The following is a 57671-nucleotide window of genomic DNA, read 5'->3' on the forward strand; positions in this document are numbered from 1 at the left end:
CATCGTATTTTTCCACCATGGTATCACAATGGAAATGGACCGGGCAAGAAATAAAATATTGGAGATGAATCGCCATGAATAAGCCGGTACAAAATTGCCTTATATGCGATCGTGAGCTCCATCAAGGCATCGGCTGGAAGGAACTGCTCCTTAACACACTGCCTCAAACAATTTGCCTGCGCTGTGAACAACGCTTTCAACGAATCGAGCAGCAACAGGAAGATGGAGTCGTATCTTTATTTCATTATAATGAAGCAATGAAAGATTATTTGCACCGTTATAAGTTCCTGCACGACGTACTCCTTGCTAAAGTATTCAATAAAATCCTCCATGAACAGCTCGAAAAAGAAACCCGCCTCATTATTCCGATTCCAATGCACCCCGAAAACTTGCGACTAAGAACATTTGCACATATTGATGAATTACTAAAGGCAGCGAATATTCCGTTTGCCCACCATCTAACAAAGCTTTCGGATGAGCAGCAATCACTTAAAACAAGAGAAGAGCGACTAAAAACACCACAACTTTTTGAAGTTATCCATCACGCTGCAATAAAAGATAAAAATTTACTCGTAGTTGACGATATTTATACTACAGGGACAACATTAAACCATGCGAAAAAGGTACTGCTCGAAGCCGGTGCGAAAACAGTGGACGGATTTACATTAATCCATGGGTAAAATAAAGAACCTATTAATAAAAAAAAGAGAATTGAGGAGGGCTAAAAATGGCTGAATTAAGAAACTGCCCGGTATGTAATGCTTTTTTTAACTACACAGGCTTGAGAGAAGTTTGCCATAACTGTGCACAAAAGGAAGAGGATCTGTATCAGGAGGTGTATCGTTTCCTTCGCAAGCGTGAAAACCGTGCAGCAAATGTGGACCGTATTGTGGAGGCGACAGGGGTTGAGCGTGACTTGCTTTATAAATGGGTGCGAAAAGGACGTTTACACCCAGCGATGTTTCCGAATCTTGGATACCCATGTGATAACTGCGGAAAGATAACAAACTCAGGGAAGTTATGCGAAAAATGTCAAAATGATTTAAAATCAGAGTTGCGAACATTTGATGCCGCAAAAGAGTTTCGCGATGATATTCAACGTCGTGAACGTGCAACATACCTTTCCGGAAAAAAATAATTGCCTAAAACGGAGTCGTTTGAATAGGACTTCGTTTTTATTTTTCGTAAAATGAGCATAATAATATACTCCATAAGTCCAGTTTTTTGCGATAAAGCATAAACAATCCGCTAAAGCAGTCGAAATATAAAATAGACATAGCTTTTAATTTGAGAGGAGGTCTATAAAGATGAAGATTAATCCAATCGGTTTGCAAGCGATCAATAATTACAATAAGCAAGCACGTCCTGTAAAAACATCAGAAACTCAAAAAACATTTGCAGACCACATCGAAATTTCAACAAAAGCGAAAGAGATGCAAGCGAATTCGACCTATGCAAATGAACGTGCAGAGCGTTTGAAAAAGATTAAGGAAGACATTGATTCAGGAAATTACAAAGTAGACGCAAAGCAGGTTGCTGAAGACATGCTGAAATTTTACCGCGGTTAATAACTGAAAAACAACAAGGGAGCGCTAAATACATGTCAATTGCCACGATTGTCGTCACGTTGGAGAAGCTAGAGAAAATGCATAAGAGTCTGCTGGAACTAGCACTTGCGAAAACGGAATACATTAAGCAAGGGGATATGGAAAAGCTTGATCAGCTCATCAAAAACGAACAGGCACATGTAGCGGCGATTAACACACTTGAACAACAGCGTCAGGCGATGGTAACGGATTACCTCCGAGCAAAAGGAATTGCTCTCACTGACACACCGTCTGTTGCCGATGTGATAACGACCGCTGAAAATAATGAATCCACTGAAGAATTGGTTAATGTACGCGAACGGTTAGTAGCGTTGCTGAATCAATTAAAAATGCAAAACGAATTAAATCAGAAACTGGTCATGAACTCACTGCAGTTTATCAACATTACATTGGATGCAATGCGCCCGCAGCGTACGGAACAGTTCAATTATTCCGGTACGGCAATCCGCGGAAATGCAGAGGTTGCGAAACGTTCATTCAATGAATTTAAAGCCTAATCGCATGTAAGCTTCCGCATGCTGCGGGGGCAGTACATGCGTTTTTTTATGGAGAGAATCGCGAATTTTTGATACAAACACACTTAAAAGGGAGGTCCTACAATGCGTTCAACATTTATGGGACTTGAAGCAAGCAAGCGCGGTTTATACACGCAGCAATCGGCGCTTTACACGACAGGACATAATATTTCAAATGCTAACACACTCGGCTATTCTCGCCAACGCGTCAATATGGAAACAACACCGGGATTTCCAAGTCCGGGTTTAAATACAGGTAAAACAGCAGGCCATATCGGGACAGGGGTGCAGGCGCATTCAGTACAGCGTATTCGGGATGAATTTATCGACCGCCAATATCGCCAAGAAACAAATAAATTAGGTTACTGGCAATCGACAACAAAATCAATCTCTCAAATGGAAGATATTATGTCCGAACCTTCTGAATTTGGGCTGAACCAGGCATTTACTGAATTTTGGAAATCGATGGAAGACATCGTGACCAATCCAAAAGATACAGCAGCACGCCAAGTAATGATTTCAAAAGGTCAATCTTTGGCAGAATCATTTAACTATATCGATGCTCAGCTAAAGCAAATTCAAGGAAATATCGGGAATGAAATTAATGTAAAAACGAAAGAAGTTAATAATATTTTAAAGCAAATTGCTGATTTAAATGCTCAAATTCAAGCGGTAGAGCCAAATGGTTATATGCCGAATGACCTTTATGATGCACGTGATGTACTAGTGGATAAGTTAAACGAAATAATTCCCGTATCAATCACCACTGAAAAATCTGGTGGTAATGCGTTAGCAATTGCAGAAGGGAGCATGACAATTTCCTTTAAAACAACAGACGGCCAATCGATTACTCTTGTTAAAGGGAAAGAATATGCAGCACTATCGACGAATAATGCAACAGGCGCAATTACAGGTGATGTAGATGCGAATGGTGAATATTCAGAGTTCGATAACATTTCTATTTCGGGATTGTCAAGTAATCACGAGAAAAATCCACCGACAGCTAATGTTGCAACAGTGAATTATAATCAGCTTGAATCTTCAAAAGGTTCGTTAGTATCGTTGATTGACGCTTTTGGTCACAGTAACGGAGAAGGCATCTATCCCGAGATGTTATCACAATTAGATCTTTTGGCAAGTGAATTTATTGAGAAATTCAATGCAGTACATGAAGACGGATTTGATTTAAATGGAGACAAAGGTAAGCCATTCTTCTCGGGCACTTCAGCGAAGGATTTTAAAGTTGTTATTACAGAACCAAGTGAAGTTGCTGCTTCTAGTGAGGAAAACGAAGAAGGTAACAACCAAAACATGTTAAATCTTTCTGAATTACAATCCAAAGTTCAAACAGCACTACAAGGTGGTACGTTCCAATCCTTCTATAAATCTTTAATTGGTGATTTAGGAGTTAAAGGTCAACAAGCAGTAACATTGGAATATAACTCAATAACTTTGAGTTTACAAATTGAAAACAATCGTGCATCCCATAACTCAGTGTCACTTGACGAAGAGATGACGAATATGATTACTTTCCAACAAGCCTACAACGCCAACGCACGTATGATTACTGTTATCGACGAAACATTAGACAAAATCATTAACGGGATGGGCCGTGCAGGTTTATAATCCATACTAGAAAGAAGGGAATAATACGATGCGCGTAACACAATCGATGCTCTCTAGTAATATGCTTCGTAATTTAAATAATAGTTATAATAAAATGGCTAAATACCAAGAACAATTAAATTCAGGCAGTATAATTAACCGACCTTCCGATGATCCAGTAGTAGCTGTAAAAGGAATGGGATATCGCGTTGATCTAGATAAAAATGCACAATACCAACGCAATATGCGCGAAGCAAATACATGGTTAGATTCAACAGATGAAGCGTTAAATCAAGTAGGGACATCTCTTATTCGTGTAAAAGAGTTAATTGTTCAAGCAGCGAATGACACAAACACTACCGAGGATCGTCAAAAAATCAACCAGGAAATTTCGCAAATCAAACAACATATTCAAGATTTAGGTAACACAAAAGTTGGGGAAAATTATATTTTCTCCGGTACGCATACTAGTAGCCCATTGTTTGATGAAAATGGTGAAATTCAAAATGGTCCTAACTTCACGGGATTGGGTAAGGGAATTGAGATTAATGTATTCGATGGAATCTCAATGCCTATTAATGTAACGGGCGCAGAAGTATTTGGAGAAGTAAATACCTTCATGAATGAGCTCGATATTCTTTTGAATAACGGAGCTACAGGTGAAGAAATTGGGAATACACTGGGTTTCGACAATGCTGCTGGAGGAGATCCTAAAATTTTAGGGCTTGATTCACTAAATGAAAAGGTATTAGTTAAGCGTGCGGAAGTCGGCGCAAAGCAAAACCGTGTTGAGCTAATGGAAAGCCGCCTGCAGATGCAGGAAGTAAACGTAACAAAGCAAATGTCTGAAAACGAAGATACAGATTACGCAAAAACGATTACAGAGATGGTAACAGCTGAAGCTATCCATCAAGCTGCCCTCTCTGTAGGCGCCAAAATTATTCAGCAAACTCTAGTAGATTTCATCCGTTAATGAAATCTACTAGAGTTCTGCGCCGAAAGCAAAGCGGCAGGCGCAAACATAATTAATTTAATAGTAGATTTCATCCGTTAATGAAATCTACTAGAGTTCTGCGCCGAAAGCAAAGCGGCAGGCGCAAACATAATTAATTTAATAGTAGATTTCATCCGTTAATGAAATCTACTAGAGTTCTGCGCCGAAAGCAAAGCGGCAGGCGCAAACATAATTAATTTAATAGTAGATTTCATCCGTTAATGAAATCTACTAGAGTTCTGAACTCGGAATATTGCGTAAAATAAAGAAAATACTTATAAACAAAGCGTTTGGATAATCTCCAAACGCTTTTATTGAAAAAGGGAGGAACAAGGATGCGATTCCCGCAAATTCAAATATCAAAAACTGATATTCAAATGGATTATTCAATTACGAAGCCTTTCCAACGAATTCAACAACCACAAGCAGACTTAAGTATATCCCAGCCAGCAGCAACAGTCGAAATCAATACGACTAATGCACGTCTCAATATTAATATGGATCAAATGTGGCGTGATTTAGGGATGAAACCGGTAGGGGAATTCATTAAAGAATATGCACAAATGGGACGCCAAGAAATGTTGAAGGGGATGTCTAGGAGAATGGGGGAAGGACGTCAAATGATGATGAGCGCCGGAAAAGAACAAGGACGTTCGACGATTCAAAATATCGCGAAGCAAAATCATGGTCCCGAACGGCCAGGTCCATATAATATTAAGTTTATTCCGTCCGTCGGCTCAGTAAAAGTAAACATTACACCAGGAACAACAGATATTAACATTCAGCGAAACGAACCGAAAATTGTCGTAAAGGTGAACAAGCCGCAAATGGACTTCACTTATGGGGAAGTCAGTGGGAAAATGATGGTAAGGCCGGCTGTACAAATTGATGTCGTCGGTTAAAAGGAGCGGAATACATGAACATTAAAACAAAATTCTTAGGCGAAGTTGAAATAGATCAGTCAGAAATACTTACATTTGAAAATGGTTTACCCGGCTTTCAAGAATATACGAAATTCATCCTTTTAGGCTTAGATGAAGATTTACCTATTGCATTATTACAGTCTACAGAAGATGAAAGAATCGGTTTTGTAGTAGGGTATCCATTTGCTTTTAAACAAGATTATGCATTTGTTTTAAGTGAAGAAGATAAAAAACAGTTACAGTTGAAAGAAGAGAATGAAGTAGCGACATATACAGTCATTACATTGAAAGACAACTTCTCGGATTCTACAATTAATCTACTTGCCCCAATTGTTATTAATATGAAACAAAGGCTAGGCAAACAAATTGTCCTACAGGATAGCGATAAGTATCCGCTGCGTTATGAAATCGCTATAGCTAAAGGAAGTGGGAAATAAATGTTAGTCTTATCACGTAAAAAAGGCGAAACGATTATGATTGGTGAACAAATTGAAGTGAAAGTTATTTCAGTTGAAGGGGACCAAGTAAAGCTTGGAATAGTAGCTCCAAAGTCTGTGAAAGTGCATCGCTCAGAAGTATATGAAGCTATTCAGCAGCAGAATAGAGAGGCGTTGGCTAGTTCGGTTGATGCATTGAAGCAGTTTAAGCTTAAGTAGTAATAGGGGGAAGTCTTGTTAAAGTTATTGGACAAGGGAAATTTTTATTAGATAGTATTTCGATTTTTCCTAAATAAATATAAAAAATCTATATAAAACTATTAAACATTTAAAACTAGATACGATATATATACTGTAAGGCAGAGCGCTAGCTAAAGCCAAGCTTTCCCACAAGGACGTGGGTCATAAAACATAAAAAATTCAAGGAGGAATTCCAAATGAGAATTCAACACAACATTTCAGCTTTAAACACACACCGTAACCTAGGCTTCAACAACGCTCAAGCTTCTAAAAACCTTGAGAAATTATCTTCTGGTTACAAAATCAACCGTGCTGGGGATGACGCTGCAGGTTTAGCAATCTCTGAAAAAATGCGTGGCCAAATCCGTGGTTTAGATATGGCAACGAAAAACGCACAAGATTCAGTATCTTTAATCCAAACTGCTGAGGGTGCATTAAACGAGACTCATGCTATTTTACAACGTATGCGTGAATTAGCAGTACAATCTTCAAACGATACAAACGTTTCTTCTGACCGTGCAGCCTTACAATTGGAGATTAACTCTTTATCTGAAGAAATCACTCGTATTTCTACAGACACTGAGTTCAATACACAAAAATTATTAACTGGTTCATTCGGTGGTTTTGGTACTGGTCAAAATTTCAATCCTAAATCTGCAACAACTAAAACTGGTGGTAAGATATTCCATATTGGTGCGAATTCAGGTCAATCAATTAAATTATCAATCGGTAATATGTCAGCAACAGCTTTAGGTGTTAATGCGTTAACTTCACCGCTAACAACTGAAGTAGGAAAAACTGCTTCTTATGGTGGTGGTATTAACATCACTTCTCAATCAGGTGCAGATAACTCAATTTCAGTAATCGATAAAGCACTTAGCCGTGTATCATTAACTCGTGCATCTTTAGGTGCGGTACAAAACCGTTTAGAGCACACAATCAACAACTTAGGTGCTACGTCTGAAAACTTAACAGCTGCTGAATCTCGTATCCGTGATACAGATATGGCAAAAGAAATGATGGGCTTCACGAAGAATAATATCTTAATGCAAGCTGCACAATCTATGTTAGCGCAAGCTAACCAACAGCCACAAGGCGTATTACAATTATTAGGTTAATAATAGTTGGATTCTAAAACCTCTAGCTTAGGCTAGGGGTTTTTTCTTGATAAAAAATTTTATAGAAGTAACTATAAGAAATAAGTAATTATTATTATTTGAGATGAAAATCTCCTATTCTAAATAATAAAGAGATAACGACGATAATAAAAAAGAGGTGAGCGAGTTGACTTATAATGTAGAAATATTAAAAGCAAAATCAGGAATTAATACTTTGAAAATAAATAATCAATATATACATAGTAGTTACGATCCCATCAAAGAAGCTGAACGTTTAGCACAACAGAAGTATGTTCCGCATCAAGCACATATTATCTTTGGTTATGGTTGCGGTTACTTAGTAAATGCAGTTGCGAGTTTTCGTAAGTATAATGAAATAATAATCGTTGTAGAACCTTTACTCGAGAGGAAAGAAATAATCGTAGAAGAGTTACCTTCGAATACAATTATCTTTGGAAAAGATGTTTTAGATAACTTTGAATTTTATTTGAGCGAGTTTACGGTAGATTACCGTATTGCTTATAATGTGATTTGTCTAACAAAGTACGATAACCTTTTTACGAAAGATTATAAGTTACTACTTTCAAAGGTGAAAGATGTTCAAATAAAAAATCAAATTAATGATATAACTTCAATTTACTTCTCTAAAGATTGGCAAAAGAACTTTTTAGAGAACATTTACCACTTGTCTAATGATTTAAGTCTAAATGAATTAAGAAATATATATTCAGCACCAGTTGTAATAGCCTCAGGTGGACCATCCTTGAATAAGCAGTTAAGTATTTTGAAAAAGTATAGAAATCAAATTATTTTAATTGCTGCGGGTTCAACTATTAATTCTTTACTGAAAGCTGAGATTGAACCGGATTATGTAGTTTCAATAGACGGTGGAATCCCGAATTATAATCATTTTAAAAGTTTAAAGTTAGAGAAGACTCAACTTATTTATACTATGCAAAATCATCCTGGTGTTCGAGAAGCTTTTCAAAGAGAGGGATTTGCGGTCGATTTAAAGGGTCACCCACTCTTTTCGAAATATATAAAAGAAAAGCTGAATGTGAATTTACCTTTATTTGAAGGTGGAGGAACTGTAGCGCATATTGCTTTTTCTGTGGCACAGTTTATTACTAGTGGACCAATTGCATTAATTGGTCAGGATCTAGCCTATACAAATAATGAATCCCATGCGGCTGCTAATGCAGGGAGTAGGGAATTAACAGAAGCCTATTTAGAAAAAAAGCGCGCTTTTAAGACAGAAGCATTCCATGGCGGTGAGGTTTGGACTACCCCTGTATTTTATTCAATGAAGCTTGAATTTGAGGATTTAATTAAAATTAAATATCCAGAAAATGAATTTTTTAATTGTACTGAAGGTGGACTAGTTTTACAAGGTTATAAGCAATTAAGTTTCTCTAAGTTTTGCGAAAAATTTGCTGGCACTCAAGTGAACGTAGTTGAAACAACCAATAAGAAATTAGTTAAGTATAATGCAAGTCAAATTTTATCTGGAGAATTAAGTATTTACGACAATTTAGATTCTCTTTTAGTCAATGCGATTCAATTATTAAAAGGAAATAAATCAAATCAGTTTTTTGAACAAAAAGTATTAAAAAAATTAGATGAAATTGATAAAAAACTGAATGAATATTTTAAACAACTTCCTATTGAAAGTTTATTGGCACCTATTACATTAAAAGTAATGGGCAATTATTTAGCTGAAATTGGTGAAACGAAGGAAGAGGAGTTTAATAGAGTTAAAAATCAATCATTGGATTTTTATAAAAATCTAAGAGAAGCTATTATATTCGCCAAAGAAAATACGAAGGAAATTTTAAATAAACATATGGAAAATGAGGGATAAAATAATGCAAAATGAAGTGACGGAATTAATTGAAAGTTTTAATGCCTACATATTAAAATTAGCACCTGGATGTGTTGCTATTGCAGAGCTATTAAGAAGTGATGAAATTCAAACTGCATTACAAACAATATTACAGTTTTCAGAAGGTATGTCTTGGTTAATCCAGTCTGTCGAGTTGTTGAAAGAAAATGATGTTTTCGTGAGTCTCGATATAAAAAAAATTCATGATTATTTAATAGAAGTGAATAATGGTTTAGAAATCCATGACTATGTATTAGTAGCGGATATGTTTGAATATGAAATTGCACCATTTTTTGAGCAAATTAAAATAATTGAAGGAAATCAGCATTAATGAAATGGAGAGTTTTTGATGCTAAAAATGGGGAAAAAACACTAACTTTAAATGATATTTCTATTTATAGTAAATACTCGCCCCGAAGAGATGCTTGGAAATGGGTGGATTCAGAGTTCGATGCTGATAAATCCACGTATCTACTTATTGGTTTAGGGCTAGGATATCATGCAGAGCGGTTAATTCAACTGGCTAATGGCAAGCCTGTTTATGTGTATTATTTCTCACAAGATGAATATAAACTATGTCCCATTTCTCAAGCTGTTTCAGAGATTTCTGAAGTAGATTTTTCGGATTGCCAAATTTTGATACCAAGTGTATGGATAAAGGCTTTGAAAAATCATTCCATTTTACCTTATTTGGAAGATATAAAAATAAATCAAGTATCCTATAAAAAATATGGATCTAAAATGGAATTGAATTTTTACGAGAATATTGCAAATTGTTCCGAAAAGCAAGATTACCCTGTCTACACTAAGAGGATAGCATGTTTAGTTGCTTCTGGACCATCATTGAATGACTCGATTCATTGGCTTAAAGAAATCCAATATCAGACGGATATATTTGTTGTAGGTTCAGCATTAAAACTAGTTCTAGCCCAAGATATTATGCCGGCAGGAGTAATTATTTCGGATGCTAAACAAAATATTTTAAATCAATTAATCGATACTGACTACAAAGGTCCATTGTTTTATTTGAGTACAGCAAATGAAAAAGCTGTCAAGATTCATAAAGGTCCAAAATATTTACTGTTACAATCTGGCTATCCTTTGGCTGAAAAAATGGCAGTTAAATATAATTTACCTTTGTTAGAAACAGGGGGGTCTGTTTCTACATTAAGTATTAGTCTCTTAGAATATTTTAGATTTGAAAAAATTATATTGTTTGGTCAAGATTTAGGGTTTAGTGGTAACCGGACACATGCAGATTTCTCCACATCCGGACGGACTATTACAAAGGATTTAAATGTCCAAAAAGTGATTGCAAATGATGGAAGTGAAATTTTTACTACACCTAATTTACAAACATATGCTAGGTGGATAGAACAAAAAGCGAAACGCATGAATTCAAAGCTATATACAACAGCTAAGAAAGGGACATTTCTTCCTTCTGTAGAATTAATCTTGCCATCAAACTTAAAAGAGGTTATAAAGTCATAATAATACTCTATAGAGATGTAGGTTTTTATTAATTTATATTAAATATTGTCGATATATAATTGAGATATATATAGGAGTATAATAAAAATAGTACATAAGAGACTTTTAAATCAGATAGGAGACTTCGTATTAATGGAAGTGTTAAAAGATAAAACTGTGTTAGTTACGGGCGGAACAGGATCGTTTGGTAAAAAGTTTACAAAGAGAGCATTAGAGCTAGGTGTAAAGAAAATTATCATTTTTAGTCGAGATGAATTAAAACAATATGAAATGAAGCAAGAATTCAACAATGACAAGCGCCTACGTTTCTTTATCGGCGATGTTCGTGACCAGGACCGTTTACATAGAGCATTTGATGGAGTGGACTTTGTGATACATGCGGCTGCTATGAAGCATGTGGATGCCTGTGAATATAATCCTTTTGAAGCAGTAAAAACGAATATAAATGGTGCACAAAACATAATTGAAGCAGCGATCGATAGCGGAGTAGAAAAGGTTATTGCGCTTTCAACGGACAAAGCATGTTCTCCAGTTAATTTATATGGTGCGACAAAGCTTGCATCAGATAAGTTATTTGTTGCTGCGAATTCATATGTAGGTGAGAAGGCTACTCGATTTGCTGTTGTTCGATATGGCAATGTAGTAGGAAGCCGTGGAAGTGTTGTACCTTTCTTTAAAAAAATTAAAGAAACAGGTGTTATACCAATTACAGATGAGCGTATGACACGTTTTTGGATTACTTTAGATTATGGTGTACAATTTGTACTAGAAAGTTTAGAGCGTATGCATGGTGGCGAGATTTTCGTACCAAAAATTCCAAGTATGAACATTATGGACTTAGCAAAAGCAATTGCTCCAGAGTGTAAAACTGAAATTGTTGGGATTCGTCCAGGTGAAAAGTTACATGAGGCGATGATTTTGGAAGATGATGCACGTCATACGTTAGAGTATAACTCGTATTATGTTATTCAGCCCGAGTTTCCGTTTTGGTCGAAGCAGTTTGCGGAAGGTGGGAAAGAGTTGCCTGAGGGGTTTGAGTATACTAGTGATAAGAATAAAGAGTGGCTAACAATACAACAATTAGTCGAAATGATTTAAAAATATAAAAACATTTAAAATTATTATTGAAGAAGATAATTTTGTAGATTCCTTAATAATTAGTATTAAATTGGAAGGTGGATATATTTGGAAATATTGATTTTTGGTACTAGTAAGGGTAAAGAATTAGTTGAAAGTCAGTTAAATCTTGAGACAGTCACTATCATTGGTTATTTAGACAATAAGAAAGAGATACAAAATTCAAGGATTGAAGATAAACTTGTGTTTAATCCTGAAGAAATAAAATATTTAAAATATGATGGGATTGTAATTAGTAGTTTAACTTATCAAAATGAAATGTTTGATCAGTTATTAGATTTAGGAGTACCTTTTGAGAAGATTATAATGCCACTTAGCAAAGAAAGTACTTCTTTAAGGAATTTGTCGACATTCTTATATATGAATAGTAAAAATAAGGACTTTTTGTATAAAGATACAGTTAAGCGAGAGATAAATAATTATTTAGTCTCTCAAAATATAAGTATGCGAAATGAAGAGTTAGATTTTTTTGATTTTCCAGATTATCGGCTGAAAACTGTTGATTTTGTTAGGCTTTCTACAATTGAGCTAATATCTAAAGAAATTTACCGAAACCAGGTTCCTGGAAGTATTGCGGAGCTAGGTGTCTATAAAGGAGACGTAACAAAGTTTTTAACGCAAATATTTAAAGAGAAGAAATTTTATTTGTTTGATACTTTTGAAGGTTTCAATCAGGACGATGTAAATATCGAAATAAATCAAAATTATTCTAACGCGAACCAGGGATGGTTTTCAGATACTAATGAAGAAATTGTTTTAAGTAAAGTATATAATTCAAATAATGTGAAAATAATCAAAGGATATTTCCCAGAATCAATACCCATGAACTTAGATGAGCGATTTGCATTCGTAAGTATAGATGTTGATTTGTATAAGCCCACTTTAGAGGGGTTAAAATATTTTTATGCTAACCTATCTAAAGGGGGTTACATTTTAGTTCACGATTATAATTTTGATTATTATAGTGGAGTAAAAGTTGCTGTTTCAGAGTTTTGTAAGGAGTATGGAATTACTCCTATCCCAGTAGCAGATTATTTTGGCAGTGTTATTATTTGTAAATAACTAATTTTTTGTAATGAAACAATCTCTAAAATTCAATCAGTAGTGTATTCTTTCTTGTTTCATGGTAGATAAATTAACAATACCGGTGAATGTTTAATGGATTACCCTCGGAAATGTAGCAAGTCGTTCGCGTACCGTTTTTTATTTAAAGGTTTTTTGAAGTTTGGTTTACTCATTCTGAGATTCAAAATATTATAAGTAGTAGGTGAAGTTCAGTTATGAAAAAAGTAATTACATATGGTACATTTGATTTAATACATTGGGGACATATAAGACTACTAGAGAGAGCGAAAGCAATTGGAGATCATTTAACTGTAGTTCTTTCGACTGATGAATTTAATCAATTGAAGCATAAGGAGTCTTATTATTCTTATGAGCATCGAAAATATATTTTAGAAGCTATTAAATATGTTGATAAAGTAATTCCGGAAGAATCATGGAATCAGAAGAAAAATGATGTTATAAATGAAAATATAGATATTTTTGTAATGGGTGATGATTGGAAGGGTCATTTTGATTTTTTAAAAGATTACTGTGAAGTAATGTACCTTGAAAGAACTCCTAATATTTCAACAACTAAAGTAAAGGTTGATTTAAAAGTATGAAGAAAAGAATAGGCATCATTTGCACAACAGTCTTTCATTACGTACATTTTTCAAGTATGGCAAAAGAATTAGAACAAGCGGGTTTTAAAATAGAGTACATTATTTATACTCCATATTATGTTAATGAGCGTGTGAATAGATTAAAAGAAGTATTTGACAGAGAAAATGTAACATATTGTGGGTTTGAGCAATTATTTGATAAAAGTGTACCGTTTGATGCATTGTTAGCTCCTTATTATATGCCGGGATTTCAATTGGTAGATAAAGAAATCTATAAAATACGATGTTTATATGGCTACTCTAAAGATGCTTGGAATTATGCAGAGTGGAACAAAGGTTTTGATTTAGTATTAAGTTATGGTCCTTATGCGACAAAACACCTGGAAGTTTATACTAATGTAACTGAAATTGGCCATCCTAGATTAATAGGTAATTATTTGACTCAATTGAAGGATATTACAGGTAAAATTTTGGATAAAAGATCATTGCAGGGGCATAAAACATTAGTTTATTGTCCTACGTGGGCAGATTTGTCATCCCTTGATATGTTTGTAAGTAATATTTCGTTACTTACAGAGAATTTTAATGTTATTGTTAAATTACATCATGGAAATGTGCTTTCAGATGAAGGGTCGAATTGGGATTCCTTAAAGGAAATCAAAAATCTTTATTTGTACGACGAATATACAAATCTATTCGACCTTTTACAATTTGCAGATATTGTATTGAGTGATTATAGTGGTTCTATTTTTGATGCAATGCTATTCAAAAAACCTATTGTGTTGTTAGATATAATTGATGAGGGGATTGTTAATACAGGGTCTGTTAATTTGAATAAGATGGCGAATATTTCTCTTTATAATAATACAGATGTTACAAAGAAAAGTTTAGATATTCAAGTGCGTGACATACTCCCACATGTGAAGAATTTTAATGAGCTAATTAATATTCTCGAACAGTCGATGCAAGAAGACATTCCTTACAGTCAGTTACTTAATGAATTATATAGTTATCAAGATGATTTTGCTAATAAAAGGGCAGCACTGGCAATTGATAATCTACTTAATAATGCAAAACAAAGTTGGGACGATGATAAGTCTTTTCACATTTTGGACGAGGACATGATTGTTGATTTTTTAAATGCCTATAAAGATAAGTTAAGTATTTGGGGAGCAGGGTTGTCGGGGCAAATTCTTGTAGCATGGTTAAGTGGGAGAGGTGTAAAAGTTAATAAATTTATGGATGCTGATAATAATAAGCAAGGAAAAAAATTTATGGATTATAAAATCATAGAGCCTGTCGTATGCAAAGGGACTATTATAACGGTAACTGGAAATGGGTTGAAAGCTATTAAATTATTATATAAAAAAGCAGGGTTTAGAGAAGGGGAAGATTTCATATCAATATTTAAGGAATAATTAAGGATGATAATTTAAATGAAAAAAATATTACTGTTTGGAGCAAGCTTAGGAGGGCAAAATTTTATAAAAAATCATGCGCAAGATTATGATTTTTTAGCAATTATTGATAATGATTCTTCAAAACAAGGGCTATCGTTGCATAATATTGAAATCGTGAGTCCGGAAGAAATCGGGAATTATATTTATGATAAGATTATCGTTGCAAGCATGTACGTTGACTCAATCTCAAAACAATTAGAAATCTTGGGTGTTCCAAGTAATAAAATAGAATTCGCTCCTAAAAGTTCAATGAAAATGGATAAATACCCCTTTGAAGATCCCCAAATTTTAGGAAAAGCAAATGATTTAATTTTAGAGATTTCTAGAAGTTTAATTAATATTCCCCATTTTTATACTTTTGGTACACTACTTGGTATTGCTAGAGATGGAGGATTGATTCCTTGGGATGATGATATTGATATTGCGATTTTTGTAAAGGATTTTAAAATCATCAAAAAAACAATTTTAAAAGATGTTTCTAATTTTGAAAAATTTTTTGATTTAAAAATATATACTAGAACGTATTCGAATGGTAAGCCAGCTTCACTAACAATAGATTGTTTATGTGACGGGCGCAAATTATTTATGGTTAATTTTGATTGTATGGATGTTGATGGGGAAATGGTAAAGCAGGAATTGAATGATACACCTAAAAGTTTTTTTGAAAGCTATGATAATTTAAATTTCCAAGGCTTTAATATCCGTGTTCCGAAAGACTATAAAAGCTATCTAGATTATACTTATGGTAATTGGCGTGTTGTCAGGAAAAATACGAGCTTTGCTGATAATACGATTTCCTTTAGGGAACCTCTATATAGTTGTATAGTCGAAATTATTTATGAAAGTAAGTGAAGGCATTGTTTGAAAAAAAAACTATTCTAATCACCGGCGCAACTCGCGGAATTGGCTATGCAACGGCAGTACAAGCAGCAAAAAACGACTGGACGATCATTATTAATGGTCGCAATGAAGAGCGTCTATTAGAAATAAAGGAAGAGCTTGAAGTAGAATACAAAGCTACAGTATATACACTGAGTTATGATGTATCGAATGTAGAAGCGATTAAAAGAGCGTTTTTATGGATAAATAAAAACATTAGTCAACTGGATTCAGTAGTGAATAATGCAGGTGTAATGAAAGATTCATTACTAGGTATGCTAAAGCCTGAACAGCTTCAAGATTCGTTATCTGTGAATACGAATTCCGCCATTTATCATATGCAATACGCTTCACGTTTAATGATTAAGCAAAAATCGGGTTCTATTATCAATGTTAGTTCAATTATTGGTCGTGTTGGCAATGCTGGTCAAACAGTCTACAGCGCTAGTAAAGCTGCTGTGATTGGCGCAACTTATTCTGCTGCGAAGGAATTAGCGCCTTATAATATTCGTGTCAATGCGTTAGCACCTGGATTTATTGAAACAGATTTAACAAATGGTTATTCCGATCACTTGAAACAAAATACACTTTCCCAAATAAAAATGGGGCGTGCAGGAACAGCGGAAGAAGTAGCAAATGTAATATTATTTTTAGCCTCTGATTTATCTTCTTATGTGACAGGGCAAGTGATTGGTGTAGATGGGGGTATGGTTGTATAGCCATACCTTTTCTTTTTACTAAATTTGATTATAATTAAATATAAATTGACGATAAACTTATATATAAGTTAGGCAGGGATAGCGATGAATAATGAACAAAAATTACGTGAAATTTTCGCGGAAAGCTTAAGTATTGAACTTTCACAAATTACAGAAGAACTAGCATATAATTCAATTCCAGAATGGGACTCAATCGCGCATATGGCATTAATTTCGGAAATTGATGATCATTTTGATACAATGCTTGATACAGATGATGTACTAGATATGAGTACATTCGCCAAGGCAAAAGAAATATTAACTAAATATGATGTAGAATTTTAATGTGGGGGGTGTGGTAACGTTTATCACACCTTTTTTTCTATGAGGGAGGCAAAGTTCATGCATTTTTTTGAACTGAACTGTGAAAAGTCAGCTATTATTACTAATGAAAAAAGCTATAGTTATAAGGAAATTGCTACTGTTGAATTTAATAGTAATAAAAAAGAAATTATTTTAATCTTATGTCAAAATACAATTGAAATTATGTCCTCCTATATTTCGGCTATGAACAGTAAACATACAGTTATGTTACTTTCCGCTGATATTAACGAGATGCTTTTACAAAACATCATTGAACAGTATAAACCGAAATGGATTGTCGGACGAGAAAGTTATGAATGCTATCAAATCGATAACGAGAAATTAGTACGAATAGAAAATGTAGAAGTAAACATTCATCCTGACCTTGCAATGCTTCTTAGCACATCCGGCACAACAGGCAGCCAAAAATTTGTGCGTTTATCTTTTGAAAACTTAAAAGCAAATGCAAAATCGATTATAGAGTATTTAAAAATCGACGAAAATGAACGTGCGATCATGAATTTACCTCTTTCTTATTCTTACGGCATGTCGATTGTGAATAGTCATTTACTTGCAGGGGCATCGATTCTTTTGACCAATGAAAGCGTGATGGAAAAATCATTTTGGGAGTTTGTAAAAAACAATAAGGCGACATCGATTGCAGGTGTACCGTTCACATATCAGATGCTACAGCGCATCGGTTTTACGAAATTGGATTTGCCACATTTAAAAGTAATGACACAGGCTGGTGGTCGATTAAACGAGAAGCTTGTGCGTCATTTTGGAGAGTATGCGTTAACAAATAACAAGCGCTTTTACGTTATGTACGGGCAAACAGAGGCGGCACCGCGTATTTCGTACATTCCTCATGATAAGGTGCTAGAAAAGACGGGCACAATCGGCATTGCAATTCCGGGTGGAAACCTCTCAATAGAAGACGATGAGCTCGTGTATCGCGGTCCGAATGTGATGATGGGTTACGCGGAAAGCTTACATGATTTAGCTAAAGGTAATGAGCTCGGTAGCGTTCTTCATACGGGTGATACCGCAATGGTTGATGAAGATGGTTACTTTACAATTACAGGTCGCCTAAAGCGTTTTATAAAATTATTCGGTTTACGCATTAATTTAGATGATGTGGAAAAAAAGCTTGAGGAGAAGTTCCACATTCCTTTAGCTTGCACGGGTTCTGACGATAAATTAATTGTAGTGATTGAGCAGAATGAATATTTAGAAGCAGTGAAGGCTGAGATAGAGTCACTTTATCAACTGCATAGAACGGCGTACAAGGTAAAGGTACTACCGATTCCTCATTTTGCAAATGGAAAAACAGATTACATGAAATTAAAGGAGCTATGTTTATGACGGTTCCATATCACTTAAAACAGAATGAAAAAGAACAGCGACTATTAGAAAAACTAAATGACTTAATAAGTTGGCATATGGATAACAGCCTTGAATATAAAGCAATAATTGAAAAAAGTGGTGTAATCTCAAAAGCAACTCGCCTCGAGGAAGTGCCATTTTTACCTGTACAGTTGTTTAAATTAATGGACTTAAAATCAGTTCAACAAACAGAAGTTGTCAAAGTCCTGACTTCAAGTGGTACAACGGGACAGGCAGTATCTAAAATTTATTTAGATAAAGAAACATCGGTTGCACAAACGAAAACACTTGTTGAAGTGATGAAGCCGATTTTAGGCGGCAAGCGTTTGCCGATGATTATTTTAGATACGAAATCAGTATTGAAAGACCGCAAGTCATTTAGCGCGCGTGGTGCAGGGATTTTGGGTTTTTCCAATTTCGGGCGCAAGCATTTTTATGCGTTGAATGATGATATGACACTTGATGTGGCCGGTCTACGAGCTTATTTAAATGAATATAAAGGGGAGCACATTTTATTATTCGGCTTTACGTTTATGATTTGGCAGTATATATACAAAGAAGCACGGGAAAAAGGTTTAAATATTGATTTTGGAGATAGTGTTCTCATTCATGGTGGAGGCTGGAAAAAGCTGAAGGACGAAGCGGTGGAGGCAGAAACGTTTAATCGTTTAATAAAAGAGCAACTAGGTATTCAAGAAGTCCACAATTATTACGGCATGGTGGAGCAAGTGGGTTCAATTTTTGTAGAGTGTAATCAAGGATACTTGCATGCACCGCAGTTTGCTGATGTCATTATTCGCAATCCGATTACGTTTGAGCCAGTTACAGTTGGTGAACAAGGCTTAATTCAAGTGTTAAGTGAGCTACCAAAAAGTTACCCTGGTCATTCGCTATTAACCGAAGATTTAGGGACAATTCATGGTATTGATAGTTGTGCTTGCGGCTGGAAAGGGAAATATTTCACCGTGGAAGGGCGTATTCCAAAGGCAGAGCTACGAGGCTGTAGTGATACGTTTCAAGGAGGTTTAAAGGAATGAAGTTATTTTGGCCAACCAGTGAAAGCTTTGAAGAAGCGCTAAGTAATTTGAAAAAAGCATCTTTAAATCACCCATTTGATGAGGAAGTCCTTGAATTTACTCAAAGTCTATCAAAAAGATTTGTGCGTATGCGCAATTTTCCGGAAGTTGTTGCTCTTGGATATTGGTTACGCAAAGCAAATGTGAAACAAATGCAAACTCAGTTTGAAGATGTGGTTGAGGGGAAATTTGTCCGAGCACGTGGTTTGAGTTTCCATATTGCTCCATCAAATGTTGATACAATTTTTGTTTATTCGTGGATGTTATCGTTATTAGCAGGTAATAAAAATGTTATTCGACTTTCTAGTAAAATGGAAGTAAATGAGGTATTGCGTGTTATTTTAGAGGAGATTCCAAACTTTGACAAAGTTGCAAAGCAAACAATGATTTGTACGTATGGTCATGAAGAAAACGCGACAACTGTTTTAAGTAAAGCTTGTCATACGCGAATTATTTGGGGTGGCGATGCGACGGTGAATGAGATTCGCAGCATACCATTAGCACCACTTGCAAATGAATTAGCATTCCCAAACCGTTTCTCATTAGCGGTTTTGAATGCAGAAAAAGTAAGTAAACTTAATGAACAAGCATTAGATGCCTTATTAGAGCAGTTTTACAATGACGTTTTTTGGTTTGATCAAATGGCTTGCTCTTCACCACGTTTAGTCGTGTGGGTCGGACAGTCGAGTAGGGCGTTTTGGCAAAAGTTAGAGCAAAAAATTATGGCGAAGCAATATGAATTGTTAGCGGCAACACAAGTACTAAAATATACGACAAGCTTGCACCTGGCAATAGAAAATTATGTAGGGAAAGTTGAGACTTCTACTTATTTTTCACGTGTGCAATTAGATGAGTTGCCTTCAAAAGTTCGGGAACAGCATTGCGGTGGTGGACTGTTTTATGAATATGAAGTAAGTACGCTAGCTGATTTGGCCCAAGTCATTAACGATAAAGATCAAACAATTGCCTATTTTGGCTTTGAAACGTCCGAGCTAGTACAATTCGTACAAGGCATTCCAACACGTGGTATTGACCGTATTGTACCGATTGGACAAGCACTTAATTTTGATGGAGTATGGGATGGGCAAAGCTTTTTGACATCATTTACGAGAGAGGTAGTAATCCTATGAGATGGATTCCGATAGAAGAAAAGCATTTGCAGCAAATTTTAGATTGGCGTACGAGTGAAGAGATAACTCGCTTTATGTATACCGATATTGAATATAGTTTAGAAAATCAAAAAAAATGGCTAGAAAAAATGAGAGTTGATGAAAACGGGCGTTATTTTTTAATGGAATATCGTGATGATTTAATTGGTTTTATTTCTCTTACAAATATTAATTGGGATTATAAGCATGCGACATGGAATTTCTATATTGGAAATATGAAATATGCCATGCTTGCAGGGTTTTTAGGGGCTTATATGTACAATTATGCATTTTATGAGCTTGGTCTAGAAAAGTTAAATGGTGAGGTAATGGATATTAATGAAGGTATACGTAAACTTCATATGAAGCAAGGTGCTCGTGAAGTTGGAGTATTTGAGCGACACATTTTGAAAAATGGTGTTTGGCATAATGTATATTTGTTTGAAATGACGAAAGATCGCTGGATTGATGTTGGGCAAAAATTCAAAAAGTATGTGCCAGAGGTGATGGAATGAACACAATCGTTATCATGCAAGCAAGAATGGGCTCAACTCGTTTACCAGGGAAAATTCTACAGCCATTAGGTGATGTTGACGTATTAACCTATAATATTGAGCGCTGTCGTGCTACTAAAGGTGTAAGTGAAGTAATCATTGCCACAAGTTCTCTCCCACAAGACGATACGATAGCAAAATGGTGTGAGAATCATCATGTCGCTTACTTCCGGGGCTCTGAAGATGATGTTTTAGATCGCTATGTACAATGTGCAAAAATATATAAGCCTGATTACGTGATGCGTGTGACATCAGATTGCCCATTTGTAGATTACGAAATGGCAAGTGAAATGGTTGCTTTAATGGATGCGGAACGAAAAGATATTATGTTACTTGAAGGTGAACTTCCAAGAGGGTTAGCAGTAGAGCTTGTTTCCTATGAAGCATTATTACGAATCCATGAAGCAGGAAAAGAGCCTCGCCATCGTGAGCATGTGACGTATTATGCATATGAATTTAAAGAGCAGTTTGATACGGTTACATTTAAAATACCAGGAAATCGCCAAGCACCTGAACTTAGAATCACGCTTGATACGGAAGAGGATTATGCACTTATTTCAGAAGTAGCCAAGCATTTTAATGATTCGCTAGTATCGAGTGTAGATGTGATTCAATTTTTACAACAGCATCCCGAAATTGCAAAAATAAACGCACATATCGAGCAGAAGCCGGTGATTTAAATGAATATTATTATTCGTACAGATGCCTCCATAGCAATTGGCAGTGGTCATGTCATGCGTTGCTTAACAGTTGCAAAGAAATTAAATGAAGCAGGTTGTCACGTGAAGTTTTGGATGGAGCCACTCGAAGGTAACTTAATAAACTTTGTTGCACAACAAGGTTTTGAAAATGTGACAGAGGCTGAAACTGCGGATCTCTATATTGTTGACCATTATCGACTTAATATAGACTGGGAGCGCATGATTCGTTCGTATACACAGAAGATTGTTGTCATAGATGATTTAGCGCGTGAGCATGATTGTGATTTACTTCTCGATCAAAATGTAGTGCCCAACTATGAAATGCGTTATGACGGGTTAGTGCCAGCGCATTGTATAAAGCTAGTCGGCCCAAGGTATTTAATAATGCGGGAAGAGTTTATTGAGGCGCGACTGAATGTGCGTAAACAACATAATGAAATTGAACGCTTACTCGTCTTTATGGGGGGGACTGACCCAACGAATGAAACGATGAAAATTTTGAGCGCATTTAATGGCAAACAGTTTCCGCATATTGATATCGTTGTAGGGAATGGCAATCGGATGAAGAGTCTAATTGAGGAGATTTGTCATAAAGAAGGCCACCATTATCATTGTCAAATCAATTATATGGCGCAGCTGATGCAGCTGGCGGATTTTGCAATCGGTGCTGGAGGTGCGACGATGTGGGAGCGTTGTTACTTAGGCCTCCCTTCAAGTGCGACAATTGTTGCCGATAATCAAATTAGTACCACTGAATACGCTGATTCACTTGGTGCTGTAAAAAATTTAGGGTGGCATGAGCAAGTTACCGTTGAAACATACGAAAATCTCATAAATAACTTAATGAATAATAGAATGTATACAGGCATGAGTGAAAAGGGATTTGAGATAACTGCAACAGAAATACCGAATTTATGGTTACACGAAATATTGGAGTTGAAAAAATGATAAAAATCGGACACAAGGAAATTGGCCGACATACGAAGCCGTTTATTATTGCGGAAATGTCAGGCAATCATAATCAGTCATTAGAGCGTGCATTACATTTAGTAGAATTGGCAGCTGGAGCAGGTGTCGATGCATTAAAATTGCAAACGTATACCCCTGATACAATTACATTAGAAGTTCATACAGGTGAATTTTTTATTCAAGATGATGCGAATCTATGGAAAGGCAATTCACTTTACAATCTATATAAAGAGGCGTATACACCTTGGGAATGGCATAAAGCTATTTTTGACAGAGCAAATGAGCTCGGTTTATTGGCCTTTAGTTCACCTTTCGATGAAACAGCAGTCGATTTCTTAGAAACTTTAAATGTACCTGCTTATAAAATTGCTTCGTTTGAGAATGTAGATTTACCGTTAATTCGCAAAGTCGCGAGTACAGGAAAGCCAACCATTATATCCACAGGAATGGCAACGGCTGCTGAGTTGGATGAAGCAGTGCGTGCATTTAAAGAAGAGGGTAATGAACAACTTATCTTATTAAAATGTACAAGCACATACCCAGCAACACCCATAAACTCTAATTTAGCGACAATTCCACATATGCGTGAATTATTTGGCACAGAAATTGGCCTATCAGATCATACGATGGGGGTTGGAGTATCAGTAGCTGCTGTTACACTTGGCGCAACCGTTATTGAGAAGCATTTTACAACTTCGAGAGCAGAAGGTGGTGTCGACTCGGCATTTTCAATGGAACCCCATGAATTAAAAATGCTCGTTGAAGAAACAGAGCGTGCATGGCAAAGTATCGGCAAAGCGAGTTATGGACCAACTGCGATTGAAAAAGATTCAACTAAATTCCGCCGTTCTTTATATATTGGGGAAGATTTGAAAGCAGGCGATATTTTAACGGTTGAAAACTTACGAAATGTACGTCCAGGCCTCGGTTTACCGACGAAATATTATGATTTAGTTTTAGGGAAAGCGATTAAGCAAGATGTAAAGAAAGGTACGCCGCTTAGCTGGGAGTTGTTATTATGAACAAATTTATTTCTTACGGCCGTCAAAGTATTGAAGAAGAGGATATCCAAGCAGTAATCGATACACTACGCTCGCCAAATTTAACACAAGGTCCAAAAATTTCCGAATTTGAACAAGCAATTGCTGACTATATCGGTGTTAAATATGCAGTAGCTTTTTGTAATGGAACTGCGGCTTTGCATGGAGCTTGCTATGCTGCCGGGATTGGTGAGGGAGATGAGGTCATTACTTCCCCAATTACCTTTGCTGCTAGTGCAAACTGTGTGCGTTATGTTGGTGGGACAGTTGTTTTTGCCGATATTGATGAAACAACCTATAACATTAGTCCAAATGAAATTCGCAAAAAATTAACAGATAAAACAAAAGCCATTATTCCAGTTGACTTTACAGGACAGCCAGTGGATATAGATGAGATTATGGCTATTGCTTGGGAACATAATTTAGTTGTGATCGAAGATGGCGCACATTCATTAGGAGCAACATATAAGGGGCGTAAAGTAGGTACGACTGCACATATGACAATGTTTAGCTTTCATCCAGTCAAGCCTATTACGACTGCTGAAGGTGGCATTATCGTAACAAATGATGAACATTTTTATAAGAAATTATTGAAATTCCGTAGCCATGGCATTGAACAAGTACCTTATTCACAAGAAAAAGGTGGCTGGTACTATGAAATGACCGATCTTGGCTATAATTATCGCATGACCGATTTACAGGCGGCACTAGGTGTTTCGCAAATGAAAAAACTTGATACGTTTATTGCTCGTCGTCAAGAAATTGCAAAATTATATACGGAAGCTTTACAGGATGTAGAAGGAATTATCCTGCCAAAGCAACTTAAGCTAACAGAATCAGGATGGCACTTGTATATGGTGCAGTTAGAAAATGCAGACCGTAAACAAGTATTTGATGCGATGCGAGCGGCAAATATTGGGGTGCATGTGCATTATATTCCCGTTTATTGGCATCCCTATTATGAAAAATTAGGTTATAAAAAGGGGCTTTGTCCTGTAGCAGAAGATTGGTATGAAAAAGCATTGACACTCCCAGTACATCCTGCTTTGAAGAATGAAGATATAGCTAGGATTATAGATGAATTGAAAAAAAGTATTTAACAACTTTAAGTTACAGGCTTACTTAGAACATTTGGGTAAGCCCTCTTAGCATACAAGCCAAAGAAAAATCAGAAATAATAAGCCTCATTTTCTGTAGAAATTATAAGAAAAGTTAATATTATTAAGGTTAAACCGATAAAAAATATACAATAAAAAGGCGCTTGTATTGATTTCAAGGAGGATGGAAAACATGCGAATTTCAGGAAATGCAAATGTAGATGTATCGACAATGTCAAAGACTATTGCTACTGCTCAAAATGTTGATAAATTTGCAAAGCAAGGAAGCGAAACGCCTATAACAACTGTAAATTCTACAACAGTGGAAAAAAGTATGATGGCATCTTTAGATAATAGTGAGGAAACGAAGCAAAAAGTGCAAGAGGCTGTTCATACAATGAATGAAATTTTAGAAACCAACCATAACGCTTCAAAGTTTGTCTATCATGAAGGATTGGACCGATACTATGTCTCAGTGGTAGATCGGGAAACAGAAGAAGTTGTAAAGGAAATTCCACCCCGAAAGTTGCTAGACGCATTTTATGAAATGCAAAAAATGGTCGGCATGATTGTGGATGAAAAAATATAGCGATATTTTTACGAGGACCTAAAATAATTTTTGGGTTCTTTTTAATTGGCAAAATGAGATATTGAGGTGAAGTTTTTTTGATTATTACCGATATTATAAATAATAATAGCTTGGTGTATTTCGAAGGGAGACGAAATTATGGTAATGCGTGTAGGTGGTCTTGCATCAGGAATGGATATTGATGCTCTAGTTGAAAAGTTAATGCAAGCAGAAAGAATTCCATTAAATAAAACTTTTCAGAAAAAACAAACGCTTGAATGGCAGCGCGATGCATATCGAAATGTTAACACGGTTACACAAAAATTAAATAAATTTTTAGAAGATAAAATGTTCTTGCAAAGTCAAATGATGAAGAAAACCGCAACTTCTTCGAATGATAACTTAGTGTCAGTGAATGCAACTGGCAATGCAATAGGAGCATTAAGTATTGAAAGTGTAACCCAATTAGCTTCTGCTTCTCAAAAAGTTGGAGTACAAACAGGGCACACGGGTAGTACAAAACTATCTGAATTAGGCTTAACTTCAAATTCAGTAGAATTAAGTGCGATAGATAAAGATGGGAATTTAGGAAAAGCAGTGAAAATTAGCTTTGATCCATCGAAAGATACCATCAATGATTTTGTAAAAAAAATCAATTCAAGTAATGCTGGGGTAACAGCTTTATTCGAAAATGGTCAGCTTTCTTTAACTGCTAATAATACAGGTAGTGAGAAAAGCGGAAAAGGTGAAATTATTTTTGGACAAGGGAAAGAAATTTTTAATGAGTTAGGTTTTGCCGATGAATCGCAGGTAACAGGGAACAAGGGACAGAATGCCATTTTCAAAGTGAATGGTATCTCAATGGAACGCTCTTCCAATAAAGTAACTGTTTCTGGCTATGAGATCACTTTAAAAGAAACGTTTAATGCAAAAGCTGGTGCAGCTGACCAAGTAGCTGTTACTCAAAAGGAATGGGATAATGCAAAAGCAGCTTTAGTAACCTTATTAGCTACACAGGATGCGGCAAAACAAACGTATGATGATTATAAAAGAGATAATTACGATCCAGAGTACGCCAAATTATTTGGAACAAATACTTTAACTACGGACCAACAAGCAAAATTTAACAGTTTGTCTAGTGCAGGTACAGTAGCAAGGCTAGAAAATACAGATTTAGCAGCATTAAGAAGTTTAAATATTAGCGAAGAGGAATTTGCAAATGCAACTGCGCTAAAAGACAAAATCACAAATTCCGGTCTTAATGATACTTCTAAAGCTAGATTAATAACTTTATCAAATACGGATTTAAAAGAGCTGAATAGCGCTGATGGAGAAGATTTATTAGCACGTGCTAAGCAAGTAGATTACGAAAATACGTATAAGTCGCTTGATAAAAAGTTTTTAACAAAACTGACTGCAGATGATTTAAATTTTCTGAATTCAATTAATGGAAAAACAAATGAAGAAATTGATGCTGCATTGGCAGACGAAAGTTTACCTAAAGAAGTTAAGGATAAGTTCAAGGGTTTAGATAAAGTAGATTTAAATAGACTAAGTGATTTGTCCATCGATAAAGATGGAAGTGGAAGTGATCTAAAAAAATTCCAAGATTTTTACCCAATCGATAAGCAAAATCAAGCGAATTTAACTGCTTCCCAAGCAGCTAATAGTGCATATGAGGCTGGTGTAAAACGTGAAGCCCAAGCGGAAATAGCATATAATAGTGCTGTTGCTGCCCAAGGAGCAACAGCGAATGACACATCTCCAAAAGTTGCATCTGTCGGGGTTACATCAACTTCTGATACGACTGCAATTAAAGATCGTATTAAGGAGTTTGTTACAACGTATAATGAAATGCTAGATACATTAAATGGTTTATTGAAAGAGAAGAAATACCGTGATTATGCACCGCTAACGACCGAACAACGTGAAGATATGTCTGAAAATGAACAGAAACTTTGGGATGAAAAATCGAAAAGTGGTTTATTACGAGGCGATTCCTTAATTCGTGAAAGTCTTTACAAAATACGTTCTCAATTTGTGAGTTCCATTAACGGCTTAGGTGATAAAACGATGGATGCTTTTGCCGAAATCGGTATTACGACTTCGGATAAGTTAACTGAAAGTGGTAAATTAGTAATTAACGAAAAGAAATTAGATGAAGCACTCAAAAAAGATCCGCAACAAGTGGTTGAAATGTTTACGAAAACAGGCGAAGTTAAAACGACATATGATCCTGTAAAGGGACGGAATGTCATAGAGGATTCTAGAGGACTTACTCAACGTTTACGTGATGAAATCTCGACTTTAACTAAAAATATCGAGAAAAAAGCTGGTAGAGAGGGTTCGACAGAGCAATCGTATAATATTGGGCGCAATATTGTTCAAGCTGATGATCGTATTACAAAATTACAGGCTAAACTAAAAGATATCGAAGCCCGCTACTGGAGACAATTCACGGCAATGGAAACGGCGATCAATAAAGCTAACCAGCAATCTTCAATGTTCACGCAAGGATAAAATTTTTCGGGTGGCCAAAAAATGGATAATACACAAAAGCTTTTACAAATCTCGGCAAAGTTGTTTCAACATTTGACAAATATGCCTGAAGAGGAAAAACGTGATGAATATATTGCTAAAATTAACAGTTTATTAGACGAACGTGGTATACTTATCGAACTAATACAACGTGAGCAATTTGTACTGGATTTGAAGAATAATAAATCGCATACTATGCTTGCTGAGTTAGATAAAGGTATCCGCGAGCGTTTGAATAATGTGATGAAAGCGGTGCAAGACGACTTAAAAGACCTGCAAAACGCCAAAAAGCATGAGCAGCAATATATAAATCCATATGCGAATGTTCAAGTAATGGATGGTCGCTACTATGATAAAAAAAAATAAAATAACTAGCTTCAAAAGGAGTGTTTTTGTTGACAGCACAAACAAATGCTTTCAATGCCTATAAACAAAATAGTGTTACAACTGCATCACCGGGGGAATTGACGCTAATGTTATATAACGGATGCTTGAAGTTTTTAAATAAAGCAAAGCAGTCAATCGACGAAAAGAAAATTGAAGAACGCAACCATTATATCCAACGATCTCAAGCAATTATCGGTGAATTAATGTCTACACTTAACATGGACATCGAAATTTCAAAACAAATGTTACCGCTATATGAATATATGAGTCATCGATTAACGGAGGCGAACATCAAAAATGACCCTGCCATCATCGAAGAAGTCGAAGGCCTAGTAATAGAATTCCGCGACACTTGGAAAGAAGTTATCAAAATTACACGCCAGCAGCAATATGGTACAGCTGGACAAGTTTAAAATAAAAGAAGCCGCTGTGAGAAGACTACATTCTTTTCACAGCAGCTTTTTCATATATATCTTTTCTCTCAAATTCGACTTCATTATTTATAAAATTTAATATAATCAAAATAGTATTGATTATATTGTACTATTTTGTATAATGTAAATAATTAGAAATTTGAACTTAGATATATTCACTACAAAATAAACGTACATAATCAATAGACCTACATAGATTTATAAACATCCACGACCATTAGCATCAATAAATTAATATTCGCCTTTTAGTAAGAAGAAAACGGTAATATTAAACCCCAAGATGCCACTACAACCCATGAATCCGAAAATTTTATCCGTTTTCCCCATACATAATAAATTGGTAAGTCATCTATCACAATTCTGTTCCATTGCGGTATTGTTTTTGGCTGGAAAAATTACATTACTTTTATTCATCAAAGAAAGCGGTTACCAAATTTAGTTAACCGACAAAGGGGGTGAGTGGGTATGTGAAATGGCAATATAAAAACCCCAAGTGAGCATCCTCCAAAGATATCACCTGAGGTTTGGAAGCCGGAGTATACCGACATATTGTTAGTATACTCCTTTTCATTAAAAATGATAACTATAAATTGGAAGGAGTATGGAAAATGTATAGAAATTCCTTGTATGATGCCTGTGTATTAAAGCCTAAATTTGACCAGTTCAATAATCTTTATACGCTTATGATTACTCCAAATGGCTATAAAAGAAACCCTTTAACACCGATGCAATTGCTCGATATGGAGCTGAAAGAACATGGTTCCAGCTTAAAAGGTGCAAAGGAAGCGGCAAAAGCGGTGCTTGACTCCAAATCTGTTAACCCGATCATGATTCCGAGGTCTCGGCTATCTCATTTTTGGTTTCCGACAGAGGCGATGCGTAATATCGAAGATTGTATGTACTTTGCATTGCATCATGTCGATGATATCAAGCCGCATTTGGAAAATCATTCAGTTGTCATTTTAACGAATAATGAAAGAATTAAAGTGCCTGTATCGTACAGTAAACTGAATAAGCAGTGGATGAAGGCAAAAGATTATTGTTCGACTACCTTAATAAAGCAGTTTTACAGGGATCCTGTATATTCAAAAGCCGAGAAATCAATTATGTTAGAGTGTGCAGAAATAAATGAACAATATGTAATCAATTAATAAGCATAGAGTTTTACGCAACGGAGCATCCCAATGTGTGAAACTCTTTTTATTTCTCAATTTTTTATCGAATGCACAATCTTTTATTGCAAGAGGAAAAAATTCCGGTTCATTTGTCATGAGTTTGAAGTCACAAATTCTTCGTAAAATAGCAATTAAGCACATAGACATTTAATCATGTAATGCATCATAATGTGGGTATATAAATCGTAGCACTGAATGGCTAGGGGGAACAGTTATGGCGTTTAAACGCACAGAAGGATTTCGTTTTACTTTTGGGGTCCCGATCGAAGCAAATTTTACCGAATTGATCAATGGGAAACAGGAACAATTAGAGGTGATAAAATACCCTTGTGAAATCATTGATGTGAGCCCACATGGCATGAAAATGTTTTCTTCTCGGGAAATTGGTGAAAATAATAATAACCTGGTGCAGTTGGAACTGGAATTCATTTTAGACGAAGTATTGATTAAGGCCATGGGAGACATCGTATGGAAGAAGAAATACGGCGATAAGTTTCAATATGGTTTGATCTTCGAAAATCAGCCAGGTATTGAAGAACTGATCGTCAGTGAATTGAAAGTACGCCGCAGAAAAGAAGTCGGACGTAATTAAATTGGTTGGTTACCATTGAATTTTATAACGATGCGATGTCTTTCTTATCAATATGTAGGACAACTTGTCGAAATATGAAAAAAGTTTCAAGTCGTAACAGGATTTTATTTATGTATGTAGAATTAGATTAGTAAGTGCAGTAATGAAGGAGGAGTTCACATGCTAAAGTTTAACATTCGTGGTGAAAATATTGAGGTAACTCCAGCGATTCGAGATTACGTGGAGAACAAAATTGAAAAGGTAGAACGCTATTTCAATGAAGATCTTAACGCGAACGCTAACGTCAATTTGAAGGTTTATAATGATAAACAAACAAAAGTAGAAGTGACGATTCCGATGAAAAATTTAACGCTGCGTGCCGAAGAGCGTCATAACGACATGTATGCGGCTGTTGACTTAATTGTCGACAAGCTAGAGCGTCAAATCCGTAAACATAAAACAAAAGTAAACCGTAAATTCCGTGATCGCGAAGGTACAGGTATCTACTTCGCCAATGTGGCATCCCAAATGGAAGCGAACGCAGAATCTTCAGAGGATGAATATACAATCGTTCGTACGAAGCAATTTGATTTGAAACCGATGGATCAGGAAGAGGCTGTTCTACAAATGAACATGCTTGGCCATGATTTCTATATCTTCACAGATGCCGAAACAGATGGCACAAACATCGTTTACAAACGGAAAGACGGTAAGTACGGTTTAATCGAAACAAACTAAATGATGGGCTTACAAGCGGATTGCCTGCAATAGGCAGTCCGTTTTTTGAGTTGGAATGTTCCTAAAATTACCATTATGCATCAGTCTATTTGCACCACCGGTATATATAATGCTAAAATATAATTTGAGACTATTTATTGGGAAGTGACCAATTCGATGGCAAACATATTAAATAAATTATTTGATTTCAATAAAAAAGAAGTAAAGCGTTTAGAAAAGATTGCAGATAAAGTAGAAGCATTGGCAGGGCAGTTTGAAAGCCTATCTGATGATGCATTAAAAGCGAAAACAGAAGAATTTAAAAACCGTTATCAAAACGGGGAAACAGTGGACGAATTGTTGCCTGAAGCATTTGCGACAATTCGTGAAGCGTCTCGCCGTGTTCTTGGCATGTTCCCGTTCCGCGTTCAGATTATGGGGGCGGCTGCATTAAATGAGGGTAATATCGCGGAGATGAAAACCGGTGAAGGTAAAACTTTAACGTCGACAATGTCCGTTTATTTAAATGCGCTTACTGGTAAAGGTGTTCACGTTGTAACGGTCAATGAATATTTAGCAAGCCGTGACGCGACTGAAATGGGAGAGTTATATAATTGGTTAGGCTTAACAGTCGGTCTGAACCTGAATAGCCTGTCAAAAGATGAGAAGCGAGAAGCTTATGCTGCGGATATTACATATTCGACGAACAATGAGCTTGGCTTTGACTATTTACGCGACAACATGGTGCTTTATAAAGAAGACCGTGTACAGCGTCCGCTTTATTATGCGGTAATCGATGAGGTTGACTCGATTTTAATCGATGAGGCGCGTACACCGTTAATCATTTCCGGACAAGCAGGGAAATCTGCACAGCTTTACGTACAGTCAAATGCATTTGCCCGTATGTTAAAGCAGGATGAAGACTACAACTACGAAGAATCAACAAAAGGTGTAACGTTGACAGAGCAAGGAATCGAAAAGGCGGAGCGTGCGTTTGGCATCGATAACTTATTCGATTTAACACATGTTCGTTTAAACCATGCGATCAACCAAAGCTTAAAAGCCCATGCATCAATGCATAAAGATGTCGACTATGTTGTGCAGGACGGGGAAGTTGTAATCGTTGACGGCTTTACTGGTCGTCTAATGAAAGGTCGTCGCTATTCGGATGGTCTTCACCAGGCGATTGAAGCGAAAGAAGGTCTTGAGATTCAAAATGAATCGATGACAATGGCGACCGTTACATTCCAAAACTATTTCCGTATGTACGAGAAACTGTCTGGTATGACAGGTACAGCGAAAACAGAGGAAGAGGAATTCCGCAACATCTACAATATGCAGGTTGTAGCGATTCCTACGAATAAGCCGATTGCGCGTGATGACCGTCCTGACCTTATCTTTGCAACGATGGAAGGCAAGTTCAAAGCGGTTGCAGAAGATATCGCAGAGCGTCACCGTGTAGGTCAACCAGTACTAGTTGGTACTGTTGCAATCGAAACATCGGAAATTATTTCAAAATATTTAACAAAATTTAAAATTCCGCATAATGTTCTAAACGCGAAAAACCATGAGCGTGAAGCGGAAATTATTTTAAATGCCGGTCAAAAAGGTGCCGTAACGATTGCGACAAACATGGCAGGTCGTGGTACGGACATTAAACCGGGTGAAGGTGTACTTGAAATCGGCGGGTTAGCGGTAATTGGTACAGAGCGTCATGAATCGCGCCGTATCGATAATCAGCTTCGTGGTCGTTCTGGTCGTCAAGGGAACCCGGGGGTAACGCAATTCTATCTTTCATTAGAAGATGAACTAATGCGTCGCTTCGGTTCAGATAAAATGAAGTCGATGATGACAAGACTTGGTATGGATGATACACAGCCGATTCAGTCAGGCATGGTTTCTAAAGCGGTAGAATCAGCACAAAAACGTGTTGAAGGGAACAACTTCGATGCGCGTAAACGTCTATTACAGTATGATGATGTACTTCGTCAGCAGCGTGAAGTGATTTACAAAGAGCGTGAAGAAGTATTGGATTCGGAAAATATGCGTGCGTTAGTGGAGTCGATGATTTCTCAGGCTATCGAAAATCAAGTAGCCCTTCATACTCAAGGTGAGAAGGAAAACTGGACACTGGATGCACTTGAAGACTATATCGCAGCAAATCTTTTAGATGAAGGCGATATTACGAAAGCGCAGCTTGAAAATAAATCACCGGAAGAAATGATCGCGTACATCTATGGAAAAGTGACCGAGCGCTACAATGAAAAAGAAGAAGCGATGACACCGGAACGTATGCGTGAATTTGAAAAGGTTATTTTACTACGTTCAATCGACTCGAAATGGATTGACCATATCGATGCAATGGACCAGTTACGTCAAGGGATTCACTTACGAGCTTACGGCCAAAATGACCCATTACGCGAATACCAGCAAGAAGGTTTCGCAATGTTTGAAGACATGGTCGCAGCGGTACGTGAAGATGTGGCGAAGTACGCATTAAAAGCGGAAATCCGCAGCAACCTGCAACGTGAAGAAGTAGCAAAAGGCCAAGCTGTTAACCCGAAAGAAGAGGGCGCAGCGAAACCGAAAAAACTACCAACACGCAAAGCCGAAAACATCGGACGCAACGACCCATGCCCATGCGGCAGCGGCAAGAAATACAAATCATGCCACGGCGTAGGACAATAAAAGCAATAAAAACGAGGTCATTGAAACTATGCTCAATGACCCGGTTTGTTTTATAAGGATTTATAATGAACTAGCGTAAATAAAGAAATGGTTTATTCAATTTACTCTAGTTGGTCGGAGTGGAAGGGTGGCGACTCCTGGGGGAATAGCGTGACGCCTGAGACTAGGAACAAAAGCTAAGAACGCCACGTCCTGTGGCAACGCTTTTGTGACCAACATCGTGTTGGCCTCACGCCCCCGGAAAGCGTCCACCCTGGAACGGAGACCAACGGGTGACGAAGGACGATTACTTGACGCTTCACTACGGAGGAAACTATATGATGGAATTAGCAGATGTGCGCAATGCACTCGAAAATACAGCTACAAAACTAGCGGACTTCAGGGGGTCTCTTTGACTTAGAAAACAAAGAGGCTCGTATCCAGGAACTAGATGAACTTATGCTTGAACCGGAATTCTGGAATGACCAGAATGGTGCACAGGCAATTATTAACGAAAGCAACGGTATTAAAGCAGTTGTCAACGAATACAAAGAATTAGTCGATACACAGGAAAACCTAGAAATGACGTTGGAGTTATTACGCGAAGAACCAGACGCAGAATTGCAGGAGGAACTAGGTAAAGAACTAGTCGAATTCCAGTCAAAAATGGAAGAGTTCGAACTGCAAATGCTGTTATCAGAACCATACGATAAAAACAATGCCATTCTGGAACTGCATCCAGGTGCAGGCGGTACAGAGTCGCAGGACTGGGGCTCGATGCTATTACGTATGTATACACGCTGGGCAGAGAAGCGCGGTTTTAAAGTTACGACAATCGACTATTTGCCTGGTGATGAAGCCGGCATTAAATCGGTGACACTTCAAATTTCTGGCCATAATGCGTACGGCTATTTGAAAGCGGAAAAAGGCGTACACCGTCTAGTACGTATTTCACCGTTCGATTCTTCAGGCCGCCGCCATACATCGTTCGTATCATGTGATGTGATGCCGGAGTTCAATGACGAGATCGAAATCGATGTGCGAACAGAAGATTTGAAAGTCGATACGTACCGTGCAACTGGTGCCGGTGGTCAGCATATTAACACGACCGACTCTGCTGTACGTATTACCCATCTTCCAACAGGTGTCGTTGTACAATGTCAGTCTGAACGTTCGCAAATTAAAAACCGTGATGCAGCAATGAAAATGCTGAAGTCTAAGCTGTATCAGCTGGAAATTGAAAAGCAGCAAGCACAGCTGGATGAAATTCGTGGAGAGCAGAAGGAAATCGGCTGGGGCTCACAAATTCGTTCATATGTGTTCCATCCATATTCTATGGTAAAAGATCACCGTACAAGTGCAGAAACAGGGAATGTAGGCGCTGTAATGGACGGCGATCTTGATATATTCATTACTGCCTATTTACGATCTAAAATTTCATATTAATATTATAAGCCATTCGGAACAATTTTTTAGTTGTTCCGAATGGCTTCGTTTTTTTTTTTAGGAAATTTTTAATATCGCATTGTGGATCGTCTTTAAATAGACCATAAGTAGAACCCGCTGTTTTTATTAGCCAATGCGGGTTCTAAAGTAGAAACTTCTTTGCCAAAAGTAGAACCTTTCCCATGAAATGTAGAACCTTTCATGCATAAAGTAGAACTCTTCGCATCAAAAGTAGAACCCGCTGCTTCTATTAGCCACTGCAGCTTCGAAATTAGCCCCTTTTTATCAGTGTGCCACTATTTTCCTAATCTGTTTCATCTAGTTGTTCGAGACGTAGATCAAACAAGTTTTTAGGACGCCCTTTTCCTGATGGGGTCGCTAAGGTTTCGATAATTACTGCATAGGAATATTCGGTCAATTTTTTCAATAGCCGGTTCGCTGTGCGTGTTGAAACCGATAAATGTACACTGACTTCTTCTGCTGTGAATGTATTTTTATCATAAGTCCGCATCATATCATATAGTTTTTCGAGCTGGAAAACTGAAATATTTGTTTCTTTGGCGATTTCTTCAAGGAAACTATGTGCCTGTTCCACAATAGTGGATACATTCGTGCCATCGAGTGGTCCGAGTAGTTTATCTTCTTTATTGATGCGATAGCTTTCTGTAAATGGTTTTTGGCAATAGCTTGACGCTTTTTCCGCCTGTGCTTGGGCAATGGCCAATGTTTTGCCGATACCCCAGCCGATTTTTACTTTAAATGGGACATGTTCATGTAAGAAGGAGGCCAATGAGCATTTTGTTTCATCATTCGTAATGCGTATGTAATCCGAAAAGTTCGTAATAATTTCATTGTGTAGTGATGAGCGATAAATAAGTAGTGAATAACCGAACGTGCGGTTAAAATCCAGAATGGCTTTATAGAGCGCTACTTGGCGGTATTCATTTTCCAAAAAATCATTTTCAACGAAATTAAATTGTAAATGCCCGCATACAACCTGACTTTTTGTTAAGCTATGCACTTCCACTTCTTTTAATAGTTTTTGTACGGCCGCTTCCATGCTTTTTAATGAAGGCGTCACTAAAATTGGGATGACATCATTATGTGAGAAATACGTATATAAATTTGTTAAACGTGTAAAGCAATATTTGATTTTCCCTTTTTCCAGCAATTCCAAGTGTCTTTTCGCTACGAGTTCATAGGCGTTCGGTTCACCAAAAACCTGAATGGATGTGCTTAAAGTGTAAGGGAAATCTTCTTCAGGCAACCATTCTTTCAGGCTTAAATAATTGTTTTCCTCGTATAAAAAGTCGATCAGCGCGTCTCTAAAACGAAAGCCTGGGTTTTCATATTGTACCTTTGTCAGAGTAAAATATAAATCTCGCTCTGTTATGTCAATAAACTGCGAGGGCATTGTTGCAAATTCTGCAGGGCAATATTTTTTGATATGTAAATAAGGAATTTGTCCGCTAAATAACACAGCCGTATATTTTGTATAATTTTCTCTGAAAACCTCGGTTAAATGGAGCAAATCTTCATAAAACACGATATCATATTCCACATTTTCGATTTGTAGCTGGTGGATGTTTTGTAGCCAGCTGTAAGAATAGTTTGTTGAAAAAACACAGATCTTCAACGCAAATCCTCCTTTTCTCTAAAAAAAATATTGTCATATTTATCAGTTTATTATAATCTTTTATTTAAGGACAGTGAAATAATTTGTCTTTAAATAAGGGGGCGAACTAATGGAGCAAGTAAAAACGACTAACAATGGGGCATTTAATAAATTTTTAAATGTGATTGAGCGGGCGGGTAATAAGTTACCACATCCTTTCATGCTATTCTTTTATTTAACACTAGTTTTAATCGCAGTATCGTTCGTGCTGGGTACGATGCAAGCAGCTGTTATGCATCCTACTACAGGGGAAGAAGTTGTTGTAAAAAGTCTGCTTTCTAAAGAAGGTATACGATACATATTAACTAATACTTTAACAAACTTTACCGGCTTTGCGCCATTAGGTTTAGTATTAGCGATGATGCTCGGAATCGGGCTTTCTGAAAAAGTCGGGCTGTTTTCTGCTGTGATGACAAAAGCGATTTCAAAGACACCGAAACGCATCGTATCATTTATGGTTGTGTTTATCGGTATTTTAGGAAATATTGCATCTGATGCAGCGTTTGTAGTTATTCCACCATTAGCGGCACTTGTGTTTTTAGCTTTAGGTCGCCATCCGTTAGCTGGTTTAGCGGCAGGTCTTGCAGGGGCGGGGATTGGTTTTACTGCCAACATTCTGGTTGCAGGAACAGATGCATTGCTTTCGGGTATTACTACGGAAGTTGTTAAAGGGCTTGACGATACACTTATTGTGACACCATTGGATAACTGGTTTTTCATGATTGCATCTACATTTTTATTAGCATTTTTAGGTGCGATTATTACAGATAAAATTGTTGAGCCGCGTCTTGGCACATATAAAGGTGATCAAATCGCAAAAAGCACGGATATTTCGGAGCTTGAAGGAAAAGGGTTGCGTAATGCAGGAATTGCGGCGCTATTATACATTGCATTTATCGTTGGATTAATACTCATGCCAAACTCGGCGCTATTGAACGATGACGGAACGATTTTACGTTCACCGTTTTTATCTGGGATTATACCAATCATTTTAGGGTTCTTTATTGTTGTTGGGATTACATTCGGTGTGACAACGAAAAAAATCCAGAAAGCTGCCGATGTACCGAATATTATGGCAGAAGCGATTAAAGATTTATCGAGCTATATCGTTTTGATTTTCATGATTGGTCAGTTTATCGGGTACTTTAACTGGTCTAACATTGCGACATGGATGGCTGTACATTTAGCGGACTTCCTGGCAGCAATCAATTTAACGAACATTTTTGCGATTATTCTGTTCGTGCTGTTAGTAGCTGTCTTAAGTTTATTTATTATTAGTGGTTCGGCTTTATGGTCGTTGGTTGCACCGATTTTCGTGCCGACGTTTCTAGTGCTGGGGTACCATCCGGCATTCATTCAGTTAGCGTATCGTATTGGGGAATCTTCGACGAACATGGTCACACCCTTAAACACTTACTTTGCGATCATTTTAGGATTTATGCAGGTGTATAATAAAAAGGCTGGAATTGGAACACTGATGTCATTAATGATTCCGTATACTATCATTTTCTTGATTTTCTGGATTTTGCTAATGATAATTTTCGTAATTTTCAATATACCGATTGGGCCGGGTATTTATTACAAATTATAAATGGAATGAGGGAAACAGATGATTGACATATCAAATTCATATTTACAAAGACTGATAGGCTGGCGTAGAGAGTTCCACCAATATCCGGAACCAGGGTGGCTGGAATTTAATACGACGAGCAACATTGCGGACTTGCTGCAAGAATGGGGATACGAACTGTATGTCGGTAAAGAGCTGAATGTGTCGGAACGGATGGGATTACCGAGCGAGGCGATGATCGAACGATTTTATGATGCAGCCAAAAATGCCGGTGCAAATGAAAAATGGCTGTCGAAAATGGAAGGCGGCTATACAGGTGTATTAGCAGTTCTGGAAACAGGCAAGCCTGGTCCGACCGTATGTTTCCGTGTCGACATTGATGCACTTCCTATTTTCGAATCAACGGAAGCAGATCATGTACCGAATAATTTAGCGTTTCGATCGCAAAATGACGGGTTCATGCATGCATGCGGCCATGATAGCCATATTGCGATTGGCTTAGGATTAGCGGAACAAATTATGCAGCATCGCGACCTGTTCAGCGGTACGATTAAAATTATTTTCCAGCCTGCTGAAGAAGGGGTGCGCGGGGCGGCTTCTATCGTTCAATCACCTTTGTTTGATAACATCGATTATTTCTTTGCGCTTCATATTGGAACAGGGGTAGAAGCCGGAAAGTTTATTGCAGGTTCGGCAGGATTTTTGGCTACATCAAAGTTTGATGCGACAATTACAGGCGTAGCAGCACATGCGGGAGGTGTTCCAGAAGAAGGAAGAAATGCATTGTTGGCAGCTGCCCAGGCAACAGTCGCGTTGCATAGTTTGCCGCCGCATAGCAAGGGAAGTCACCGAATCAATGTCGGCACATTGCATGCAGGTCTTGGCCGAAATGTTATTCCGTCAACGGCGCAGATGGAGCTGGAAGTGCGCGGCGAAACGACAGAGGTTAATGCGTTTTATGAAAATGCGGTCAAGCAGATTTTTGCTGGGATCGAAACAATGTATGGTGTTCGTGTCGCATTGAAAAAAGTAGGAGAAGCGATGAGCGTTCCTTCAAGTAAAGCGCTTAGTGCGATTTTAGCTGATGTGGCCAATGATCTACACATTCCGTATGAGCAATACAGCGACTTTAATTCAGGTTCTGAAGATGCCACATTTTTTATGGATCGCATTCAAAAAAATGGCGGTTTGGCAACCTATTCGATTATCGGTACAGATCTTGCGGCAGGGCATCACCACGAAAAATTTGATATTCGCGAAGAAGACATGCTTCCAGCGATAAAAATATGGCTCAATACATTATTAAAACTGTAATAGGAGATGACAAGATGAACAGTACCGTCCGGGAAAACAGAATTGAACAATTAGTTATGCAATACGAGCAGCAGATTATTGCACTGTCAAATTCGATTTGGGATATTGCGGAAACACGTTTTCAGGAGCAGAAGTCGGTAGAACTATTAACTGCATTTTTACGCCAGCACGGGTTCCAAGTGACAGAAAACATTGCAAACATGGATACGGCATTTGTTGCTACATATGGAACAGCTGGCCCTGTTATCGGAATTTTGGGGGAATTTGATGCGCTCCCGGGATTAAGCCAAATGTCGCAGAGTGCGACGCGTCAGGCGGTTATTGATGGCGGGAACGGACATGGCTGCGGACACAATTTATTAGGAACAGCAGGCATTGCGGCAGCACTTGCATTAAAAGATTTAATTGAGCGCGGTGAATTACAAGGGCAAATTCGCTATTACGGCTGTCCTGCTGAAGAAGGCGGCTCCGGGAAAACTTTCATGGTGCGTGAAGGTGTATTTAACGATGTTGATATTGCACTTACATGGCATCCGAATTCATTTGCAAGTATTTTCAGCTTCTCGTCGCTTGCAAACTATCAAGTATATTTTGAGTTTGAAGGCGTGGCCAGCCATGCTGCAAATGCGCCTGAATTAGGACGCAGTGCGCTTGACGCAGTAGAACTGATGAATGTTGGAGTAAACTACTTGCGTGAGCATGTTCCGTCAAATGTTCGCATGCATTATGCCGTAACAAATACGGGGGGCCTTTCGCCAAATGTCGTCCAGGCAAATGCGGAAGTGCTTTATTTAATCCGCGGAAAAGATATTCAGCAAGTGGATGACATTTATAAGCGCATTGTAAAAATTGCGGAGGGTGCGGCTTTAATGACTGAAACTAAATTAACAGTGAAGTTTGACAAAGCATGCTCGAATTATATTCCGAACGATCTATTGAACCGTCTCCTATTTAAAAACTTGCAGCAAGCAGGATTGCCGGCATACAACGGTTCTGAAATGGACTATGCGAAAGAAATGGTTGGTACGCTTACGCCGGATGAAATCGCAGCAGCCAAAAATGAAGTAACGACATTGGCCGGATCTCAATCTTTTGATTTAGAACAAGCATATGTAGATGGTGTATTTTTAAATGAAATTGTACCGTATGAAGTATCCAGCTATACAATGGCGGGTTCGACTGATGTAGCAGATGTAAGCTGGGTTGTACCGACAGGGCAATTTTTTGCTCCTTGCTTCGTATTCGGCACACCACTGCATACGTGGCAGCTTGTATCGCAAGGCAAAACGTCGCTTGCACATAAAGGGCTTTTATATGCAGCAAAAGTGCTGGCTTTAACAGCGGTGGATTTACTTGAAAATCCTGCGTTAATTGAAGAGGCGAAACGCGAGCTCTTGGCGGAAACGAAAGGTGCATACGTCAATCCGATTCCGGCGGGTATTCGTCCGAATGCTCATCAGAAATAAGATAAGTTATAAGTATTTTGTAACTGAAAATAGCCGTGCCCTAGTATTGAAAAGCTAAGGCGCGGCTTTTTTTAGTGAAATTTAAGCTAAGTAATAATTTTCCTCTTGTAAGATTGTAAAAAATATGTGAAAATACATATACGAACAAATGTTCTTGTCAATTGGAGGTATTCGTATGCTGCAAATTCCTTCTAAAACGATTCCGTATTATGAGGCAGGGATTTATTTGCCGTTGCTGTTAATTATTCTTGGAAAGGATTACTCAATAGTGGAGCAAAGTCCGTTCAAATTTAAAAATCCCTATTTGCAATTAATCGATGCTGTACGTATCAAAATAGAGCATGATTTAAAAGAAACGAAGGACTATTTTAAACTTCATCAGATGCGCTTAGTGAGAGGCAAGACGGATGATTTGTTTACCGAGTATCATTTTTACTTTGGAGGAATCATGGAGTGCAGAAGATATTCGAATATTCGCCTTCGTAATCAAAGTGAGTTACTTCTTGCTGAATATTTTAAAAAAAGCTGATGCTCTTATAAGATGGCATTGCGCTGTAAAAGCAGATATTTATAGTACATCGCAGCGCGTACATATTGCTGGTTGAATGATTTCATATTAATATCCAAACTAATCTCAGTATTATCCACAAAAGTTACGAGCGTCTTATCACCATCTTCACTAATATTAATAATAGAATTCAAGGATAACCAAATATTTTGAGGTGAAAACGGCGAAAATAGCGGGAATAAAATGCATGGATCCCCGAAATCATAGGCAACCATTATCGGCAATTTATGTTTATTTTCTCCGAAAAATCGTCTCGCCTGATATTTGCTGGCATCATAGGAACTTCCATGCAGACGACATGTATCGCGAATAATTTTTAGAGGTTTATACGGAGATGTAGATGGGCCGTACTTGTCCAAAATGGCAGTGTGAATTTTACCTCGATGCTGATAGGACCTTAAACAGAAGGTAGAGTTAGAAATAATGTAATTGGATTTTTGTGTTAAATTACTAATCATTTTGTATCCCCTATCTTTCCTACTTTTTTAATCGCTTAAATTTTCACTATACATCTAAACTACTGCATAAATTGCTAAAAATCAACATTATATTTAGAAAATTCTGTTATATGATAATTTTTCAGAATATATTGCAAATTAAATGACTTTTAATTTATAATGGTTAAAAGAGGTCGAGGTGATATCGATGGATAAATATTATTCGTATACAGACTTTTTAAAAGCGGTTAGTCAGCAGTCCACTGAACATCATGCAGAGAAGCTATTGAATGAAATTTATTTAGATTTATTTATTAGTCGGTTGCAGCGGATGCAACGTATTGAACAATTAAAGTTACTTATCGATACATCGTTAGATCAAAAGAACGAACAAGCATTTCACAGCTATACTACAGAGTTAAAAGAGTTATTGGAAACAGTTTCTTAAAGGCCATCCTATTCCAGGTGGCTTTTTTTTATGGGCAAGCAGCAGGTTTCTATTTTTTTTCTAATAAGTGATAGAAAGTTTCTAATAAAATAGTTCTAATAAATTGGTTAGTTTCTAATGAAAAGGATAATTCTTCTAGTAAGTGCTAGAGATTTTCGAATAGCCGGTACCAATCTTCAAATAAGTCACCGAACTTTTCTAATATCCGTCACCAAAATTCTATTAAATCCAGCTCACCTAAAAAAACACAAAACAACACTAAATTCGAATGTACGTTCGCAATTTTATCGTAAATTAAAAACGGGTATGTTAAAATAGAAGATAATATACGCGACAGAAAGGACAATCTGAATATGACAGAAACTTTTACAATCCAGTCCGCCTATCAGCCTGCCGGGGATCAGCCGGAAGCGATTAAACAGCTCATACAAGGGGTTAAAGAAGGCAAGCGTCACCAGACTTTACTTGGGGCGACAGGTACGGGTAAAACATTTACGATTTCCAATGTGATTAAAGAAGTGAATAAGCCGACGCTCGTGATGGCACACAATAAAACACTGGCCGGCCAATTATATAGTGAGTTTAAAGAATTTTTCCCGGACAATGCGGTTGAGTATTTCGTCAGCTATTATGACTATTTCCAGCCGGAAGCGTATGTACCGCAAACCGATACGTACATTGAAAAGGATTCAAGTATTAATGAAGAAATTGATAAATTGCGTCACTCGGCAACGACTGCGTTATTTGAACGGAAAGACGTCATTATTATCGCGTCCGTATCATGTATTTACGGTCTCGGTAATCCGGAAGAATATCGTGAAATGGTCGTTTCCATTCGTACAGGGATGGAAATAGAGCGCAATCAGCTATTGCGGAAACTAGTCGACATTCAATATGAACGTAATGATATTAACTTTACACGGGGTACGTTCCGTGTGCGCGGGGATGTTGTCGAAATTTTCCCGGCATCACGCGATGAACACTGTATCCGTATCGAGTTTTTCGGAGATGAAGTAGATCGGATCCGTGAAGTCGATGCACTGACAGGTGAAATTTTAGGGGACCGTCAGCACGTAGCGATTTTCCCGGCATCCCACTTCGTAACCCGCGAAGAGAAGATGAAAGTTGCCATTGAAAATATCGAAAAAGAGCTGGAGGAGCGCCTTGCCGTCTTACGTTCGGAAGACCGATTACTGGAAGCACAGCGTTTGGAGCAACGGACAAACTATGATTTGGAAATGATGAAGGAAATGGGCTTTTGCTCAGGTATCGAAAACTATTCGCGCCATCTAACATTGCGTGAAGCAGGGGCGACACCGTATACATTACTCGATTATTTCCCAGAAGATTTTTTGCTTGTTGTTGATGAAAGCCATGTTACATTACCGCAAGTACGTGGTATGTATAATGGAGACCAGGCTCGTAAAGGGGTACTGGTCGAACATGGTTTCCGTCTGCCGTCCGCACTGGATAACCGCCCGCTCATGTTTGACGAGTTTCAGTCTAAAGTAAGCCAGGCGATTTATGTGTCGGCAACTCCGGGCCCATATGAATTGGAGCATACACCGGACATGGTGGAGCAGATTATTCGTCCGACAGGGCTGCTTGATCCGACAATTGATATCCGTCCGATTGAAGGGCAGATTGATGATCTGATCGATGAAATCCATGAGCGTATCCGTCGTAATGAACGGACACTCGTCACAACATTAACGAAGAAAATGTCCGAAGATTTATCAAGCTATTTAAAAGAAATGGGCTTGAAAGTCGAATACTTACACTCGGAAATCAAAACACTGGAACGAATCGAAATTATCCGGGAGCTTCGCAAAGGGACATATGATGTGCTGATCGGCATTAACTTATTAAGGGAAGGTCTTGATATTCCTGAAGTATCACTTGTCGCGATTTTGGATGCGGACAAGGAAGGGTTCCTACGTTCGGAACGTTCACTCATTCAAACAATTGGACGTGCTGCGCGTAACTCGAACGGTCATGTCATTATGTATGCCGATAATATGACGGATTCAATGACAAAGGCGATCGGTGAAACGAAGCGCCGTCGTGAAATTCAAATGGCGTACAATGAAGAACATGGTATTACACCGAAAACAATTATTAAAAAGATTCCTGATATTATTCGCGCAACACAAGCTGCGGAAGAGGAAGAAACATATATTACAAAAGTGACAGGCGGCAAAAAGCTGACAAAAAAAGAGCTGGAGAAGCTTGTTGCGACATTGCAAGTTGAAATGAAAGAAGCCGCAAAAGCGCTGGACTTTGAACGCGCGGCTGAATTACGTGACATGATATTTGAATTGAAATCAGAAGGGTGAACAATGTGAAAAATACAGAAATTGTCGTACAAGGTGCACGAGCGCATAATTTAAAAAATATTGATGTCACAATTCCTCGCGATAAAATTGTCGTTGTGACAGGGCTTTCAGGTTCCGGTAAATCTTCATTGGCATTCGATACGATTTATGCGGAGGGGCAGCGTCGTTATGTTGAATCATTGTCTGCATATGCAAGACAATTTTTAGGTCAGATGGACAAGCCGGATGTCGATACAATTGAAGGGCTGTCACCGGCCATTTCGATTGACCAAAAGACGACGAGCCGTAACCCGCGCTCGACTGTCGGAACAGTAACGGAAATTTACGATTATTTGCGACTGCTTTTTGCGCGTATCGGAAAACCTTACTGCCCGACACATGGGATTGAAATTACATCACAGACGGTTGAACAAATGGTCGACCGCCTAATGGATTATCCGGATCGCACGAAAATGCAGCTGCTTGCTCCTGTTATTGAAGGGAAAAAAGGAACGCATGTAAAACTGCTTGAAGACTTGAAAAAACAAGGCTTTGTGCGTATCCGTGTAAACGGGGAACTGCGTGATCTCGATGACAATATCGAGCTGGATAAAAATAAAAAACACACGATTGAAGTAGTCGTAGACCGTGTTGTCGTAAAAGAGGGCAATGAAACGCGATTAAGTGATTCCCTCGAAGCAGCGCTTAGAATTGCGGATGGCCGAGTTCTAGTAGATGTTATCGATCATGAGGAGCTATTATTCAGTGAGCATCATGCATGTCCGCTTTGTGGCTTTTCGATTGGTGAACTTGAACCGCGCATGTTTTCATTCAACAGTCCATTTGGGGCTTGCCCTACATGTGACGGGTTGGGAAGTAAGGCAAAGGCCGATATTGACTTAGTCATTCACAACTGGGATTTAACGTTGCTTGAAAGTGCGATTGCACCATGGGAATCCGTATCATCCAACTATTACCCGCAGCTATTGGCATCGGTATGCAAGCACTACAATATTCCAATGGATGTGCCGGTGAAAGATATTCCCAAGGAAAAAATGGACAAAATTTTATACGGTTCAGGAAAAGAGAAAATTCTATTCGAATATACGAATGATTATGGCAGTATGCATAAGAAAAATATCGAATTTGAAGGCGTCATCGCGAATATCGAGCGCCGCTTTACAGATTCCTCATCGGATTATGTACGAGAATCGATGCAAAAATACATGACTGAACAGCCTTGTGCTACTTGTAAAGGGCATCGACTGAAAAAGGAAACCCTGGCAGTAAAAATTAAAGACCAGAACATTTCGGAAGCGACACGCCACTCCATTCAGGAAATGTATGAGTTCTTTAGTTCAGTAGAATTAACGGAAAAAGAACGCCAGATTGCGAATTTAATTATTCGTGAAGTTATTGAACGACTGAAGTTCTTATTGGACGTAGGTTTAAATTACTTAACACTTGCACGGTCTGCTGGAACATTATCCGGCGGGGAAGCACAGCGTATTCGACTGGCAACACAGATCGGTTCCCGCTTAACAGGTGTCCTTTATATTTTGGACGAGCCGTCAATCGGGCTGCATCAGCGTGATAATGACCGGTTAATTAATACACTTGTAAATATGCGTGACCTCGGTAATACATTAATTATTGTAGAGCATGATGAAGATACAATGATGGCAGCGGATCATTTAATCGATATCGGACCAGGTGCTGGTGTACACGGCGGTCAAGTTATCGCGCAAGGGACACCAAAGCAAGTAATGAAAAACAATGAGTCGATTACCGGCCAATATTTAAGTGGAAAGAAATTTATTCCGCTTCCGCTTGAACGCCGTAAATCAGATGGCCGGAAAATAAAAATTAAAGGCGCTTCTGAAAATAACTTGAAAAATGTCAGTGTCGATATTCCATTAGGTCAGTTCATCGCCGTTACAGGTGTGTCAGGTTCCGGTAAATCGACACTGATAAATGAGATCTTATATAAGTCACTTGCATCAAAATTGAACCGCGCAAAAGTGAAGCCAGGCAAGCATAAAACAATAGAAGGTTTAGAACAGCTGGAGAAAGTAATCGATGTGGACCAATCGCCAATCGGCCGTACTCCGCGTTCAAACCCGGCAACGTATATTGGCGTATTCGATGATATTCGTGATGTTTTTGCAATGACGAATGAAGCGAAAGTGCGTGGCTATAAAAAAGGGCGTTTTTCGTTCAACGTAAAAGGCGGACGTTGTGAAGCTTGCCGCGGGGATGGCATTATTAAAATCGAAATGCATTTCTTGCCGGATGTTTATGTGCCGTGTGAAGTTTGTCACGGGAAGCGATATAACCGTGAAACACTGGAAGTAAAATATAAAGATAAAAATATTTCGGATATTTTGGAGATGACGGTAGAAGATGCGTTGGAGTTTTTCGGGAACTTGCCAAAAATCCAGCGTAAACTGCAAACGATTGTCGATGTCGGTCTTGGCTATGTGAAGCTTGGTCAGCCGGCGACAACATTATCTGGCGGTGAAGCACAACGTGTAAAATTGGCGTCGGAATTGCATCGTCGTTCAACCGGCAAATCATTTTATATTTTGGATGAGCCAACGACCGGTTTGCATGCAGATGATATTTCCCGTTTATTGATTGTACTGCAGCGCTTAGTTGAGAACGGGGAGACCGTGCTTGTTATTGAGCATAATCTCGATGTTATCAAAACTGCCGACCATATTATTGATTTAGGTCCTGAAGGCGGCGAAGGTGGGGGTACAATTTTAGCGACAGGTACTCCGGAGAAAATAGCCGAAGTGGAAGAAAGCTATACTGGACGTTACTTAAAACCGATTCTGGAACGTGACCGTGAACGTATGGAATCAAGAATTAAAGAAGCGCAAAATAAATAGATTGAAAAACTAAGAGCGCAAACGAAACTTTTCGTCCTCCCTCCTCGTATAATAACTATATACGAAGCAGAGGGAGGAATTTTTTTATGCAAGAAGAACGTAAACGCATTTTGAAATTAGTTGAAAGCGGTACAATTACGGCAGAAGAGGCGATTGTATTACTGGAAAAATTGTCGTCGGAAAAGGAATCCACTCCATCACAAGCAGCACCAGTCGAACAACCGGTTTTTGAAGAAAAGTTTGAGGAAGCGCCGCATAAGGCAGAACCAATTTATGAAGAGCAAAAAGAAAAACGCAAAACAACAGGATTTGAAGATATTTTCGGCAAGTCATTTAACGATAAAGAATTCAATAAAAAAATGGACGAGTTTATGGGTGATATTAAGCAGGATTTATCGCAATTTAGCACACGCATGACAGGATTAGTCGGTGCGGCTTTATCAAAGTTTAAAGAGCTTGATATTGATACACCGTTCGGAGAAAAAGTGGAATTCACTAAAACGTATGCTTACCCTGTAGCTGATGTTAAAGGGGTAGAGCTGGAAATCGCCAATGGTAAAGTCGATATCGTACGTGCTACGGATGATTTAGTTACTGTAAATGTGACAGGGAAAACACCGTTAAAAGGTACTGAAGAAGAAACGATTGCACAGGCAACGGAAAACATGTCGAAGCTGACAAATGAAAAATTGTTTATCCAGTCAACAAATAAATTTGCGCAAGTGAAAGTACAAGTAGCTATTCCAGAAAAACATTATGATGTAGTCATTGCAAAATTATTAACAGGTAGCGTTTCAATCGAACACGTTGATGCAAAGCTGGTAAAAGCACGTACACATAACGGCGTAATCCGTCTGGAAAATGCAACATTTGATCATGCAGAACTGCAAACGAGCAATGGTGCAGTAGAAGCCCGACATATTAAAGGGAAAGATTTGGAAATCGGCACAGCGAATGGACGTATTTACGTTGATGGCGAATTAAATGAAGTCGAAGCTGAATCGATGAATGGACATGTTGTCATTACAACAACGAGTGCGGAAGCGCATAAAATCAAGGCACGTGCACTAGCAGGTTCAGTGGAAATTTATGTTCCGAAAACAGTCGCACTGGACGGCCAGGTTTACTCAAACTTCGGAAAAGCAGATATCGGTTTAAGTGATGTCCTTGTTACAGAAGAAGAGGAGCAATTCCTATCAAAATCAGTCCGTTTCACAAAAGAACTGGAAGGTGCGAAACTCCTGAAATTAGTAGGGGAATCTCGTACAGGTACAGTGTTGGTACGTTATACACTGCAATAGGCCGTAGTGTTTTAGATACAATTTACCAGGGTTCGGTAAACGCGAAGCCACATCAAACTACTTTATAAAATATCAGGCAGCCATCTTCTCACAAAGAATTTGGATGCCTTTTATTTTGTTTTCCGCCAAATCTCCAATTAAAAGTCACAAACTGCCTCATTCCACCATGGAAAAATAATCTTTCTAAAAAACCCCCTAAAAATAACATAATAACCCAAATGCTGAGAAGGGTTTTCAATGAAAACGTCGAATAATTAAAAATAGTGTAGAGTATTTTATTATATTAAGAACATTTCATACTTTAACAAATACATTACGAAAACCAAAAAATAAGTGTATTTCCATGAAAATTCTGCGACAATTGAATTTTTGTAATGTTGTCATGGCGGTGCAGAGAGCTTGAAAATGAGGCGGGGCTTACATTGAAAAGAAAATGTAATAAAATTTGAGCCTGAAGATGCTATAATGGGTAAGACTAAAATTTAAAATACTAGATATTGAGCTTAGGTGGTTTCGTGAATGATTGAAATGAATAATGTAGTGAAGAAGTATCCTAATGGGGTCGTCGCCGCAAACGGGATTACGGTTCATATAAAAAAGGGTGAATTTGTTTATATAGTTGGCCCGAGTGGAGCAGGTAAATCGACATTCATTAAGTTGATGTACCGTGAAGAAAAACCGACTTCCGGCGATGTCATCATTAATGGCATTAATTTGAGAACGCTAAAAAATAATCGCGTACCTCATTTACGCCGTCATCTTGGTGTTGTCTTCCAAGACTTTAAATTATTGCCGCGCTTAACTGTATATGAAAATGTAGCGTTCGCGATGGAAGTAATTGAAGAACAGCCAAGTGTCATCCGTAAACGGGTAATGGAAGTACTCGAACTGGTGGGATTAAAGCATAAAGTGCGAATGCTGCCGAATGAGCTGTCAGGTGGAGAACAGCAACGTGTCGCAATTGCCCGCTCGATTGTGAACCGTCCGAAAGTAATGATTGCGGACGAGCCTACAGGAAATTTAGACCCGGAAACTTCGTGGGAAATTATGAATATTTTTGAGGAAATCAATCGCCAGGGTACAACGATTTTAATGGCAACACATAACCGTGAAATTGTAAATACTGTGCGTAAAAGAGTTATTGCCATTGAAGGCGGAATGATCGTCCGTGATGAGTACGGAGGTGACTACGGCTATGAAAACTAGAACAATTGCCCGTCATTTCCGTGAGAGTTTTAAATCATTAGGCCGTAACAGCTGGATGACACTCGCTTCAATCAGTGCTGTAACGGTCACATTATTATTGGTCGGTGTATTTGCTGCGATTATGATGAATTTAAACAAAGTTGCTTCCGATTTGGAAAACGATGTTGAAATTCGTGTCATGATCGATATTATTCCAGAAGCGGAAGAAGCAAAACTGGCGGAAGAACAGCTTCTTGACGAGATTCATAATATGCCGGATGTCGAGGAAGTTACATATTCTTCAAAAGAACAAGAATTAAGTAAGTTAATCAAAGATTTTGGTGATGAATTAAGTTTATTCGAACAGAATAACCCGTTATACAATGTGCTGTACGTTAAAGCTGTCGATCCTTTGAAAACAGCTGATGTCGCAAAGCAGATTGATAGCTTAGACAATACTTTTGAAGTAAAATATGGCGAGGGTAAAGTAGAAAAACTATTTAACTTCTTAGAAATCGCTCGTAATGTTGGACTCGTATTAATTTTAGGACTGCTGTTTACAGCGATGTTCTTAATCTCTAATACAATTCGCATTACGATTATTGCACGTAAAGATGAAATAGAAATTATGAAGCTTGTAGGGGCTACAAATTCTTTCGTCCGCATTCCATTTGTATTGGAAGGAATGTGGCTTGGTTTGATTGGATCTATTATTCCAGTCGCAGCCGTTACAATTGCTTATTACAATATTTATGATTTATTGGCACCTCGATTAAAAGGGGAATTGTTCCAATTGTTAGAAGTAACGCCACTTATGTACCAGGTGAACGCATTAATTATTTTCATCGGGATGTTCATCGGTATATGGGGAAGTTTCATGTCAGTTCGTAAGTTTTTAAAAGTATAACTTCTTTCAGCGACTGTCACACATTGCCAAGGCAAAATTGACAATGACGAAAATAGTGGGAAGTGGCTCGTTTTTGAGACAAAAAGAGCCACTATTACCCATGCATTTAGGGGGAAAAGTTTTTGAAGAAGCTAACGACGCGTTCATTTAAAACCATTGCAGCAACACTTGCGCTAGTGCTATTTGTTCAAATACCGGCAGCATCTGCAGCAACATTAGATGAACTGAAAAAAGAGCGCAGTCAACTCGAAGCAGAAAAGAAATCTATAAATAAATCACTTGAACAAAAAACAAATGAGATTCAAACAAACCAAAACAGACAGCAAAAAATCATTTCACAACTGGAGCAACTTGGTGCAGAAATTAATGAAACAAACCATAAAATTGCCGTTGTCGAATTGGATATTGAAATTGCAAACGAAGAAATTTCTATTTTAGAAGATGAAATCGCAGAATTAAAAGAGAAGATTGAACAGCGGAATGAGCTATTGCGTGAACGTGCTCGCGCGATTCAGTCATCAGGTACAGTAAGTTACCTTGACGTATTGCTAGGAGCAAATAGTTTCGTAGACTTTATCGATCGTTTTTCTGCTGTAAGCACACTTATGGACGCTGACCGTCAAATTATGCGTGAGCAAAAAGAAGACCAGGAAAAGCTTGAAGTTCAAAAGCTGGAGCTTGTGAAGAAAAAAGAAAACCTTGAAGCGAATAAAGCGAAATTGAAAAGTTTGATGGCTTCATTAAATCAACAAAAGAAAGAAAAGAAAAAATTAGTAGCAGAGCTTGAAAAAGAAGAAGCGAAATTACGATCTGAGAAAACAGAACTTAAAGCTGAATATGATGATAAAGTAGAATTAAGTAAAGAGCTTGAAGAAAAGTTTCTTAAAGAACAGCGCCGATTAGCGGAAGTTGCCCGCCAAAAGGCATTGGAAGCTGCGGCTGCTAAAAAGAAAAAACAAAACAGCAGTAGCAACAGTGCTGTAAGTTCTGGAAACTTGCCGGTTGTTTCGGCAGGAAATTGGACAAGACCTGCAGCGGGCCGTTTTACGTCAGGGTTCGGCCGACGTGATATTGGACCAATCGGAAGTAAAAATCACTTAGGTATTGACATTGCCAACTCAATCGGTACACCTGTTGTTGCAGCAGCGGATGGTGTTGTTTCGTATGTTGGATCGATGAATGGTTACGGTAACGTTGTAATGGTTACTCACTCGATTGAAGGACAATTATTCACAACAACGTATGCCCATTTAAGCGGATTTAATACGAGTGTTGGTGCATCTGTTTCAAAAGGTCAGCAAATTGCACGACTTGGAAATTCAGGTAACTCAACAGGACCTCATTTACACTTTGAGATCCATGTCGGTGAATGGAACGGCAGTCGTTCAAATGCCGTAAACCCATTAAATTATATTTCACTGTAACATAGAGAAAAGACCAAACTTTAATTAAAGTTTGGTCTTTTTATGGGTGTATGAAGAAAGGTTGCGTGAGTTAACGTTATATAAATTATAGCAATTTTTCCCGCACTCTTTAGCCTGGTATAGGGCAATATCAGCTTTTTTCATTAAACTGGATTCAGTAAAATTCAGTTGACTAGATGCCGTTGCGATTCCCATGCTTGTTGTAACCGTTAAGGTATGACCGTTAAGTTTCCATGGCTGCCGGATAGCGTGGTTGATTCTTTCTGCAATTTCTATCGCATTGTTAGAGCTTTGAATGTTTGAGAGTAGAATAACAAATTCATCTCCGCCTAATCTTGCCACCATATCATGATCACGGATAGTTGATTTAATACGAGAACCAAATTCTTTAATAACCGCATCTCCTGTATCATGGCCATAAGTATCGTTAATCAGTTTAAAATGGTCAATATCTAAAAGTATTAGAGCAAGCGGTGTATTATTGGTTAGAAACTGTTCCTTTGCAAAGGCAAATTGTTCTTTAAAAAATAATCGATTTGGAAGATCTGTTAAACTATCGTGATAAGCAAAATATTTCAATTTGGATTCATATTCTCTTCTTAAGGTTATGTCTCTAGTGAGTACAACCAGATGCTGAAAAGTATTTTTATGGTTGAACACCGGATTTCCGATGGATTCACACCAAATCATAACTCCTTCAGCATTTTTTTGTCTAAATTGAATAGTAAAAGGTTCACCTGAGCTGATCGAATTACGGACAATTTCCACTAAACGTTCTTGATCATCTGTATGGACATTATGAAGAAAACTTTTCTTAAGATATTCTTCATGGTAGTAACCTAATATATTTTTGTAAGATGGGGAAACATATGTGATTTCTCCGTCTTTATTTACAAGTGTAATTAAGTTATATGCATTCTCTGCAATAATTCGAAAGCGTTTTTCACTTTCTTCGAGCTTGTTAATGCTTTGTAACTGTTCAGTAACATCTTTCAAAATTCCGTATAATCCAATAATTTTCTCATCAATGATAAGTGGGATGATTTTAAAAATGATGTTAACTTGCTCGCCATTTTTATTGTGAAAGATTAAATCTCCGCTTTGATTAGTTCCTTTAAGTGCTTCGTTTATCAGATTATCAAAGTTGCCTGAATCTTCTTTGTCTAATAACTCTTTAAGTGGTTTTCCAAATAACTCTTTTATTTTATACCCGGTAATATGTTCACTCGCTTCATTTCCATCAGTAATATAACCCATTTTATTTAAAATAAAAATGCCATCTGTGTTATGGAAAAATAATGAATGATAACGCTCATTACTTTCAGCCAGCCCACTTATCATTTCCATTGCATTTGAAAGCGCATTTCTTTCATGTGTAATATCTCGTACAACCGCTATGATTCGATTAACTGTACCTTTTTCATTAAAGAAGGGACTTAAATCGGTTTCAGCATAATACTTTTTACCATTCTCCTCGTAAACATCTTCATAAGTATAGCTTTTTTGACTTACAACAACTTTGCTGTATTGCTTATATAAAAATTTTGCTTTTTCCTTTGGTTCAATATCCATAATGCTTGAGCCAATAATCTGGTTAGACAAATTTAAACGCTCCATTGCAGCGGTATTAATGAACTGATAACGAAAATCATCGTTTACAACTTCAAGAATAAAGACCATATCTTTAATACCGTTCATTAAAACTTCTTTATAAAATTTCTCCATAAAAGTTCCCCTTGTTTTAACTGGACTAAAATTTATTTCTTCTGAAGTAAGTATGGGCATCTTCATAGATAAATTCAGTGTTTGGAATTTTTCCATTATTCCTAATTATTGTGCTTAATTTATTAATAATAGAAGCTAATCGATTTTCCGTCAATTGATTCACTTTAATGGGCACTCCGTAAGAATAGACTTCCGCAAACACTTCATTTATCCATCTTAACTCGCCATTTAATTCAAATTCTTCATCCAGAAGGGTGAAACTAATATGAAATTTCATATCCATATTGATGGGAAGTTTTAAATTTGATAATATGTTCAAACCGCCAAGGCTTATATTTCTAATTAAAATAGGCGTTTTACCTAATTGGACCGGTTTACCATTCAGCTCGACAATAGATAAGTTACCTGGTATAGGAAACGGGAATTCCAGTCGGGAAAACTTTCTTCGTTCTTCAATAATTTGCTTAGTATTTGATCTTTGCGGTTTTAAGTAGCCACTTACTAGAATTTTTTCAAATTGATCAATTTTAACAGGTTTTGAAAAAAGGTAACCTTGAATAATGTCACAATCAATTTGTTTCAGGAAATTTAATTGTTCAAGTTCTTCTACACCTTCAGCAACGATATTTAATTCCAATAATTTTCCTAAGTGTAAAGTAGCCGATATAATGGCATTATCAATTTCGTTTTTATAATTAATGTTTTGAATAAATAGTTTATCTATTTTGATTGTGTCCGGTTTAAATTGACGTATTGAAGCAAGCGAGGCATAGCCTGTACCAAAATCGTCAATGGCAATACGTATCCCCATTTCTTTTAGCCGTTGAATAATGGAGTAAGTTCCTATTTCGGAATTTACTATCGTATTTTCGGTAATTTCGAACTCAATAAATTGTGGCTCTATTTGATACTTCTCAATTTGAGCTTTAACAAAATCAAATAAATCGGTCTTCATAAATCGAATTGGTGGAATATTTATCGCAATCGGTTTAAGGGGCAATCCCTTTTCTTTCCACTCATATAAATATAGACAGACTTTTTCAATGACCCAATCGGTAATTGTATTAATCATATGGTTTTCTTCCGCAAGTGGAATAAATTCCCCCGGAGAAATCATACCCCACTCTTTATGATTCCAGCGTATTAATGCTTCAGCTCCATATAGTTTTCCGTGTTTCGGTTCAACTTGCGGCTGAAAGTACAATTCAAACTCTTCATTAATAATTGCTTTTCGCATGTCTCGATCTAAAACATATTTTTTAAAAGAAGAAATGTCCGCTAAATGAGAGGATAGTTGATAAGTGTTTCTGCCTTCTTTTTTGGCTTGATAGAGGGCTGTATGTGCATTTTCCAATAATACATTTTTCTCTTTACCTTCCTCAGGGAAAAAAGTAATGCCGATACTGGTAGAAATGTTTATTTCATAGCCTTGAATGATAAAAGGATCGCTAATTTTATTAATAATGTTTTTGGCTAACTGGTACACGTTGTCTTTGTCATCATAATTCTTATAAATCATTATGAAATCGTTACTGCTTAAACGTGCTAAATATCCGGCTTGTGGCATCAGTTTGCCAAAGTTATCGGCAATGAACTTCAATGCCTGGTCACCGATTGAATAGCCTAATGAATCGTTAATAATATTAAAGCGATCTAAATCTAGACAGAGAACTGCAAAACTTTCATCATATTTACACATATGATCCAATTGTTCAAAGAGTGATTTCTGATTGGGAAGTCCTGTTAGTGCATCGTAATTTGCTAAATAATCTAGTTGTGCTCTTAGTTCCATTTCTTGCGTAATATCCGTAATTAGTCCAAAAACATTTGAAATTTCCCCGTTTATATTGATCTCCGGGACAACTTCTTCCAAAAGCCATTTAATTTTTCCACTACCACTTATAAATTGATAAATAGTTTGTAAACTTTCTCCAGCCTCTACCTTTTTTATCGCACTATCTAGTTGGGAAACAGAATCTGGATGAACCATTTCATACCAAGTATCCGGATTATCGTACAATTTAGAGATAGGAATATCTAATATATTTTCCAATCCTTTAGAGGCAAATACAAAACTCCCGTCACTTGCATCGCGAACCCAAATACCCGAGGAAAGATTATTGAAGATTTTTTTGTAGTTTTCGTTTTGTTCAATAATTTGATTCTCCAGCTCAATTTGCTGAGTTACATCACGAATAACACCGATGATTTTATGAGGTTTCTGATTCTCAAACAACACTTCAGCATGAACTTTAATATACTTTATTTCTTTTGTCTTACCGTGATAAATTCTAAATTGATTTGTATAGTTTTTTCCAAATTTAATTGCTTCATTAATCTTTTTATAGGCATGTTCGTAATCTTCTGGATGAACCAACTTATAAGGATCGCTCATATGCATATATAAATCAGGTTCTAAACCAAAAATATAATAAAAGTTTTCTGAACAATACAAATGATCGTTTTCAATTAAATACTCCCAGCTTCCGATTTTTGCAATTTGCTGAGCATGTTTCAAATGGTTTTTATGTGATTCCAGTTGTTCTGTTAAAATAATTTGATCCGAAACATCGATAGCGCTTAAATAAACTCCCTCTACTACATGATCGATCGTTATAGGGATTAAAGTTAGGGCAAGCATTGATTTTTGATTGTTATTATTTATTGTTTCAATCATGCACTTTTCGGATTTGCCACTTAATGTTTGTTTGAAAACATCTGATAAAATTTTATATGAAGGTTCGGTTAAAACAGTTTGGAAATCTTTTAATGTATTTATTGTTTTTTTGAAAAAAAAAGTTACTCTTTTATTATCTGAAATGATTATTTCTGAACTATTCGAAAAGATAAAAATGAAGTCAGGATGATTATCTACAATGGATGAATAGTAATTTAATAGCTCATTATTTTCCGTTTTGATATTAGTAAAATTTTGGATAGACTCATTCTTAG

General features: G+C 37.4%; 53 protein-coding genes (2 of these 53 only partly in view). 49 read left to right on the forward strand and 4 right to left on the reverse strand.

Annotated elements, in window-relative coordinates; translation table 11 throughout:
• The 38 genes from AC0VXV_RS03830 to prfB all read left to right on the forward strand — a co-directional run.
• Positions 1 to 82, forward strand: the 3' portion of a protein-coding gene (locus AC0VXV_RS03830) for an ATP-dependent helicase ComFA (RefSeq protein ID WP_475530418.1). The gene continues 1025 nt to the left of window position 1, outside the view; 82 of the gene's 1107 nt are visible here — the last part of the coding sequence; its start codon lies off the left edge, out of view; its stop codon occupies positions 80 to 82.
• Positions 75 to 680, forward strand: a complete 606-nt coding sequence (locus tag AC0VXV_RS03835; protein ID WP_475530419.1) for a ComF family protein — start codon at positions 75 to 77, stop codon at positions 678 to 680. Before AC0VXV_RS03830 ends, AC0VXV_RS03835 begins: the two co-directional genes overlap by 8 nt.
• A 47-nt stretch (positions 681 to 727) precedes the next feature.
• The gene (locus tag AC0VXV_RS03840; RefSeq protein WP_475530420.1) at positions 728 to 1138 is read left to right on the forward strand and encodes a TIGR03826 family flagellar region protein; all 411 of its coding nucleotides are present in this window, start codon (positions 728 to 730) and stop codon (positions 1136 to 1138) included.
• A gap of 169 nt (positions 1139 to 1307) precedes the next feature.
• The gene (gene flgM / locus AC0VXV_RS03845; RefSeq protein ID WP_475530421.1) at positions 1308 to 1568 is read left to right on the forward strand and encodes a flagellar biosynthesis anti-sigma factor FlgM; all 261 of its coding nucleotides are present in this window, start codon (positions 1308 to 1310) and stop codon (positions 1566 to 1568) included.
• 32 nt (positions 1569 to 1600) lie between these two features.
• Positions 1601 to 2104 (forward strand): flagellar protein FlgN, encoded by a 504-nt coding sequence (locus AC0VXV_RS03850; protein ID WP_475530422.1) that lies wholly within the window; start codon positions 1601 to 1603, stop codon positions 2102 to 2104.
• 102 nt (positions 2105 to 2206) lie between these two features.
• Entirely contained in the window at positions 2207 to 3748 is a 1542-nt protein-coding gene (gene flgK, locus AC0VXV_RS03855; protein ID WP_475530423.1) for a flagellar hook-associated protein FlgK, read from the forward strand.
• Between the two features lie 28 nt (positions 3749 to 3776).
• On the forward strand, positions 3777 to 4700 hold the full coding sequence (gene flgL, locus AC0VXV_RS03860; RefSeq protein WP_475530424.1) for a flagellar hook-associated protein FlgL: 924 nt from the start codon (positions 3777 to 3779) through the stop codon (positions 4698 to 4700).
• A gap of 356 nt (positions 4701 to 5056) precedes the next feature.
• On the forward strand, positions 5057 to 5623 hold the full coding sequence (locus AC0VXV_RS03865; RefSeq protein ID WP_475530425.1) for a DUF6470 family protein: 567 nt from the start codon (positions 5057 to 5059) through the stop codon (positions 5621 to 5623).
• A 14-nt stretch (positions 5624 to 5637) separates the two neighbouring features.
• Positions 5638 to 6081, forward strand: coding sequence for a flagellar assembly protein FliW (fliW, locus tag AC0VXV_RS03870; protein ID WP_475530426.1), 444 nt, complete (start codon positions 5638 to 5640; stop codon positions 6079 to 6081).
• On the forward strand, positions 6082 to 6300 hold the full coding sequence (gene csrA, locus AC0VXV_RS03875; RefSeq protein WP_475530427.1) for a carbon storage regulator CsrA: 219 nt from the start codon (positions 6082 to 6084) through the stop codon (positions 6298 to 6300).
• 218 nt (positions 6301 to 6518) lie between these two features.
• On the forward strand, positions 6519 to 7439 hold the full coding sequence (gene hag, locus AC0VXV_RS03880) for a flagellin Hag (RefSeq protein ID WP_475530428.1): 921 nt from the start codon (positions 6519 to 6521) through the stop codon (positions 7437 to 7439).
• Between the two features lie 166 nt (positions 7440 to 7605).
• Positions 7606 to 9300, forward strand: a complete 1695-nt coding sequence (locus AC0VXV_RS03885) for a motility associated factor glycosyltransferase family protein (protein WP_475530429.1) — start codon at positions 7606 to 7608, stop codon at positions 9298 to 9300.
• Positions 9301 to 9304: 4 nt separating this feature from the next.
• A complete protein-coding gene (locus tag AC0VXV_RS03890) occupies positions 9305 to 9652 on the forward strand; it encodes a hypothetical protein (RefSeq protein ID WP_475530430.1) in 348 nt (115 codons plus the stop codon).
• Complete coding sequence (locus tag AC0VXV_RS03895; RefSeq protein WP_475530431.1) at positions 9652 to 10812, forward strand: motility associated factor glycosyltransferase family protein; 1161 nt, start codon at positions 9652 to 9654, stop codon at positions 10810 to 10812. The genes AC0VXV_RS03890 and AC0VXV_RS03895 overlap by 1 nt, the downstream gene beginning before the upstream one ends.
• 132 nt (positions 10813 to 10944) lie before the next feature.
• Positions 10945 to 11910, forward strand: coding sequence for a UDP-N-acetylglucosamine 4,6-dehydratase (inverting) (gene pseB, locus AC0VXV_RS03900; protein WP_475530432.1), 966 nt, complete (start codon positions 10945 to 10947; stop codon positions 11908 to 11910).
• 87 nt (positions 11911 to 11997) lie between these two features.
• A complete protein-coding gene (locus AC0VXV_RS03905) occupies positions 11998 to 13011 on the forward strand; it encodes a TylF/MycF/NovP-related O-methyltransferase (protein WP_475530433.1) in 1014 nt (337 codons plus the stop codon).
• 218 nt (positions 13012 to 13229) lie between these two features.
• Positions 13230 to 13616, forward strand: coding sequence for a glycerol-3-phosphate cytidylyltransferase (gene tagD, locus AC0VXV_RS03910; RefSeq protein WP_475530434.1), 387 nt, complete (start codon positions 13230 to 13232; stop codon positions 13614 to 13616).
• Positions 13613 to 15034, forward strand: coding sequence for a CDP-glycerol glycerophosphotransferase family protein (locus AC0VXV_RS03915; protein ID WP_475530435.1), 1422 nt, complete (start codon positions 13613 to 13615; stop codon positions 15032 to 15034). The genes tagD and AC0VXV_RS03915 overlap by 4 nt, the downstream gene beginning before the upstream one ends.
• 18 nt (positions 15035 to 15052) lie before the next feature.
• Positions 15053 to 15928 carry a nucleoside-diphosphate sugar epimerase/dehydratase gene (locus AC0VXV_RS03920; RefSeq protein ID WP_475530436.1) on the forward strand — a complete coding sequence of 292 codons (876 nt, stop codon included), beginning with the start codon at positions 15053 to 15055 and terminating at the stop codon, positions 15926 to 15928.
• Positions 15925 to 16674: an SDR family oxidoreductase gene (locus AC0VXV_RS03925; protein WP_475530437.1), complete on the forward strand. Its 750-nt coding sequence runs from the start codon at positions 15925 to 15927 to the stop codon at positions 16672 to 16674. The genes AC0VXV_RS03920 and AC0VXV_RS03925 overlap by 4 nt, the downstream gene beginning before the upstream one ends.
• A gap of 84 nt (positions 16675 to 16758) precedes the next feature.
• A complete protein-coding gene (locus AC0VXV_RS03930; protein WP_475530438.1) occupies positions 16759 to 16998 on the forward strand; it encodes an acyl carrier protein in 240 nt (79 codons plus the stop codon).
• 57 nt (positions 16999 to 17055) lie between these two features.
• The gene (locus AC0VXV_RS03935; RefSeq protein ID WP_475530439.1) at positions 17056 to 18381 is read left to right on the forward strand and encodes an AMP-binding protein; all 1326 of its coding nucleotides are present in this window, start codon (positions 17056 to 17058) and stop codon (positions 18379 to 18381) included.
• Positions 18378 to 19439 carry a LuxE/PaaK family acyltransferase gene (locus tag AC0VXV_RS03940; protein ID WP_475530440.1) on the forward strand — a complete coding sequence of 354 codons (1062 nt, stop codon included), beginning with the start codon at positions 18378 to 18380 and terminating at the stop codon, positions 19437 to 19439. Before AC0VXV_RS03935 ends, AC0VXV_RS03940 begins: the two co-directional genes overlap by 4 nt.
• Complete coding sequence (locus AC0VXV_RS03945; protein ID WP_475530441.1) at positions 19436 to 20608, forward strand: acyl-CoA reductase; 1173 nt, start codon at positions 19436 to 19438, stop codon at positions 20606 to 20608. The genes AC0VXV_RS03940 and AC0VXV_RS03945 overlap by 4 nt, the downstream gene beginning before the upstream one ends.
• Entirely contained in the window at positions 20605 to 21141 is a 537-nt protein-coding gene (pseH, locus tag AC0VXV_RS03950) for a UDP-4-amino-4,6-dideoxy-N-acetyl-beta-L-altrosamine N-acetyltransferase (protein ID WP_475531396.1), read from the forward strand. Before AC0VXV_RS03945 ends, pseH begins: the two co-directional genes overlap by 4 nt.
• Positions 21138 to 21860 (forward strand): cytidylyltransferase domain-containing protein, encoded by a 723-nt coding sequence (locus AC0VXV_RS03955; RefSeq protein ID WP_475530442.1) that lies wholly within the window; start codon positions 21138 to 21140, stop codon positions 21858 to 21860. Before pseH ends, AC0VXV_RS03955 begins: the two co-directional genes overlap by 4 nt.
• Positions 21861 to 22829 (forward strand): UDP-2,4-diacetamido-2,4,6-trideoxy-beta-L-altropyranose hydrolase, encoded by a 969-nt coding sequence (gene pseG / locus AC0VXV_RS03960; RefSeq protein WP_475530443.1) that lies wholly within the window; start codon positions 21861 to 21863, stop codon positions 22827 to 22829.
• The gene (gene pseI / locus AC0VXV_RS03965; RefSeq protein WP_475530444.1) at positions 22826 to 23872 is read left to right on the forward strand and encodes a pseudaminic acid synthase; all 1047 of its coding nucleotides are present in this window, start codon (positions 22826 to 22828) and stop codon (positions 23870 to 23872) included. The genes pseG and pseI overlap by 4 nt, the downstream gene beginning before the upstream one ends.
• The gene (gene pseC / locus AC0VXV_RS03970) at positions 23869 to 24990 is read left to right on the forward strand and encodes a UDP-4-amino-4,6-dideoxy-N-acetyl-beta-L-altrosamine transaminase (RefSeq protein WP_475530445.1); all 1122 of its coding nucleotides are present in this window, start codon (positions 23869 to 23871) and stop codon (positions 24988 to 24990) included. Before pseI ends, pseC begins: the two co-directional genes overlap by 4 nt.
• 190 nt (positions 24991 to 25180) lie before the next feature.
• Entirely contained in the window at positions 25181 to 25576 is a 396-nt protein-coding gene (locus AC0VXV_RS03975; RefSeq protein WP_475530446.1) for a flagellar protein FlaG, read from the forward strand.
• A gap of 138 nt (positions 25577 to 25714) precedes the next feature.
• Positions 25715 to 28075, forward strand: a complete 2361-nt coding sequence (fliD, locus tag AC0VXV_RS03980) for a flagellar filament capping protein FliD (protein ID WP_475530447.1) — start codon at positions 25715 to 25717, stop codon at positions 28073 to 28075.
• A gap of 21 nt (positions 28076 to 28096) precedes the next feature.
• Entirely contained in the window at positions 28097 to 28459 is a 363-nt protein-coding gene (fliT, locus tag AC0VXV_RS03985) for a flagellar protein FliT (RefSeq protein ID WP_475530448.1), read from the forward strand.
• Positions 28460 to 28488: 29 nt separating this feature from the next.
• Complete coding sequence (gene fliS, locus AC0VXV_RS03990; RefSeq protein ID WP_475530449.1) at positions 28489 to 28893, forward strand: flagellar export chaperone FliS; 405 nt, start codon at positions 28489 to 28491, stop codon at positions 28891 to 28893.
• Positions 28894 to 29522: 629 nt separating this feature from the next.
• On the forward strand, positions 29523 to 30065 hold the full coding sequence (locus AC0VXV_RS03995; RefSeq protein ID WP_475530450.1) for a competence protein ComK: 543 nt from the start codon (positions 29523 to 29525) through the stop codon (positions 30063 to 30065).
• A 238-nt stretch (positions 30066 to 30303) separates the two neighbouring features.
• The gene (locus AC0VXV_RS04000; protein WP_475530451.1) at positions 30304 to 30681 is read left to right on the forward strand and encodes a PilZ domain-containing protein; all 378 of its coding nucleotides are present in this window, start codon (positions 30304 to 30306) and stop codon (positions 30679 to 30681) included.
• Positions 30682 to 30840: 159 nt separating this feature from the next.
• A complete protein-coding gene (hpf, locus tag AC0VXV_RS04005; RefSeq protein WP_475530452.1) occupies positions 30841 to 31398 on the forward strand; it encodes a ribosome hibernation-promoting factor, HPF/YfiA family in 558 nt (185 codons plus the stop codon).
• A 156-nt stretch (positions 31399 to 31554) separates the two neighbouring features.
• Positions 31555 to 34065, forward strand: a complete 2511-nt coding sequence (secA, locus tag AC0VXV_RS04010; RefSeq protein ID WP_475530453.1) for a preprotein translocase subunit SecA — start codon at positions 31555 to 31557, stop codon at positions 34063 to 34065.
• Between the two features lie 320 nt (positions 34066 to 34385).
• Positions 34386 to 35490, forward strand: a protein-coding gene (prfB, locus tag AC0VXV_RS04015) for a peptide chain release factor 2 (RefSeq protein ID WP_475531397.1) whose coding sequence is annotated in 2 segments (ribosomal slippage) — positions 34386 to 34457 and positions 34459 to 35490 — 1104 coding nt in all. Because the reading frame shifts where the segments join, the coding sequence is not laid out codon by codon here.
• 304 nt (positions 35491 to 35794) lie between these two features.
• On the opposite strand, the gene AC0VXV_RS04020 is transcribed toward prfB, so the two are convergent.
• Positions 35795 to 37126 carry a hypothetical protein gene (locus AC0VXV_RS04020; RefSeq protein WP_475530454.1) on the reverse strand — a complete coding sequence of 444 codons (1332 nt, stop codon included), beginning with the start codon at positions 37124 to 37126 and terminating at the stop codon, positions 35795 to 35797.
• Positions 37127 to 37235: 109 nt separating this feature from the next.
• Here AC0VXV_RS04020 and AC0VXV_RS04025 point away from each other — a divergent pair, with 109 nt between their 5' ends.
• From AC0VXV_RS04025 to AC0VXV_RS04040, 4 genes are all read left to right on the forward strand, one after another.
• A complete protein-coding gene (locus AC0VXV_RS04025) occupies positions 37236 to 38756 on the forward strand; it encodes an AbgT family transporter (RefSeq protein WP_475530455.1) in 1521 nt (506 codons plus the stop codon).
• Positions 38757 to 38774: 18 nt separating this feature from the next.
• Positions 38775 to 40049, forward strand: coding sequence for an amidohydrolase (locus AC0VXV_RS04030; RefSeq protein WP_475530456.1), 1275 nt, complete (start codon positions 38775 to 38777; stop codon positions 40047 to 40049).
• A 14-nt stretch (positions 40050 to 40063) separates the two neighbouring features.
• Positions 40064 to 41515, forward strand: a complete 1452-nt coding sequence (locus AC0VXV_RS04035; RefSeq protein WP_475530457.1) for a M20 family metallopeptidase — start codon at positions 40064 to 40066, stop codon at positions 41513 to 41515.
• Between the two features lie 175 nt (positions 41516 to 41690).
• On the forward strand, positions 41691 to 42044 hold the full coding sequence (locus tag AC0VXV_RS04040) for a YhjD family protein (RefSeq protein WP_339175283.1): 354 nt from the start codon (positions 41691 to 41693) through the stop codon (positions 42042 to 42044).
• Positions 42045 to 42049: 5 nt separating this feature from the next.
• Here the strand turns inward: AC0VXV_RS04040 and AC0VXV_RS04045 are convergent, their stop codons facing one another.
• Positions 42050 to 42541 (reverse strand): competence protein ComK, encoded by a 492-nt coding sequence (locus AC0VXV_RS04045; protein ID WP_475530458.1) that lies wholly within the window; start codon positions 42539 to 42541, stop codon positions 42050 to 42052.
• Positions 42542 to 42728: 187 nt separating this feature from the next.
• On the opposite strand from AC0VXV_RS04045, the gene AC0VXV_RS04050 reads away from it, so the two are divergent.
• The 7 genes from AC0VXV_RS04050 (at position 42729) to AC0VXV_RS04080 (ending at position 52994) form a co-directional block, all read left to right on the forward strand.
• A complete protein-coding gene (locus AC0VXV_RS04050) occupies positions 42729 to 42968 on the forward strand; it encodes an IDEAL domain-containing protein (RefSeq protein WP_079524745.1) in 240 nt (79 codons plus the stop codon).
• A 353-nt stretch (positions 42969 to 43321) separates the two neighbouring features.
• Positions 43322 to 45304 carry an excinuclease ABC subunit UvrB gene (uvrB, locus tag AC0VXV_RS04055; RefSeq protein ID WP_475530459.1) on the forward strand — a complete coding sequence of 661 codons (1983 nt, stop codon included), beginning with the start codon at positions 43322 to 43324 and terminating at the stop codon, positions 45302 to 45304.
• 5 nt (positions 45305 to 45309) lie between these two features.
• Positions 45310 to 48177: an excinuclease ABC subunit UvrA gene (gene uvrA, locus AC0VXV_RS04060; RefSeq protein ID WP_475530460.1), complete on the forward strand. Its 2868-nt coding sequence runs from the start codon at positions 45310 to 45312 to the stop codon at positions 48175 to 48177.
• A gap of 86 nt (positions 48178 to 48263) precedes the next feature.
• The gene (locus tag AC0VXV_RS04065) at positions 48264 to 49478 is read left to right on the forward strand and encodes a DUF4097 family beta strand repeat-containing protein (RefSeq protein WP_475530461.1); all 1215 of its coding nucleotides are present in this window, start codon (positions 48264 to 48266) and stop codon (positions 49476 to 49478) included.
• 519 nt (positions 49479 to 49997) lie between these two features.
• Positions 49998 to 50684, forward strand: coding sequence for a cell division ATP-binding protein FtsE (gene ftsE, locus AC0VXV_RS04070; RefSeq protein WP_008403596.1), 687 nt, complete (start codon positions 49998 to 50000; stop codon positions 50682 to 50684).
• Positions 50674 to 51570 (forward strand): permease-like cell division protein FtsX, encoded by an 897-nt coding sequence (gene ftsX, locus AC0VXV_RS04075; RefSeq protein WP_339175290.1) that lies wholly within the window; start codon positions 50674 to 50676, stop codon positions 51568 to 51570. The genes ftsE and ftsX overlap by 11 nt, the downstream gene beginning before the upstream one ends.
• A gap of 122 nt (positions 51571 to 51692) precedes the next feature.
• Positions 51693 to 52994: a murein hydrolase activator EnvC family protein gene (locus tag AC0VXV_RS04080; RefSeq protein ID WP_475530462.1), complete on the forward strand. Its 1302-nt coding sequence runs from the start codon at positions 51693 to 51695 to the stop codon at positions 52992 to 52994.
• Between the two features lie 24 nt (positions 52995 to 53018).
• On the opposite strand, the gene AC0VXV_RS04085 is transcribed toward AC0VXV_RS04080, so the two are convergent.
• Both AC0VXV_RS04085 and AC0VXV_RS04090 read right to left on the reverse strand, forming a co-directional pair.
• Positions 53019 to 54719 carry a diguanylate cyclase domain-containing protein gene (locus AC0VXV_RS04085; RefSeq protein ID WP_475530463.1) on the reverse strand — a complete coding sequence of 567 codons (1701 nt, stop codon included), beginning with the start codon at positions 54717 to 54719 and terminating at the stop codon, positions 53019 to 53021.
• A 25-nt stretch (positions 54720 to 54744) separates the two neighbouring features.
• Positions 54745 to 57671 carry the 3' portion of an EAL domain-containing protein gene (locus AC0VXV_RS04090; RefSeq protein WP_475530464.1) on the reverse strand. Its footprint extends 43 nt past the window's final position, so 2927 of the gene's 2970 nt are visible here — the last part of the coding sequence; its start codon lies off the right edge, out of view; it ends in the stop codon at positions 54745 to 54747.

Source organism: Solibacillus sp. iso_87 (assembly GCF_056173085.1).

Bases quoted from the DNA above. Each gene is read 5' to 3' on its own strand.
- pseG (WP_475530443.1), top strand. From the start codon at position 21,861: ATGAATATTATTATTCGTACAGATGCCTCCATAGCAATTGGCAGTGGT.
- AC0VXV_RS04065 (WP_475530461.1), top strand. From the start codon at position 48,264: ATGCAAGAAGAACGTAAACGCATTTTGAAATTAGTTGAAAGCGGTACA.
- AC0VXV_RS04000 (WP_475530451.1), top strand. From the start codon at position 30,304: ATGGCGTTTAAACGCACAGAAGGATTTCGTTTTACTTTTGGGGTCCCG.
- flgM (WP_475530421.1), top strand. From the start codon at position 1,308: ATGAAGATTAATCCAATCGGTTTGCAAGCGATCAATAATTACAATAAG.
- pseB (WP_475530432.1), top strand. From the start codon at position 10,945: ATGGAAGTGTTAAAAGATAAAACTGTGTTAGTTACGGGCGGAACAGGA.
- AC0VXV_RS04025 (WP_475530455.1), top strand. From the start codon at position 37,236: ATGGAGCAAGTAAAAACGACTAACAATGGGGCATTTAATAAATTTTTA.
- fliW (WP_475530426.1), top strand. From the start codon at position 5,638: ATGAACATTAAAACAAAATTCTTAGGCGAAGTTGAAATAGATCAGTCA.
- AC0VXV_RS03940 (WP_475530440.1), top strand. From the start codon at position 18,378: ATGACGGTTCCATATCACTTAAAACAGAATGAAAAAGAACAGCGACTA.
- hag (WP_475530428.1), top strand. From the start codon at position 6,519: ATGAGAATTCAACACAACATTTCAGCTTTAAACACACACCGTAACCTA.
- secA (WP_475530453.1), top strand. From the start codon at position 31,555: ATGGCAAACATATTAAATAAATTATTTGATTTCAATAAAAAAGAAGTA.
- pseC (WP_475530445.1), top strand. From the start codon at position 23,869: ATGAACAAATTTATTTCTTACGGCCGTCAAAGTATTGAAGAAGAGGAT.
- fliT (WP_475530448.1), top strand. From the start codon at position 28,097: ATGGATAATACACAAAAGCTTTTACAAATCTCGGCAAAGTTGTTTCAA.
- ftsE (WP_008403596.1), top strand. From the start codon at position 49,998: ATGATTGAAATGAATAATGTAGTGAAGAAGTATCCTAATGGGGTCGTC.
- ftsX (WP_339175290.1), top strand. From the start codon at position 50,674: ATGAAAACTAGAACAATTGCCCGTCATTTCCGTGAGAGTTTTAAATCA.
- AC0VXV_RS03955 (WP_475530442.1), top strand. From the start codon at position 21,138: ATGAACACAATCGTTATCATGCAAGCAAGAATGGGCTCAACTCGTTTA.
- pseH (WP_475531396.1), top strand. From the start codon at position 20,605: ATGAGATGGATTCCGATAGAAGAAAAGCATTTGCAGCAAATTTTAGAT.
- flgK (WP_475530423.1), top strand. From the start codon at position 2,207: ATGCGTTCAACATTTATGGGACTTGAAGCAAGCAAGCGCGGTTTATAC.
- AC0VXV_RS03850 (WP_475530422.1), top strand. From the start codon at position 1,601: ATGTCAATTGCCACGATTGTCGTCACGTTGGAGAAGCTAGAGAAAATG.
- AC0VXV_RS03975 (WP_475530446.1), top strand. From the start codon at position 25,181: ATGCGAATTTCAGGAAATGCAAATGTAGATGTATCGACAATGTCAAAG.
- AC0VXV_RS03920 (WP_475530436.1), top strand. From the start codon at position 15,053: ATGAAAAAAATATTACTGTTTGGAGCAAGCTTAGGAGGGCAAAATTTT.
- AC0VXV_RS03835 (WP_475530419.1), top strand. From the start codon at position 75: ATGAATAAGCCGGTACAAAATTGCCTTATATGCGATCGTGAGCTCCAT.
- AC0VXV_RS03995 (WP_475530450.1), top strand. From the start codon at position 29,523: ATGTATAGAAATTCCTTGTATGATGCCTGTGTATTAAAGCCTAAATTT.
- AC0VXV_RS04050 (WP_079524745.1), top strand. From the start codon at position 42,729: ATGGATAAATATTATTCGTATACAGACTTTTTAAAAGCGGTTAGTCAG.
- AC0VXV_RS03865 (WP_475530425.1), top strand. From the start codon at position 5,057: ATGCGATTCCCGCAAATTCAAATATCAAAAACTGATATTCAAATGGAT.
- tagD (WP_475530434.1), top strand. From the start codon at position 13,230: ATGAAAAAAGTAATTACATATGGTACATTTGATTTAATACATTGGGGA.
- pseI (WP_475530444.1), top strand. From the start codon at position 22,826: ATGATAAAAATCGGACACAAGGAAATTGGCCGACATACGAAGCCGTTT.
- AC0VXV_RS03895 (WP_475530431.1), top strand. From the start codon at position 9,652: ATGAAATGGAGAGTTTTTGATGCTAAAAATGGGGAAAAAACACTAACT.
- AC0VXV_RS04040 (WP_339175283.1), top strand. From the start codon at position 41,691: ATGCTGCAAATTCCTTCTAAAACGATTCCGTATTATGAGGCAGGGATT.
- AC0VXV_RS03930 (WP_475530438.1), top strand. From the start codon at position 16,759: ATGAATAATGAACAAAAATTACGTGAAATTTTCGCGGAAAGCTTAAGT.
- AC0VXV_RS04035 (WP_475530457.1), top strand. From the start codon at position 40,064: ATGAACAGTACCGTCCGGGAAAACAGAATTGAACAATTAGTTATGCAA.
- AC0VXV_RS04045 (WP_475530458.1), bottom strand. From the start codon at position 42,541: ATGATTAGTAATTTAACACAAAAATCCAATTACATTATTTCTAACTCT.
- AC0VXV_RS03945 (WP_475530441.1), top strand. From the start codon at position 19,436: ATGAAGTTATTTTGGCCAACCAGTGAAAGCTTTGAAGAAGCGCTAAGT.
- AC0VXV_RS03935 (WP_475530439.1), top strand. From the start codon at position 17,056: ATGCATTTTTTTGAACTGAACTGTGAAAAGTCAGCTATTATTACTAAT.
- fliD (WP_475530447.1), top strand. From the start codon at position 25,715: ATGGTAATGCGTGTAGGTGGTCTTGCATCAGGAATGGATATTGATGCT.
- csrA (WP_475530427.1), top strand. From the start codon at position 6,082: ATGTTAGTCTTATCACGTAAAAAAGGCGAAACGATTATGATTGGTGAA.
- AC0VXV_RS04085 (WP_475530463.1), bottom strand. From the start codon at position 54,719: ATGGAGAAATTTTATAAAGAAGTTTTAATGAACGGTATTAAAGATATG.
- hpf (WP_475530452.1), top strand. From the start codon at position 30,841: ATGCTAAAGTTTAACATTCGTGGTGAAAATATTGAGGTAACTCCAGCG.
- uvrB (WP_475530459.1), top strand. From the start codon at position 43,322: ATGACAGAAACTTTTACAATCCAGTCCGCCTATCAGCCTGCCGGGGAT.
- AC0VXV_RS03890 (WP_475530430.1), top strand. From the start codon at position 9,305: ATGCAAAATGAAGTGACGGAATTAATTGAAAGTTTTAATGCCTACATA.
- AC0VXV_RS04030 (WP_475530456.1), top strand. From the start codon at position 38,775: ATGATTGACATATCAAATTCATATTTACAAAGACTGATAGGCTGGCGT.
- AC0VXV_RS03915 (WP_475530435.1), top strand. From the start codon at position 13,613: ATGAAGAAAAGAATAGGCATCATTTGCACAACAGTCTTTCATTACGTA.
- flgL (WP_475530424.1), top strand. From the start codon at position 3,777: ATGCGCGTAACACAATCGATGCTCTCTAGTAATATGCTTCGTAATTTA.
- AC0VXV_RS03840 (WP_475530420.1), top strand. From the start codon at position 728: ATGGCTGAATTAAGAAACTGCCCGGTATGTAATGCTTTTTTTAACTAC.